The sequence below is a fragment of the Nonomuraea sp. NPDC004702 genome, from assembly GCF_053601695.1.
In genome coordinates this window covers 169,928-225,290 of sequence record NZ_JBSGCE010000004.1, presented here as the reverse complement: position 1 = coordinate 225,290, position 55,363 = coordinate 169,928, and the positions used below count along the sequence as shown (strand labels likewise).

The following is a 55,363-nucleotide window of genomic DNA, read 5'->3' as shown; positions in this document are numbered from 1 at the left end:
CCGTGGGCGTCTACATCGGCTCGGGCGCCCCGAAGGGACGCGTCATGGTGACCGTCTGGGTCGTCCCGCTGAAGGACTCGGGCCGGGCCCGCGCCGCGTACGCGAGGCTCAAGGACGCCTACGCGCAGGAGTGGGGCATCCGGTGCCCTCAGACCGGTCCGGGGTCGACCGGAATCTGCTACACGTCGAACTGGTGGGACGTGCAGCTGTCCTCGTGGACCGGGCAGCGCGGCCGGTACGTGATCCGCACCCTCGCCGTCCACACGAACCTCACCAGAGCGGCCGCCGCGGCCAAGTGGCTCAAGGACGCCTCGCGCGCGGCGTTCAAGAACTCGGGCCCCCTGCTCCACCAGAACGGGCAGTGAACGAAACCGACGGCCTACGTGCGGATAATGATCAGTCCGGAAATGTCAAGATCACTTCCTGCTCAAAGCCATCTCCAGTATCAGCCGATCTCTCCGTTAACTCCGGTCTCTTGCTGGGCGACGTTGATCGCGTAAAGATCCCCACGCAAGGAGCTGCCATGATCCGCGCACTCAACCAGCTGGGAGACCGCCTCCTCGACAAACTCCTCCCCTCGGCGAACGCCTCGGCCGCGTGCTGGACCGACTGGTGCTGCCAGGGCAAGTTCTGCCGGACCTGCTGCTACCACGACTCCAGCGGCACGGTCAGCTGCGGCAGCTTCGACTACTGCTGACGCCTCCTCCCGATCTCCCATGACAGCCATGCAGTACGTCGCGCTGGCCTGCCGGGTGGCGCTGGGCGTCGTCTTCCTGGTCGCGGTGGCCGGCAAGGTGCGCGGCAGGTCCGCGTTCGCCGGGTTCCGCGGGTCCGTGCGCGGCCTGGTCCCGCTGGGGCCGCGGGCCGTCACGGCGGTGAGTGGCGCCGTCGTCCTGGCGGAAGGGTGCGTCGTCGTGCTGCTGGCGATCCCCGGGACAGTGCGGGCCGGCGTGCTGCTGGCCGGCACCGTCCTGGTGGGTTTCTGCGCCGGGATCGTCAGGGCGATGCGCGCGGGCGCCACGACGCCGTGCCGGTGCTTCGGCGCCGCCGGGACGCCGCTCGGTGGCCGCCACCTCGTCCGCAACGCCGGGCTGCTCGCGCTGGTCGCCGCCGGGCTCGTGCCGGGGCACGCCGCGCCACATCCGGCGGGCGTCGCCCTGAGCGTGCTGGCCGGCGGCGTCCTCGCCGTCATCGTGATCTTCTTCGACGACCTCGCCGACCTGTTCGCCGCACAACCGCGTCACCCCTGAGGAGCCCGCATGCCCTATCTCGTCGCCGCCGTCGTCATCGTCGGACTGTTGTGCCTGGTGAACCTGGTGCTGACGCTGGCGGTGATCCGCCGCCTGCGCGCGCACACGCTGCGGCTGTCGGAGCTGGGGCCGACGCGCCCCCCGACGGTGCAGCCGGGCACGACGATCGGCGAGTTCAGCGCGACGACCGCCGACGGCGGGACCGTGTCGCGCGCGTTCTTCTCGGGGGCCTCCGTGGTGGCGGTGTTCTCCACCGAGTGCGCGTCCTGCCACGAGCTGCTGCCGGAGTTAACGTCCTACCTCGCCGACACGCGTCCCGAGCGGGTGCTGGCCGTGGTCACGGGCGACCCGGACGAGGCCCGGCGGTTCACCCGCGAGCTGACCTCGGCCACCGTCGTCGTGGAGCCGATGGGCGGCCCGGTGAGCAGGGCGTTGCAGGTCTCGCAGTTCCCCAGCTTCCTCCTGGTCGACGGTGACGCGGTCGTCGTGGCGGCCGACACCGCCCCGGGCAGGCTGCCGGCGGTCACCCGCCGATGACCCCTCCCGCCGGGCACGGCGGCGCCGCCCGGGGACGGCATGCGCGCGCGGCCGTGGCGCTCGCCTGGCGGGCGCATCCGGCCGCCGTCCTGGGGTCGGGGATCGCGGTGCTGCTCATGGGGCTGGTCCCGGTGGCCGCCGCGTGGCTGACCAAGCTCGTCCTGGACGGCCTGGCCGCCGGGGCGGGGCCCGCCGAGCTGCTGCCGCCGGGCGTGGCCCTCGGCGTGACCGGCCTGGCCGGCGCGGCCCTGCCCGCGGTCGCGGAGTACGCCCAGGAGCAGCTCCGCCGGGCCCTCCAGGTGCTGATCCAGGACCGGCTGTTCCAGGCGGTCAACGCCCATCCGGGGCTGAGCCGGTTCGAGAACCCGGCCTTCCACGACCGCATGCGGCTGGCGCAGGAGGCCGGGCAGAACGCGCCGCAGCGGATCGTCCGCTCGACCCTGGGGATCGCCCAGGGAGCCGTCACCCTCGCCGGGTTCACCGCGGCGCTGGCCGTGCTCGCGCCGGGGATGATCGTCGTGGTGGCGCTCTCCGCGATCCCGTCGGTCCGCGCCCAGCTCGACCTGTCGAGGCGTCGCGCGGGCATGATGTGGGGCGTCAGCTCCAGGGCCCGGCGGCAGATCTTCTTCGCCGGCCTGCTCACCAGCCCCGACGCGGCCAAGGAGATCCGCCTGTTCGGGCTGGGCGACCTGCTGCGCGGCCGGATGCTGGCCGAGCTGCGCGCGGTCAACGCCGCCGAGCAGGGGCTGGCCCGCCGGACCCTGCGTACTCAGGGCGCGTTGTCGCTGGTGGGGGCGGCCGTCGCGGCGGCCGGCCTGCTCTGGGCGATCATCGCCGCCGCGTCGGGCGCGCTGAGCGTCGGCGACGTCGCCGTGTTCGTCGCGGCCGTGGCCGGGGTGCAGTCGGCGCTGGCGTCGATCGTCGGCCAGTCGGCGGACGCGCACAACGCGCTGCTGATGTTCGGTCACTACCTCGATGTGGTGGCCGACCCGCCCGACCTGCCCGTGCCGCGGCGGCCGCGGCCCGTCCCGGCGTTGCGCGAGGGCATCGAGGTGCGCGACGTCTGGTTCCGGTACGACGAGGCCCATCCGTGGGTGCTGCGCGGGGTCGACCTCTTCGTGCCCCGCGGCGGCTCGCTCGCCCTCGTCGGCCTGAACGGCGCGGGCAAGAGCACCCTGGTCAAGCTGATCTGCCGACTGTACGACCCGGTGCGCGGGTCCATCCTCTGGGACGGCGTCGACCTGCGCGAGACGGACCCCGCCGAGCTGCGCGGCCGCATCGGCGCGGTCTTCCAGGACTACATGTCCTACGACCTGACCGCGGCCGAGAACATCGGCCTCGGCGACGTCGCGGCGATCGGCGACCGGGAGCGGGTCGAGGCCGCCGCCCGGCTGGCCGGCGTGCACGAGACGGTCGCCGGGCTGCCGCGGGGCTACGACACGCTGCTGAGCCGGATCTTCTTCGGCGACCGGGACGACCCCCAGGCCGGAGTGGTGCTGTCCGGCGGTCAGTGGCAGCGCCTGGCGCTGGCCCGCGCCCTGATGCGGAAGGGACGCGACCTGCTCGTGCTGGACGAGCCGAGCTCCGGCCTGGACGCGCAGGCCGAGCACGCCATCCACCAGAGCCTGCGCCGCCACCGCGCCGGACGCACCAGCCTGCTGATCTCCCACCGGCTGGGCGCGGTCCGGGAGGCGGACACGATCGTCGTGCTCGCCGAAGGGCGGATCGCGGAGCAGGGCTCGCACGCGGAGCTGATGGCGCTCGGCGGGGAGTACGCGAGCCTGTTCACCCTCCAGGCCCAGGGCTACGAACCGGCCACCCCACCGGACCCGCGGACGGGCGACATCGACCGGACGACGACGCCGAGCACCCGGTCGAACGGCACGTAACCCCACACCCGCGAGTCCTCGCTGACCGGCCCGTCCCCCAGGACCACCAGCCGGCCGGCCGGGACCGTGTCGCCCGGCGACGCCCCCACCCGGCCCGCGACCTCGGGCGGAACCGGGTCGCCCGGCACGGCCACCGCCCGTTTGATGAACCACATGGCCGCCCCCGGCGGCGGCAGCGGCCCGGTACGCCACTCGCCACCGGGCGGCAACGTCTGCAGCACCACGACCTGACCACGCCCGACGCCCGCCCCCGTCGTCCTGCGGACGAGCACCCGGTCGCCGGTGCGGTAGGTCGGCAGCATGCTCGCCCCGCTGATCCGGACGACGACCAGGCGCCGCCGGGCGACGGCCAGCCCGGCGGCCAGGGCCGCGATCGGGGCCAGCAGGATCAGGACACGCCGCACGACGCCCTCCCAAGTCGATCATCACCGGAGACTGCCGACACTAGCGGCGGATCTCCTCGCCGGACAGCCCGGACAGCCCAGACAGCCCGGACAGCCCGGACAGCCCGGACAGCCCGGACAGCCCGGACAGCCCGGACAGCCCGGACAGCCCGGACAGCCCGTGCGGCCCGCCGAAGGGGCCGCTCACCTCACGGCCCGGGCCGGCCGGGGTGGTCGAGGCCGGCGGTGAGCTGGTCGATCGCCGTGTCGATGCGCCGTGCGAGCAGGGCGGTGTCCGGCGGCCCTGCGGAGGCCGCGGTCTGCCGGAGCCACTGGTCGAGGACGACGCGCAGCGCCGTCAGGGCCGCGGCCGCGCACAGCAGGGGATAGCCGGTGTCGCCGGGACGCCCGGGGGCGGGCTGGCCGACGTGCTCGGCGATCGCCTCGGCCAGAGCCTGCTCCTGCGCCGCGAGCACGGCCAGTTGCTGCGGCACCAGCGTGGGCGCCGACCGGACGAGCTGCAACGCCCGGACGTGGTCGCGGCCGGCGGCGTCGCTCTCCTTCATGACCGTCAGCACGGCCTCGCGGAAGGCGCGCAGGACCGGCTCGGTGCGCGGCCGGGCCCTGAACCGGGCGACGAGCTCCTGCGCCGCGGCGGCCAGCGAGGCCACGACCGCCTCCTCCTTGCTGGAGAAGTAGTTGAAGAACGTGCGCAGCGCGATGTCGGCCTCGCCGGCGATCTGCTCGACGGTCACGTTCTCGACGCCGTGGCGCAGGGCCAGCCGGAGCGCCGCCGCGCGAAGGGCGGCGCGGGTGGCCTGCTTCTTGCGTTCGCGGCGGCCGGGCGACGCGGTCTCCCCGCCGCCCGATGCGAGCTGAACCACCCCGGCCTCCTCTGCCACGGTCCTCATTATGGGCTCCGGCAGGGCGACGGGGCTCCGGCGGGCACTGCGCCCGGTCAGGACCAGGCGACGGGCAGGGAGTGCACGCCGAAGATGAGCATCTCGTCGCGCACCGGCACCTGGCCGGCCGGCACGGCCAGCCGCAGGTCCGGCAGGCGGGTGATCAGCTCCGTCAGGCCGATGCGCATCTCCACCCGGGCGAGCTGCTGGCCCAGGCACTGGTGCACGCCGTGCCCGAAGGCCAGGTGCGGGACGCGGGCGCGGTTGACGTCGAACCGGTCGGCGTCGGGCCAGTGGCGGGGGTCGCGGTTGACCTCGGGCGTGGCGATCACGACGGTCGCGCCGGCGGGGAGGTCGGCGCCGCCCAGCGTGACGGGCTCGGTCGTGACGCGGCTGACGCCGAGCTGGATGATGCTCAGGAAGCGCAGCAGCTCCTCGACCGCGTTGTCGACGAGGGAGGGGTCCGCTCGCAGGGCGGCGAGCTGGTCGGGGTGCTCCAGCAGGGCGAACGCGCCCAGTCCCAGCATGTTGGCGGTGGTCTCGTGGCCCGCGCCGAGCAGGACGAGGGCGACGTCCACGAGCTGGGCGTCGGTCAGCGGCGGGTCGGCGTCGTGGACGAGCCCCGACAGCAGGTCGTCGGCCGGCGCGGCGCGCTTGGCGGCCACCAGCCGCTGCATGAACGCGTACAGCCCGACGCCCGCCACGGCCCGCTCCTCGGCGGTGGAGCCGGCGTTCAGCCCGACGGAGGTGCGTTCCTGGAACTCGGCGCGGTCGGCGTAGTCGACGCCGAGCAGCTCGCAGATGACCAGGGACGGCAGCGGCAGCGCGAACGACGGCACGAGGTCGGCCTCCGTGCCGGCCGCCCTCATCGCCTCGATGTGCTCGACCGCGATCTCGGTGACCCTGGCCTCCAGCTCGCGCATGCGCCGGACGGTGAACTGGCCGGTCAGCAGCCGCCGGATGCGCGTGTGCTCGGGCGGGTCCATGAACACGAAGAAGCCGTCCTCGCGGCTCTCGACGGACGGGCCCGCCGGAAGGACGCCCGCGGCCTGCTCGGCCACCTCGTGCGGTTGCAGCGACGTGGCCTCGCGGTGGCGGACCCGGTCGGCGCTGAAGCGGGCGTCCGACAGGACGGTGCGGGCCTCGTCGAAACCGGTGACCAGCCACGCCCGCGCGCCGTTGAGCAGCTCCACCGGCCGGACCGGGTCCTGGCCGCGCCGCTCCCGCAGGCCCGGCGGCGGGTCGAACGGGCACCCGCCGCGCACGACCAGGTCGGCGGGCAGGATCCGGCGCATCGCCGTGGGGCTCGCGCCGGGGGAGTCGTCGGTCAGGCTGCGGTCGCTCATCGGCACGTCCCTGTTCTCGCGGGTGCGGGCTGTTCCACCCTACAAAGATGCACGACGCGCATCAATGCACGTTGTGCATGTCCATTCGATCGCCGGATCAAGGTGTGCCCGCGGGCCCACGGGGCAAAGGCACGCATCCGACAGCTCACCCGCGCGGGAGGAACGTGATGACGCGACAGCCTGTACGAGCACCGGTTGCGGCACCGGTTGCGGGGACGGCGTGAGCGGTAAGGGCTCGCAGGAGGCGACCTACGCGGCGCTGGCCGCCAACCTGGGGATCGCCGTCACCAAGTTCGTGGCGTTCTTCTTCACCGGCTCGTCCTCGATGCTCGCCGAGGGCATCCATTCCTTCGCCGACTCGGGCAACCAGGGGCTGCTGCTGCTCGGCCAGTCCCGCGCCAAGCGCGGGCCCACTCCGTCCCATCCCTTCGGCCACGGGCGCGAGCGGTACTTCTACGCCTTCCTGGTCTCGGTCGTGCTGTTCTTCGGCGGCGGCCTGTTCGCCCTGTACGAGGGGTACGAGAAGATCAGCCACCCGAAGCCGCTGGAGAGCTGGCCGTGGGCGATCGGGGTGCTGGTGGGCGCGATCGTCATGGAGGGGCTGTCCCTGCGCACGGCGGTGCGCAACGCCAACCGGGCCCGCGGGGGCCGGTCGTGGCTGCGCTACATCCGCGAGGCCAAGGCCCCCGAGCTGCCCGTGGTCCTGCTGGAGGACACCGCCGCCCTGCTCGGGCTGGCCTTCGCCCTCATCGGGGTCACGCTCACGCTGGTCGTCGGCGACCCGGTCTACGACGGCATCGGCTCGATCGCCATCGGCGTGCTCCTGATCATCGTGGCCGTCACCCTGGCCACCGAGACCAAGAGCATGATCATCGGTGAGTCGGCGTCGCCGGAGGTCCAGCGGGCCATCGAGGAGGCCCTGCGCGAGGACGACGCCGTCGCCTCCTTCACCCGCCTGCGCACCCTGCACCTGGGCCCGGAGGAGCTGCTCGTGGCCGCCCGGGTCACCGTCGCCGAGCAGGGGGACGCCGTGGCCGAGGCGCTGGCCAAGGCCGAGGGGCGCATCCGCGAACGCGTCCCGATGTCCACGGTCGTCTACCTGCAGCCCGAGCCCTGACCCCGCTGCCACTGCCGCACCCAGGAGCGGCCGTAGTCGTTGCCGTGCGGCGTGCGCAGCACGGTGTGGACGTGGAACGGCTTGGGCGTGTCGTAGTCGAGGAAGACGCCGCGGTGGTGGTCGAGCTCGGCGACGATCACCGGTGACTGCAGCCGGTAGTAGAAGACGTCGCCCGGCCGGTGGCCGCCGATCCAGCAGAACCAGGTCTCGTCGAGGTGCGCGGCGATCTCGCGCAGGCGGGCGGCGCGCGGCCCCGCCGGGAGCAGGCCGACGAACGACTCGGCGACGGCCAGCGCGTGCTCCCGGGCCGCCGCGGGCATGGCGGCGACCCGCACCCCCTCGAACGGGATCACGCGGTTGTCCTGGAACGCCCCGGCCAGGTGGCGTTCGTCCCCCGGGTGCACCCGTCCCTCGGGCATCGCCGGGTCGTCCATCAGCTCGTGGACGACGGCCTGCCGGCGCTGCTCCTCCGGCAGGGCGGCCATCAGCCGCAGGCCGCGGGCGACCCGGTCGGCGAACAGGTCGCGCAGGCCGGCGTGCGGACCGGCGTCGATCTCGTCGGGCTCGGCGCCGAGGAACACCGGCGACAGCGCCATGCGGCCCTCGACGACCAGGCAGTTGAGCGCGCAGTGATGGCCGTAGAGCTGCCAGCCCCAGGGGGCCCGCGGGTCGGGCGTGCCGTAGAGGGCGAAGTTGTAGCTGAACTCGTTGAGTATCGTCTCCAGGCCGACCACCTCGCCCAGGAAGCCGTTGACCCGCATCACCGCGCGGACGAGCCGGCCGCCCTCGGGCGAGAGCGAGGCGCCCACCAGCGCCAGCGCCTTCTCCCTGACGGCCGGAGCTCGCAGGTCCAGCCGCAGGCCGGTGTCGAACTGCATGAACTCCGGGTTGGCCCAGGTCTGCCACGCCACGTCGTCGGCCTCGTGCGAGAGGCGTTCGCGGTCCTCGTCGTCGAGGCAGGCCAGCAGGTCGCGGGCGGCCGACACCATCGCGGCGACCGGCGCCTGCTCGCCGGGGGCGGCCGGTGTCAGCGGGTACAGGCCGTCCCGCAGGACGCCGTCCTCGGTGACGCCGCGGAAGTCGTTGCCGTACAGCGGGGTCCAGCCCTCGATCAGGCCGCCGGTGAACGTCCCCGGTCTCCTGGCCAGCTCGCGGTAGGCGTAGGGGTCGAGGCCGCGTATGCCGGCCAGCCGCGGGTGGTCGTGCGGGAACAGGTACTGGCGGAACTCGCCGGGCATGAGGGCTCTCCGGTCTGTCTCAGACGGTGGTGTTGTGCCGGGCGACGGCGGCCCGTACGGCGCTCTCGTCGCCGGCCGCGATCGCCTCGACCAGGTCGGCGTGGATCCGGTGGCGCAGCTCGCGGTAGCCGGCGTCGGCGGCGTCGTCGGGACGCGGGGACGCGGCGCCCAGATGGCCGAGCGTGCCGATGTAGACGGCCCGGGCCATGGCGTTCGGGCTGATGGCGGCGATGCGCTCGTGCAGGGCCCAGTTGGCGCGCATGAAGGCGTCCCAGCCGGGCGCGGCGCGCAGCCGCCGCAGCAGGCGGCGCAGGTCGGCGACGTCCCGGCGGGTGCGGTGGCGGGCGGCGCCGACGTCGATCAGCTCCTCCAGGTGGTCGCGCAGCTCGACGGCGTCGGCGACGGTGCCCGGCTCCTCGGCGACGCCGAGCAGGGTGTGCCGCAGCCGCACCACCGGGCCGGGGTCGGCGACGAACAGCCCGCCGCCGCGGCCCGGCCGGATCTCCAGCACGCCACGGTCGCGCAGCAGCCGGACGGCCTCGCTGACCGTGGCGTAACCGAGGCCCGTCTCCGCGCGCAGCGACTCCAGCGTGCCGACCGGCTCCCCGGGACCCAGCCCGCGCGACCTGATCCGCTCGTCGAGCGCGGCGGCCAGCCGCTCGGCCCGCGTGCCCGCGCCCTGCCCGAGCGCGGCGGCCGGTTGTCCAGGCGAGGAGGAGTAGGGCATAGTCCGGATCCAACCATAAAACCTGCGAACCTTTGGCAGGTTTCAGCCGCCGTGAGGAGATGAGCGATGAGGATCGTCGGGATCCGCCGGCACGCCGCCGGGGGCGTCGAGGCCGGCACGTTGTCGGCCGACGGGGCCGAGGTCACCGTGCTCGCCCCGCTGGAGCGGTTCTGGGCCGCCGCGGCCGCCTTCCTGGCCCGCGAGCCGGCTGGCGAGCGGCTCCCGGTCGCGTCGGTCACCCTCGTGCCGCCGGTGCTGCCGGAGGCCCGGGTGATCTGCATCGGGCTGAACTACCTCAGGCACGTCGCCGAGGGCTCCTACGCGGGGGAGGGCCTGCCGCCGCACCCGACGCTGTTCGCCCGCTGGACGCGGTCGCTGACCGTGGGCGGCGTCCCGGTGCCGGTGCCCTCGGGCGAGGACGGCCTGGACTGGGAGGGCGAGGTGGTCGCGTACGTCGGCGCGCCGCTGGTGGACGCGGACCCGGAGGAGGCGCTGGCCGCGGTCGCCGGCTACTCGGTCTTCAACGACCTCACCGCGCGCCGGGCGCAGAAGCTCACCAGCCAGTGGATCCTCGGCAAGAACGCCGACCGGTCCGGCCCGCTCGGCCCGCTGGTGCCCGCGTCCGAGGTCGGTGACCTGCGCGACGGGCTGCGGGTGCGGACCCGGGTGAACGGCGAGGTCGTCCAGGACGGGCGTACCGACGAGATGGTCTACGGCGTCGGCGACACCCTGGCGCTGATCTCGCGCACGTTCACGCTGCGGCCCGGCGACCTGCTGGCCACCGGCACGCCCGCCGGGGTCGGCTACGCGCGCACCCCGCCGTGGCTGCTACGGCCCGGCGACGTCGTCGAGGTCGAGGCCGAACGTCTCGGCAGCGTGCGCAACCCGATCGTCGGCAACGACGCGCGGGCGCTGACGGGCGCCGGAGGGGTGACCGCGCCGGAGGGGTGAAGCGCGCGACACTGGGGTGGTGGAGACACGACCTGTCCGCGGCGGGGCGGGGCGGCCGGGGCACCGGTTGCGCTTCGGCCCGGCCGCCGAGGGCATCGAGCGGCTGGCGGCCTCGCTCGTCGGCGAGGCGTTCGCGCCCCACCGCCACGACACGTACGCGATCGGCGTCACGCTCGCCGGCGTGCAGACCTTCCGCTACCGCGGCGAGCTGCGGCGATGCCTGCCGGGGGAGTGGCACGTCCTGCACCCCGACGAGCTGCACGACGGGGCCGCGGGCACCGACGCGGGCTTCGGCTACCGGATCTTCTACGTCGACCCGTACCTGATCCAGGAGGCGCTGGGCGGCCGGCCGCTGCCGTTCGTCGCCGACCCCGTCGTGCGGCCGGAGGGGATGTCGCCGGCGCTGCTCGCCTGGCTGCGGCACCTGGACGAGCCCCTGGAGGAGCTGGCCCGGCTGGAGGTCGCGCTGCTGGTCGCGGCGGCCCTGGAGCGGCACGCCGACGTCCCCGTCCGGCGGCGGCGCGACCCCCTCGCGGTCGAGGCGCTGGCACGCGTGCGCGAGCTCATCGCCGCCGACCCCGCGACCCGGCACCCGGTGGCCGAGTTCGAACGCGTCTCGGGGCTCGACCGCTGGACGATCGCCCGCCAGTTCCGCGCCGCCTTCGGCACCAGCCCGACCCGGTACCGGACGATGCGGCAGCTGGACGTGGCCCGGCGGGCGATGCGCGGCGGCCTGCCGCTGCGGGAGGCCGCGCTGCGGGCGGGCTTCGCCGACCAGAGCCATCTGACCCGCATGTTCAAGCGCGCCTACGGACTCACCCCCGGCGAATGGACCACCGCCCTCACCTGGCGCTGGGGAAATCCGCCGTGAGCCCGTCGGTCCTGGCCTCGATCGCGCGGATCACGGCCACCATGTCGAGCGTGCCGTGCCCGAGCGCCAGGGTCTCGGCGAACAGCGCGTGGCAGACGTCGATCAGCGGCGAGGCCACGCCCGACGCCCGCGCCGCCCCGGCGATGAGCCGGTTGTTCTTCAGCACGTCGGCGATGGCCGCCTGGGCGGCGAGGTCGCCGTCCAGCAGCTTGCGGACCTTCCCCCGCGACACGTCGCTGGCCATCGGGCCCGAGTCGAGCACCTGGGCGAACCTGTCCAGGTCCAGGCCGTGCCGGGCGGCGAAGTGCGCGGCCTCGGCCAGGCCGCTGACCATGGTGATCAGGAAGATGTTCACCGCCAGCTTCATCAGCAGCCCGCCGGGCACCGGGCCGCACGCGATCGTCCCGGCGCACATCGGCGCGAGCAGGGGGCCCACCTCCTCGACCGCCGCGGGCTCGCCGGCCAGCATCGCCACCAGCCGCCCGGCCTCGGCCGGGCCGCGCGAGCCCGACACGGGCGCCTCGACGTAGTCGCCGCCGGCCGCCCGCACCGCCGCGCCCAGGTCCGCCGACCACGCCGGGGACGTCGTGCCCATGTGCACCACGATCCGCCCGGCCACCATGGACGCGAACCGCGGCGTGCCGCGCCCGAGCACCGCGTCCACGGCGGCCTCGTCGGCCAGCATGAGCAGCACGACCCTGGCCCGCGCGAACACCTCGTCCGGGCTCGCCGCCACGTGCGCGCCGGCCGCCCGCAGCGGCTCGCACCCGGCCGCCGTACGGTTCCAGACCACGACCGGCGTGCCCGCCCGCACCAGGTTGAGCGCCATGGGCCGGCCCATGATCCCCAGTCCGATGAATCCCGTTCCGGCCATCCGCCCTCCCGCTCCGCGTGTCCCGCCGTCACCGTTGTAGCGGCAGGGACCGGCTCCGGTCTTGAACGGTTGTGCGGCCCGCGCCGGCGTCAGGGCGTGGTGACGTCGAGGTCGACGCTGGAGACGCCGAGCACGCCGTCGATCTCCAGCAGCTCGGTGATCAGCACCTCGACCGGCCCCGCGCCCTGGACGACGAGCCAGATCGAGATCGACTCCCGGTCCTTGCTCGGCTGGTCGCGTTCGAGGGTGAGCTCGGCGATGACGAAGCCCCTGTCGCTGCACAGCGCCAGCACCCGCCGGAGCGCGCCGTGGCGGTCGAGGTAGGTCAGGTGCAGGCGCGACTGGGCGTACTTCGAGCGGGGCAGCCGGGCGCTGAGCGGGGTGAAGCCGAACAGGACCAGGAAGTGGCCGGCGGTGACGGCGACCGCCAGCAGCCACAGTCCGGCCCCGGCGGCCATGCCGACCGCGCAGGTCAGCCAGACCACCGCGGCGGTGGTGAGCCCGCGCACCGCGTCCCGGCGGACGAAGATCAGGCCGCCGCCGATGAACCCGATGCCCGACACGATCTGCGCGGCCACCCGGGACGGGTCGAGCGTGACGTGCTCGCCCAGGACGTCGGCGAAGCCGTACTTGGACACCAGCATGATCAGGGCCGAGGCGAAGCCGACCAGTGTGTGGGTGCGCAGGCCGGCGCTCTTCTGGCGGATCTCGCGTTCGAGCCCGATGGCGGCCGACAGCAGCAGGGCCAGGCCCAGTTCTCCCAGCTGGGTCCATCCTTGCCCGGCCAGTGCCGTCGTGGCGAACGCCGTCCCCATTTGCCCAGATGTCCCCGGCGTGCGGGGGTCTCACACCTTCCTGGCAAGAAGTTAGTTGCCTGACTTAGTTTCTGTGCTACGGTTCTTCTTAGTCAGGCAACTAACTAATGACTGAGGAGAACCACCATGTTCGTTGTCACGGGTGCCACCGGGAACGTCGGCCGCACGCTGGTAGGTCTGCTGGCCGAGGACGGCCTGCCGGTCACCGCCGTCGCCCGCCGCGTCACGGAGGCCGACGTGCCGCCGGGCGTCCGGGCCGTCGCCGCCGACCTGGGCGACGTCGCGAGCCTGCGTCCGGCCCTGGCGGGGGCGGACGCGCTGTTCCTGCTGGTGGCGGGGGAGGACCCGGAGGGCGTGATCGCGGCGGCCGGGGAGGCGGGCGTGCGCAAGGTCGTCCTGCTGTCCAGCCAGGGCGCCGGGACCCGGCCGGGGGCCTACCCGCACGCCGTCCGGTTCGAGGAGGCCGTCCGCGGGTCGGGGCTGGCCTGGACGGTCCTGCGTTCGGGCGGCCTGGCCTCCAACGCCTATGCCTGGGCCGAGCCCGTACGCCTGAGCCGCACCGCCGAGGCCCCCTTCGGCGACGTCGGCCTGCCCTTCGTCGACCCCGCCGACGTCGCCGCCGTGGCGGCCGCCGTCCTGCGCGAGGACGGGCACGACGGGGCGACGTACGTGCTGACCGGCCCCGAGGCCACCACCCCGCGGGACCGGGCGGCGGCGATCGCGGCGGCGCTGGGCGAGCCGGTGCGCTTCGCCGAGCAGACCCGCGAGGCCGCCCACGCGCAGATGGCGCAGGTCATGCCGCTGCCCGTGGTGGAGGGCACGCTCGCCATCCTGGGCGAGCCCACCCCCGACGAGCGGAGCGTCAGCCCGGACGTCGAGCGCGTCCTCGGCCGTCCCGCCCGCCCGTTCGCCGCCTGGGCCGAGCGCAACGCCGCCGCCTTCCGCTGACCGCCGGCGACGGGCACGGCGGCGTGGCGAGACGGAGGGCGCCGGCCGGCCGGAAGCCGGTGACGGCGGGCGTCACCGGCTCCGGAGCAGCGCCCGTCAGGTGATCGGGCAGGTGTCGCGGTACTCCTCGATCGCGGTCCCGCGCGGGGCGGGGCACAGGAACTGGTCGTAGCGGGTGTCGTCGTCGACGAACCGCTTCAGCCAGGCCACCATCGACTTGGCCATCGTGGTGTTGGTGACCTGCGGGAAGAAGTGCGAGGCGCCGTTCAGCTCCAGGTACGCCTTCTCCACCGACGACGGGATCGACTGGTAGAACGGCTCGGAGTGGGTCGCCACCGGCGCGATCGTGTCGGCCTCACCCCCGATGATCATCGTCGGCACCCGGAGGCCCGACCAGCTCTTGGTGAGGTTCCACGGCGCGAGCGGCACCGCCGCCTGGAGCGACGGGCGCGCGTCGGCGGCCTCCAGCGTGCCGCCGCCGCCCATGGAGTGACCGGCCACCGCGAGCCGGGACGCGTCGATCCTGCTGCGCACGGCCGACGGGCTGCCCGAGGTCAGGTAGTCCAGCGCGGCCAGGAGCTGACGGCCGCGGCTGGCCGGCTGGTCGTAGATCGTGATGGTCTCGATGCCGATCACCACGAACCCGTGCGAGGCGATCCGCGGCCCCAGCCAGGCGAGGCTGGACCAGGTCGCCGTGTAGCCGGGCGAGATGGCGATCGCGCCGAAGGTGCCCTGGCTGGTGTCGGTCGGGTAGTAGATCGTCCCGCCGCCGAAGCCGGAGACGCTCAGCCGCGAGACGCCGAGCTCCGCGGTCGCGAACGGGCCGCGCGCGGCTTCCAGGATCGCGCCGGTCGGGTCGGGGCCGCGCTCGTACGGGCCGGCCGCGTGGGCGACCGGCGCCGCCGCGACGCCGCCGGCGAGCAGCGTGACGGCCAGGGCGAGCTTGGTGAACGTTCGCGCGCCGAAGTGGGGGGTGGAGAGCTGCACGTCGTCGAACTCCCTGCTCATCGTGGGAATGACTGCTGTCTGTCGCCATTGTCGGGACACACGGTCAGCCGTGCATCGGTGAAATCACCGGTCTCGTGCCGCCCGCCGCCCGGTCCAGGCGCTACATGAACCTGACCAGCTCCACCCGTGAGCGGATGCCGAGCTTGCTGAAGATGTTCCTGAGATGGTGCTCGACCGTGCGCCTGCTGAGGAAGAGCTGCTCGGCGACCTCCTTGTTGGTGGCGCCCGCGGCCACCATGCGGGCGATCCGCGCCTGCTGCGCGGTGAGCTGCGACACCGTCGCGTCCGCGGCCGGCCGGACCGGCTCGCCGGAGGCCCGCAGCTCGGCCCTGGCCTGCTCGGTCCACAGCCGCGCGCCGTGCCGTTCGAACGTCTCCAGCGCCGTGTGCAGATGGTTCCTGGCCGCGCCGGGCCGCCGGTCGCGCCGCAGCGCGCTGCCCAGCAGCAGGTGCGTACGGGCCGCCTCGAACCCGCAGACGCCCTGGCCGTGCAGGCGCAGGGCGTCCAGGAACAGCTCCTCGGCCTCGCCGGGACGCACCGACAGCAGCGCCCGGCAGCGCGAGACCAGCGCCCGCAGGCCGGGGCTGCGCGTGCTGCCGACCCAGCGTTCGAGCACCCGCAGGGCCGCCGCGGCCCGCTCGCGGTCGCCGGTGCGGGCGGCCGCCTCGATGTAGTGCGGGGTGGACATGACCCTGATGACGACGTGGCGGTTGCGCCGCTCGGCCCGCAGCCTGCCCGCGGCGTCGGCCACGCGGCCCGCGGCCAGGTCGAGGCAGGCCAGCGCCCAGTTGCCGACCGCGCCGGCCAGGCCCAGCTCGTGGGCGTCGGCCAGCTCGATGGCGGCGTCCGCGCGGATCCGGCACGTCTCCTGGTCGCCCTCCACTGCGGCGCTGACCGCCAGCCAGGCCAGGTGCTGGGCCGCGGTGTTGTGCTGGCCCGTCTCGCGGGCCAGCCGCAGGCCCTTCGCGGCGGTGGCGGCGACGGAGGCGTACCGGCCCGTCCAGACGTCGGGGTAGATCGTGAACTCCAGGAGCTGCGGCACCGCCGACGCGGCCCCGCGCAGCCGGGCCTCCTCCACGGCCCGCGCCGACAGCCGGTGGGCCACCGCGTCCTCGCCCAGCAGCATGCCCGCCACGCACGCCCACGTGAGGACGGCCGGGTCGCGTACCGAGCCGGCCAGCTCCAGCACCCGCCGCAACGGCCCGGCCGCCTCCTGGTGCAGGCCGCTGAAGGTGTGGGCCATGCCCGCCAGGTACTCGAACATGAGCTGCGCCGGCGCCGGCTCGTCCGGACGCCGCAGGGCCGCCGCCTGCCGGGCGATCGCGATGAACGCCCGGTTGTCGCCCGCCCGGTAGCTGGCGTCCGCCGCGCCGACCAGCGCGCGCACGCCGAGCACGCGGTGGCTGTCCAGCAGCCCGCGGGCCGCCGCCAGCAGCTCCTCGCGGGCGCTGCCGGTCTCGCCGCCCAGCAGCTCCAGGCTGCCGCGCAGGAGCTGGACGTGGCCGCGCAGCTCCTCGGGCGCGCCGGGCGACCGCAGCCGGGCCAGCAGGGAACGCGCGGCCAGGGGACGTCCGGACACCCAGGCGTGCCTGGCGGCGGCGGCCAGCCGTTCGGCCTCGACCGCGGGATGAGCGGTCAGCTCGGCGGCGCGCTCCAACGCCAGGTAGGGCTCGGGGAACCCGGCACGACGCTCCGAGGCCAGGCACGGCTCGGCGCTCCCGGCGGCCCACCGCACGGCCAGCGCCGCCCGCGCCAGCTCGTCCCCGGCCTCCTCCCCGCCGCCTCCGGCCCACGCCCGATGCCACGCCCGCCGCAACCTCTCCCAACCATCCGCGTGGCACCCGCCCGGGGTGAGCAGGTCGGCGAGGAGGCGGTGGGCGCGGCGGCGCTCGGCCAGCGACGCCGCGTGGTAGGTGACCGCCCGCATCGCGGGTTCCCGGAACACGAACGCGTCCCCGTCGGCCCGCAGGACGCCCGCCCGTTCGGCCGGTTCGAGCACCGACAACGCGCACGCCGGGCTCGCCGCCCTGGCCAAAGTCGCCACGTCCAGGGCCGGATCGGCGGCGATCAGCAGCGACAGCCAGCGCGTACGCGCGGGCAGCCGGGCCAGCACGCCCGTGTGCTCCCGCCACAACCGCCCACCAGGAGGCAGGACGGCGGGCGGCGCCGCGAGCCCGGCCCGCTGGTCGGGGGTGAGCGCGCCGATCAGCTCGCGCAGCGCCAGCGGGTTCCCGCGGGCGATCTGGTCGAGCGCGGCCGGCAGGTCCTCGGCGAGCCCGCCGGGCGCCAGGTCCGCGGCCAGCTCCCGCACCGCCGGCCCGTCGAGCCCGCGCAGCTCCAGCGCGGGCACGCCCTCAAGCCGCCACATCGCCTCGCCGTCGAACCCCTCCGGCTCCCGCTCGCCGTACGGGACGGCGTAGGAGGGCGGGGGGCTGGTGGTGAAGAGCAGGGCGATCGGCTCGCAGGACAGGCGGCGGGCCACGAACGAGAGCGCGTCCAGGCTCGCCGCGTCCAGCCGGTCGGCGTCGTCCACGCAGGCCAGTACGGGACGCTCGGCGGCGACCGCCGACAGCAGCCCGAGCACGGCGGCGGGCAGCACGAGCCCAGCCCCGCAGGTCCCGGACTCCAGGGCCTCGGCCAGCGCGCGGGCCTGGGCGGCCGGCAGCGCCGCGACGGCCCCGGCCACCGGTCTCAGCAGGCCGTGCAGCCCCGCGTACGGCACCGGCGACTCCGGCTCCACCCCCGACACCCGCAGCACCCGGAACCCGGAGGCCCGCGCGGAGGCCAGGTCGAGCAGCGCCGTCTTGCCCATGCCCGCCGCGCCGGTCAGCAGCAGCGCCCCTCCGGAGCCGGCCCGGGCGTCGTCGAGCAGCCGCAGCAGGACGTTCTCCTCCGCGTCGCGGCCGCGTAACACGGGAACGCGCGTGACTGGGGACACGCCGTCCAGTGTCACGCGCGGGTGCCGCCGCTGAAAGAGGCCGCCGGCCACGAAAGCCGCCGACGCCCCCGACCGTACGAGAGGGGGTGGACGGGAGAAAGTGTGGCATTCCGGTGACAGCAAGCGCTTGGTGACCTACCTTGAGTCCTGACCGTCAAGGAGTGCCGATGCGGAATCAGGGGCTTGGGTCATGGCCGGCACGCAGGGCGCGGATGACGCCCGCCCGGCCCGCCGTCGGTTACCAGGGGATCGACCGCACCTACGGCGACCTGTACGACCGGGTCACCCGCCTGGCCCACGGGCTGACCGGCCTGGACGTGGGCCGCGGCGACCGGATCGCCTATCTCGGGCCCAACCACCCGTCCCTGGTGGAGACGTTCTTCGCCGCCGGACTGCTGGGCGCGGTGTTCGTCCCGCTCAACGCCCGGCTGGCCCCGCCCGAGCTGCGCTTCCTCCTGGACGACTCCGGCGCCCGCGTCGTCGTCCTCGGTGCAGGCCAGGACGGCGGCGGCCTGCCCGGCCGGCACCTGGACCAGGACGCCTTCGAGGAGCTGATCGCCGGCGCGCCCGCCGACCCCGTGGACGAGCCGGTGAGCCAGGACGACCTCTGCCTGATCATGTACACCTCGGGCACCACCGGCCGCCCCAAGGGCGCGATGCTCACCCACGGCAACCTCATCTGGAACGCCGTGAACCTGCTGGTCGACGTGCCGCTCGCGCACGACGAGGTGACGCTGGTCAGCGCGCCGCTGTGGCACATCGCGGCCCTGGCGCAGACGCTCCTGCCGACCGTGCTGAAGGGCGGCCGGGCGCTGCTGGAGCCGTCGTTCCGGGTGGACAGGACGTTCGACCTGGTCGAGTCCGAGCGGGTCACGATGATGTTCGGCGTGCCGTCGATGTTCGCGGCCCTCGCGCAGTCGCCGCGCTGGGCGGACGCCGACCTGTCCAGCCTGCGGCACCTGCTGTGCGGGGGAGCGCCGGTGCCCGAGCCGCTGATCAGGACGTACCGGGAGCGCGGGCTGCCGTTCCTGCAGGGGTACGGCATGACGGAGACCTCCCCCGGCGCGCTCTTCCTCGGGGCGGGGCACCCGGACGCCGGGCTCGGTTCGGCCGGGGTGCCGTGCTTCTTCTCCGACGTGCGGCTGGTCGCCCCCGACGGCTCGCCCGCCGCCCCCGGCGAGCCCGGTGAGGTGTACGTCCAGGGCCCCAACGTCATGCCCGGCTACTGGCGGCGTCCGAAGGAGACCGCGAAGGTGTTGTCCGCCGACGGCTGGTTCAGGTCGGGCGACATCGGCGTGGCCGACGAGGGCGGGTACGTCCGCATCCGCGACCGGATCAGCGACATGTACATCTCCGGCGGCGAGAACGTCTACCCGGCCGAGATCGAGAACCTGCTCCTCGCCCATCCGGCGGTGGCCGAGTGCGCGGTGATCGGCGTACCGGACGAGAAGTGGGGGGAGACCGGCAAGGCGCTGGTCGTGCTGCGGCCGGGTGCGAGCGCGGAGCCCGGGGAACTGCTCGCCCACCTCGACGGCCGCCTGGCCCGCTTCAAGATCCCGCGGTATCTGGAGCTCGTCCCCGGCCTGCCGCGGAACGGCGCCGGCAAGCTGCTCAAGGCGTCCCTCAGGACGCCGCACGGGCAGCAGGCGCGGTGACCGGGCAGGCAGCGGCGGGTCAGCCGATGGCGGGCACGCGCAGGTCGGCGAAGACGCCGCGGTGGTCGGTGCCGGGCACGTCGAGGATCTCCGTACTGGCCACGTTCACCCGGCGGTCGGCCAGCACGTGGTCGATCGTGATGATCGGCGGTATCGCCCTGTTGTTGGGCCAGGTCGGGACGAGCCCCTTGCCCACCTGGTCGGCCGCGTCGACGTAACCCCTGGCCAGCAGGTCGCGGAAGGCGCGATGGTCGAGGCTGGCGTTGAAGTCTCCGGCCAGGATCCTGATCACCGACGGCGACGGGGACGGCAGCGCCTTGAGCGAGGCGTCCCACTCGGCCGCCATCCGGCCGAGCGGCGGGTCGGGGTGCACCGCCACGACCTCGACCTTGCCGCCCGAGGGCAGGGACAGCGTGGCGGCCGGCATGTTGTGGCCGATCGGGGTGAACAGCCCCCGCAGCGGCCGCAGCGGGTGCCTGGCGAACAGGCCGCTGCCGATCGCGCCGTCCGCGGCCTGGAGCACCCGGTAGGGGAGCAGCTTGCGCAGCCCCGCCTGGTCGAGCCGCCGGACCGCGTCCGGGGTCAGCTCCAGCGCGCTGAACACATCGATCTCGTACAGGCGCACCAGGCGGACCACGGTCTCGGCGTCGGCCCATCCGAACAGGTTGACCGACAACACCCGCAGCGGGACGCCCTCGATCACTTTGCCCGGCTCCACCCCGGACGTCCGCGGGATCAGGCACGCGACGAACACCATGCCCACGACGGCCGCGCTCAGCCCCGCCGGGCGGTTGCGCCTGAGCACCGCCAGCAGCGCGGTCAGCGCGGCCAGCCCCGCGCCGATCGGCGTCACCGTCATGAGCTGGATGAGGAAGGAGCCGGTCTCCAGGCCGCCGACCCGCAGCGCCGCCCAGGCCGCCAGCAGCGCGACCACCGTCCAGGCGAACCAGCGCCTGCGCCGCCGGGGTGAGGGACGCTTGCCGGCGGATGCGCGTTCGGCGGTCGCGCTCGCTGCCCGTTGATCCACAGCATGAACCCTAAGGCAGCGGCGAAGAACCCGAACCAGGCCGCCCACCCGGCCCCCGGCCTTGCCCCGCGGCCCTGCCCTGCCCTGCCCCCCGGCCCTGCCCCGCCCTGCCCCCGGCCCCGGCCCGGCCCTGCTCGGTTCGGCCGCTTGGGCTCACCGGCTCGGCTCAGTGGCTCACCTCGCCGACTCGGCTCCCGTCTTGACGGCGAGGAGCTGCCTGCGCATCGCGACGAAGTCGCCGACGTCCGTCATCGCGACGTGGGCGGCGCCGCGCACGGTGGGTTCGCCGCGCATCCGGAGCCGGTAGATCAGCCGGGTGCCGCCGCCGGTGTCGCGGAGCGCGATGGAGCAGGTCGTGGTGGCGTCGGCGCCGCGGTCGGCCAGCACGAGGCTGTGCGGGGGCTCGATCCGCTCGACCACGAAGGCGCCGCCGTCCATGACGTCGCCGGGCTTGAGGTCGTGCGGGGGCTGCGCGGGCTCGCCGGCTGCTTCCGCCCGCGCGTCGGGTCCGGCGCCAGGACGGGTGCCGGGACGGGTGCCCGGGCCCGGGTAGCCGCCGAGCCGGACCACCCAGGCCCACACGACCGGCGGCGGCGCGTCCACGGTGACGGCACGGGTGGCCTGGAGCTGGGGGAGCGGCACGATGTCGTCACCCGGCAGGTCCTCGTGCACCTCTCTGTCGGTCGCGCCCCAGCGCAGGTGCCAGGGGCGCACGGCGAGCAGGTACCCGGCCGCCGCACCCGCGGCCAGCCGGAACACCCGGCCTGGCAGGAACATCGCAGCACTCCTTCGTGTCACTGACGAGACCTGTCGCCGGCCTCTCGTCGATCGGCGCTCGGAATTTCGGTGCTTACGCTGAATTATGGGCCAATATGGCTAGATCTGGTCGGCTTTCCATATTGTCAGGCCATATGTCTCCGCAATCGGCCGCCACGCCTGCGCGAATTGCGCCTTCGCCGTCTGCGCGGCCTCCGATCTGCTGAGACCTCGCCGGTAATCGCGATCGTCCGAGACCGGGCCGGTGCAGCCGCCCGCCAGATGGCGCCGGGCCCAGGAGAGGAAGGCGGTGTCGGCGTCGTAGGAGGCGTCGAGTGCGGCGATGAGCGTCTGCTTCAGCGCCGCGCCCTCGGGCAGGGCCGTCACCTCCAGCGTTCGGGCGGCGGCGAGCTGGTCGCGGCGGCCGGCGGTGATGTCCTCGATCGTGGTCACGCCGGACCGGCGGCAGCCGGTCGCGTCCGCGATCGCCGCCGACAGGCTGGAACGGGCGGAACTGCTGCTGGACAGCAGCTCGTCCACCCGCCCGGCCTGCCCGGCCGCACCTGCCGTGGGGTCCGCGCTCGGTGTCGGGCCGGTGCTCGCGGCCGGGTCGCCGGTGGGGGTGGCGTCCCCGGTCGCCGGGTCTTCCGTCGCCTCGTCCGAGGTCTGCGGCTGGACGGCCGACGTCGCGCCGCCAGAGCGCCCGCCCGCCTCCGCCGGAGCGGACGGGCGGCTCCCGGCCACCCACCAGACCAGCGCCGTCGTCGCGCACGCCGCCGCCACGCTGGCCAGCGCCACCGGCCGCCGCCACCCCGGCGGACGCGACCGCGAGGGCGGCGGCGGATGATCGTCCCCCAGCGGCCCCCGTGAGAGACCGGCGAACGCCCCCTCCCCGGACGAGCGCACCACAGGCGGGACACCACCGGCGCCGGCGCCCGGCGTGCCGACCCCTGTGAACGGGACACCACTGCCGGCGGGCGGGGAACCGGGGCCACCGGGTGGGGCGCCGGTGTCTGTGGGGCCGGCAGGTGAGGGGCCGGAGGAGGCGGGAGATGTGGGGTCGGCGGGTGAGGGGCCGGAGGAGGCGGGAGGTGTGGGGGTGAGGGGTGTGGGGGCGGGGAGGAGGGCGCCGCAGCGGGGGCACTGGGTGAGGGCGCCGGTGTCGCTGCCGCATCGCCCGCACCGCCCCCCGGCGCCTGAATGGTGGACCAATACACCCTCCCGTAATGCTCCGTAAAGGGAAGAATTTCAATTTATCGGGCTTTTGTCCCGAGCTTCACTTCCGGTGAACGAGACTATTTGATAACAACGAGCCCCCCAAAGCACTCGCCCCTCATAAGCTCGGCCGGGTTCACCGACGAAGGAGGGTCATGGCCGTCGACAGCTCCGGCGCCACCGGCTCCACGCGGGACACCAGGGCCCACCCCCGCGTGCCCCGCATGAGCAACGTCACCCGCTACCTCAGCGCCGCCGCCTACCTCGACAGCGGGTTCCGCGACCGGGTGCTGGGCGAGCTGATGTTCGACCCCTACCGCGCGGTCCCCCCGTCCTACGGCGGCTTCGACCTCATCCCGGTGATCCACCACTGCCGGCGCTCGCGCTCGATGCTCGTCGTCCGCGACGCGCTCATCACCGTGTTCTTCCTCGTCGGGTTCGTGATCTCCCCGCTGACCACGATCGCGTGGGTGGCGACGCTCGTCCCGCTGGTGCTGCTCACGTCGGGGCGGGTCCGGCGCGGCTCGCTCGTGCTGCGGGCCATGCTCTGGTTCTGGGCCGCGAGCATGGCCCTGCTCCTGCTGGCCGCGGTGTTCTCCACCGCGCTGTCCGTGCTGCTGCTGCAGAGCCTGTCCAGCTCCTCGTTCTACGACGACGGCCCCTCCTACGGCGTCGCCGACGTCCTGGGCCAGGGGCTCGGCACGCTGGCGCTGGCGATGGCCGTGCCCTTCACCACGCTCGGGGTGGCGCTGGTCTACCGGATCGCGACGTACATGACGCTGGCCGGCACGCTGCGGCCGGGCGCGCCCGAGCCGGTCACCGGCGCGACCGGCCCCCGCACCGCCCATCGCGTCGACTACGTGCGCAGCGCCCAGTGGGGCAACATCACCATGTACGCCAACGAGGACGCCTTCATGGGCGCCGGGTCCATCGCCAGGACCTGGTCGATCGCCGTCGAGCTCGACCGGGTGCGCGGCCGCGAGGGCCCGCCGCGCCGCCAGGACGACCCGGTCGACCTCGACCCCGTCGAGCTGCACGCCTTCGTCCGCGAGCGGCTGAAGGACATGCGCGACCGCGTGCTGCGTCCCAACGAGGGCATCCAGCGGCTCGACATCGGCGACCACGTCGTCACCAGGGGGATCTTCACCGTGGCCGACTGGCACGACGGCGGCGCCCCGGTGTCCCATCCGCTGATCGGCAAGAACGGCCTGCCCAGGTCCCACGCCACACCCGAGGAGATCGAGGCGATCGTCCGCCATCCGCAGGGCGGCGTGCGCTACTACCAGCGCGTCACGATCAACAACGCCGGGCAGGAGATCCGCGACCGCAACGGCCGGCTCGTCGCGCCCGCCGAGGATCAGGAGGCGCTGACCTCCGCGTTCATCTACCTGGCCGTCGAGGGACGGATGCTCTACACCCAGTTCGTGGTCACCGTGCTCCCGCCCGCCCACGGCCCCTACCACGTGGTCGACCGGCTGCCCACGATGACCGGCGGCCGCATCGCCTGGGAGGCGGTCAGGTCGTTGAAGCTGCGGCTGCTGCGCGACGTGCTGGCCGCGCCCGCCCGGCTCGTCCGTACGGGGGTGCAGGCCGTCCGGCAGAACATGCTGGCGCCCGACCCGCGCAAGCACATCGTCTACCCCTACGGCGCCCGCTTCAGCGTCCGGGAGCTGGGCGCGAGCGACGACCTGCAGACCCACATCCAGGTGCTCGACGTCTCCAAGTACGTGCGGATGATCGAGCAGCGGCTCACCGAGGCGGTCCTCGACTTCCTGGAGGACAAGGGCGTGGAGACCGGCGCCTACCGGTTGCAGGCGGCGAGCGTGACCATGAACACGCTGTCGGTCAGCGGCGGCGCCACGGTCAGCGGCCCGGTCGCCTTCGGGAACCAGGCCGCGGCGACGGTCAACAACCTGGGAGGACAGGGCGCGTGACGAACGAGCAGACCCCCACGCCGGGCTCGTACGGCGTGCACATCAGCGGCGGCGAGGTGAGCGGCCCGATCGCGGTGGGCCCGCACTCCCGCGCCACGGTCAACAACCTGGGCGGCACGGCCCCCGGCGAGGCGGCCCGGTTGCTCGACCGGCTGGAACGCCTGCTCGCCGAGCACGAGGCGGAGGTGACCGAGCCCGCGCGGGCCCGCCGCGACGTCGCCGACGTGCGCCAGGAGATCGAGCAGGCCGACCCCGACCGCTCCCGCGTCCTCGACGCGCTCAAGCGGCTGTCGGCCCGCGCCGCCGAGGTGTCGGTGATCGTGGAGGTCGCCGGCCAGATCCGCGAGCTGTTCGGCTGACCAGCGGCTCTCGAAGGGGGCCGCGGTCAGCGGAAGACCGCGACCGCGGCCTCGCCGAGCATGTCGTCGATCAGCTGCACGACCTCCCTGACGACGGGGGAGTGCTCGCCCGCGATCTCCCGGAGGCGTTCGACGAGCCGAGCCGAGGGCTGGTCGAGGTAGAGCTCGGCCTCCAGCCGCAGCGCCCCCACCAGCCCGCACAGCGCCGCGCCGCGCCCGTCGGGCTGCTTCCAGCCCTCCACCGCCGAGCGCACCCCGGCCGAGGCGCGCACCACCGAGGCGATGTCGGCGAGCTGGTACCGCGTGTACGGCAACATGCCCATGCGCCGCCTGGTCACCATGACCAGCACGCCCGCGGTGACCAGGCTCTGCCGGGTGCGGTCGTAGGCGTCCTCGGCCAGCTTCTTGATCCAGAACCTGGCCTCGCCCTCGGCCCGGTCGCGGGCCATCAGCGGGACCAGGGAGTCCACGACCGCGTCGCCGACCGGGGTGGGGTCGACGACGGCGATCCGGCCCTGCCCGACCGTGACGCGCCCGCTCAGCGCCAGGTCGAGCAGCACCGCCCCGGCCAGCCCGAGCGCCATCGAGTGCTGGTGCACCAGGGGCTTGCCGGACTGGTCGTGAGCGATGAGGAAGAGCTCGTGGTGGAGCGGCGGCCGCGTCACGGCGACCGGATCCCGGTCAGGCCGGCCTTGTCGTCGCCGTCCAGCACCGGGCGGCGGCCGCGGGCGTACAGGACGCCGAGGACGACGACGCCGACGGCGAGCCAGATCAGGCCCACCCGCTGGGCCAGGATGTTGGCGTTGACGATCACGAAGATCAGGATCGCCATGCCGATCAGGGGTGCCACCAGGTGCGACCAGAAGTCGGACGAGCGCTGCCGGACCCGGTAGTGGACGATCACCGACACGTGCAGCACGACGAACGCGATCAGGCCGCCCATGTTGACCAGGCTGCTCAGCAGGCCGACGCCCTCCTTGAGCTGCGAGGCCCACAGGCCGATGCCGACGGACAGGGCCGAGACGAGCAGGATGGCGTTGGCCGGGACCGAGTGCTTGACCGACACCTTGGCGAGGAAGGCCGGCAGCTGCCGGTCGCGGGCCATGGCGTACAGCAGGCGGGAGACGGCGACCTGGGCGACCAGGGTGTCGGCGAAGCCCCAGGAGATGGCGGTGGCCGTCGAGGTGACGTGCCGCAGCCACTCGCCGCCCGCCGAGGCGGCGGCGTCGTAGAAGGCGGTCTCCGAGCCGGTGTTCAGCAGGCCCGCCGGGTCGGGCACCACCAGCGCGGCCACCCAGACCTGGGCCACGAACAGCAGCCCGGCCAGGATCAGCGCCAGCCGCATGGCCCTGGCCACCTGGGCCGAGCCGCCCGCGGACTCCTCGACGAGCATGCTGATGCCGTCGAAGCCGAGGAAGGACAGCACCGCGACGGAGACCGCGGCGAAGATCACCGGCCAGGAGAAGGTGTCGGGGTTGAACAGCGGTGAGAGGCTGAACCCGTGGCCCTTGCCCTGGAGCAGGGCCCAGATCCCGATCAGCACGAACAGGCCGAGCACGACCAGCTCACAGGTGATCAGCACCTTGGTGAGGGTGATCGTCATCCGGATGCCGCGCAGGTTGACCACCGTGTTGACGGCCACGAAGACGAGCAGCCACCCCCAGACCGGCACCCCCGGCACGCTGGCGTTCATGGCGATCGAGGCGACCAGGTAGAGCAGGCTCGGCACGAGCAGGTAGTCGAGCAGGATCGCCCACCCGGTCATGAAGCCGACCGACGGGGCGATGCCGCGGCCCGCGTAGTTGTAGACCGACCCCGACAGCGGGAAGGCCTTGACCATCTGCGCGTAGGAGGCCGCGGTGAACAACATCGCGACCATGCCCACCAGGTACGCCAGGACGGGCATGCCGCCCGAGGCCTTGTAGACCGGGCCGAAGATCGCGAACGGCGCGATCGGCACCATGAAGATCAGGCCGTAGAACACGAGGTCGGTCAGTCCGACCCCGCGGCGTAATTCCTGACGGTAGCCGAACTGCTCGATGCTCTCCTGAGGTTGCACGACAGCCTCTCCATGTCGTCCATGCGGGGGGTGACGGGCCTCGGTATACGCATGGGGTTACGGATACCGGTGGGGCTCGATCTGGCGATCCTTCCGTAGCCCACGGTCACGTCGCAAGAGGCTGCTCCAGGTGGTTGCGTACCTGACCTCGCCGCAGGGCCCGCGCCGGCGGAGGCGGGCGGGACGCGCGACGTCCCGCCCGCCGGCCGGCGGCGCCGCCTCAGCAGGCGCCGACGTCCTTCCAGACGCCCCACTCGCCGGTGGTGCCGGGCTCCTGGCCCTGCGTCCACCACTTGGCCTCCCACGTGTGGGCCTTGTGCGAGACGCGCTGGCCGCCGTTGTAGACGGCCGTCGCGCTCCAGGCGGGCGCGGTGCAGGCGCCGCCGGTCGGGGTGACGGTCGGGGTCGGGCTCGGGCTGGGCGCGACGCCGCCCCGAGCCAGGTCCTGGACCAGCCCGTACGTCCTGCCGCCGAAGGTCAGCGTGTAGTTCGCCTGGCCGGGGACGGGCAGGTAGTACACGTAGTCGAGGGTCACCGACGCGCCGGGGGCGAGCGTCTGCCAGGTGGGCAGCTTCACCGACACCCGGTGGAAGTCGCCCTTGAGCCCGCCGATGTTGTTGCCGGTGTGCTCACTGCTGATCACCCGCAGGCCGAAGCCCGACTGGTCCTTGGCGTTGTTCGGGGCGGAGGTCGCGTAGTCCCACTGGAACTCCGCGCCGCCCGGGATGGTGGTCTGCGTCCTGTTGGTGATGACGAGCTTGGGGTTGATCGGGTAGTTGCTGTCGCCGGCGGGGAAGCCGGTGGCCTCGATCGTGACGTCCACCTTCTCGGCGGGGACGGCCACCTTGGCCTTGGCCGCGCCGTACGGGGCGGCGGTCCTGAGCTTGTCGTAGAGCAGGCCGGTCAGGGTCTGGCCCATGAAGTACTCGCCCTTGGCCGCGTCCCAGGCGTAGTCGCCGGCCAGCTCCCAGATCATCACGCCGCCGATGCCCTGGTTCCTGACGTAGTCGGCCTTGGCGCCGAGCGACTGGTCGTCCTCGGTGGACAGGAACACCTTCTTGGCGGCGTTCCACAACCAGGGGGCGGTCAGGGTGGCGTTGTAGTTGCGGGTGTAGGTGCCGGTCAGCCGGTCCTCGGGGTCGTTGGCCGGGTCCAGGCCGTAGGCGGGGCCGTAGGAGCCGGCGATGCCCTTGGCCAGGTTCATGGCGTGCCACATGGGGTTGGAGCCGGCGCCGACCTCCTTGCCGTTCTCCTCGTCGTGCCACAGGTTGTCGATGCCGCGGGCGCCGTCGCCGCAGGTGGTCAGGCCCTGCGGGCAACTGCCGCTCGGGCCGTTGGAGGTGCCCCACAGGCCGTTCGCGCCGCCGTTGACGTTCTTCCAGCCGCGCGTGTAGTACGGCACGCCGATGTTGATCCGGCCGGCCGGCATCGCGCCGCGGAAGTAGTGGTAGGCCCAGTCGGTGTTGAGGTAGCCGAGGCCGCCGTACTGGGCGGCGGTGTAGACGCCCCACTTGGCCAGCTCGGCGTCCTTGCCGTCGTCGTACAGGGCGGCGTTGGGGCCGACGAACTCGTTCCAGGCGCCGTGCAGGTCGTAGGACATGATGTTGACGTAGTCCAGGTACTGGGTGACCTGGAAGGTCTCCATGCCGCGCAGCAGGTAGCCGGAGGCGGGGGCGGCGACGGTCAGCATGTAGTACCTGCCGTCGGCGGCGGCCGCGGTGTCCAGCTTCTGGCGCAGCGTCCTCATCAGGGCCGCGTAGCCCTTCATCAGGCTCGACCTGCGGGCGTTGGCGATGGTCCAGTCGAGCGGGTTCCCCGCGTCCTTCATCGAGGTCGGGTACTCGTAGTCGATGTCGACGCCGTTGAACCCGTACGCCCGCACGAACGCGACGACCGAGTCGGCGAACGTGCCGATGCCGGCCTGGTTGACCGAGCCGTCGGCGTTGGTGGTCATCGAGTAGAAGCCGCCGGAGGGCACGCGGGCGCCGCTGGCGTCGAAGTAGCCGCCGGTCTCGGCCCAGCCGCCGACCGACACCAGCGTCTTGGTGCCGGGGTACTGCTTCTTGTACTTGTTCAGCAGGTTGAAGTGGCCCTTGTAGGCGTAGGCCGGGTCCATCTCGGCGCCGGCGACGCCGGGCCACTCGGTCGCGGTCGCGTCGGCGTCCACGGCGATCTTGTTGCTGCCGTCGACGTGGGCGAAGGCGTAGTTGATGTGGGTGACCTTGCCCCACGGGATGTTGCCGGCCAGGTAGGCGGGCTGACCGTTCTTGCCGGTGCGCCAGCTGGTGAAGTAGCCGATGATGCGGCGGGGGTGGTCGGCCCCCATCTTCTCGCGGCCGTCCTCGTCGTAGGCCAGGCAGTAGGGGACGTCCACGCCGGGGGTCTGGTAGAGGCCGTCCGGGCGGCAGGCGGCGTTGTCGGCCGCGGCGGTGGCCGTACCGGCCAGGGCTCCCGCGATGAGGACCAGTGAGGTGCCGCACGCGGCCAGGGCCGCGCGTAGGCGTGTGGGCTTCAAGGCCACCTCCGATGGGGCATGACTGGGGGGTTGATCGGAAGGTAAGCCTGGTGACCAGGGCCGTCAATGCGTTCTGTTAGGAAACTTTCTTAATAGTTGCCGTCCCGTCGCTCGGGCGGTCACGATCCGGTCCGGCGCAGGATGAGCACCGCGATGTCGTCGCGCGGCGCGCCGTGCGTGAAGGTGTTCAGGTCGGCGGCCAGAGCCTCGACGGTCCTGGCCGGCGGGTCGCGGGCCCAGGAGCGCAGCCGCTGCTCCAGCGGGTAGAAGGAGCCGTCGCGGTCGCGGGCCTCGGTCACGCCGTCGGTGCACAGCAGCAGCGAGGCCCCGCGCGGGAAGGCGAAGCGCGCGCCGTGGCGCGGCTCGCCCGCCAGCCCGGCCAGGCCGAGCGGCACCTCCGGCTCGCCGAGCCAGAGCTGCCCGGCGTTCCCGCCGTGGATCAGGTACGGCGCGATGTGCCCGCAGTTGACCGCGTCCACCTCCAGCTCCGGGCCGATGTCCAGCAGCAGCGCGGTGACGAACCGCTCGGGCTCGCCGGTGTGCGCGGCGAACCTGTTGTGCCTGATCACGGCGTCCTCCAGGGCGTCGGCCACGCCCATGAGGGAGATCTCGCGGTAGGCCGCCTCCCGGAAGGCGCCCAGCACGGCCAGCGCGGCGCCGATCGCGGGCAGCCCCTTGCCCTGCACGTCGGCGATCATCACCCGGGTCCCGTACGGCGACGGCGCCACCTCGTACATGTCGCCGCCCACCATCGTGTCCTCCTCGATGGGCTGGTAGAGGCCGTCCACGACCACGTCGAGCGAGCGCAGCGGCAGCGGCCTGACGAGCTGCCGCTGCAACGCCGCGGCGGCCGAGCGCAACCGGCGGACCTCCTCCTCGCGCTGGATCCGGTAGCTCGCGCCGACCACGCTCATCAGCCCGAACGCCGCGGTGAAGCCGGAGACCTCCAGGTTCGTCCGCAGATTGCCGCCCAGATAGGCGACCGAGGCCGACACCACCGCCAGCACCCACACCGACGCGACCGCCGTCTGCCACACCGAGCCCAGCCCCGACACGATCGCGGGCAGGAAGATCAGCACCGGCACGAGCTCCGCGCCCCCGCCGGTGAACCTGTCCAGCCCGACCACCAGCACCGTGATCCCGATCAGGCCGACCAGGAACACCGGTGTCGTGAAGAAGGGCCGCCTGTGCCCGCCACCCCAGAGAATCGTCGTTCACCCCCCGGTGACCAGCTTCTCCCAAGGCGTCCGCGTTCCGTCCTGCGGCGCGCCGGGCACGGCGAAGGGCCGGCCCCGAAACCCGGGACCGGCCCCTGACGTGCGAACTTATCCGAGGCCGTTCTTCATGGCCGTGAGGAGTTCGGCGTTGGTGGTGTCACCGCTGAGCTCCCAGAAGAACGCGCCGCCGAGGCCCTGGTTCTTCGAGTAGCTCATCTTGCCGCCGATGGTGCTCGGCGTGTCGTAGCTCCACCACTGGTTGCCGCAGTAGGCGTAGGCCGTGCCCGCGACCGTGCCGGTGGACGGGCAGCGGGTCTTGATGACCTTGTAGTCCTCGATGCCCTGCTCGTACGTGCCGGGCGCCGGGCCGGTCGCCGTGCCGCCGGGCGCGGCCTGGGTCACGCCGGTCCAGCCGCGGCCGTAGAAGCCGATGCCGAGCAGCAGCTTGGCGGCCGGGACGCCCTTGCTCTTGAGCTTCTGGATGGCGTTGTCGGTGTAGAAGCCGGGGACCGGGATCTTGTCCCAGGTGGTGAGCGGGGAGTGCGGGGCGGTCGGGCCCTGCGCGTCCCAGCCGCCGAAGAAGTCGTACGTCATGACGTTGTACCAGTCGACGTACTGGGCGGCGCCGCCGTAGTCGGCCGCGTCGATCTTGCCGCCGTCGTTGCCGTCGGCGGTGATGGCCGCGGTGACCAGGTTGTTGGCGCCGAAGCGCGAGCGCAGCGCGGACATCACGTTCTTGAACGCCGCCGCGCCGCTGGTGTCACAGGTCAGGCCGCAGGCGTTCGGGTACTCCCAGTCGATGTCGATGCCGTCGAAGACGTCGGCCCAGCGGGGGTCCTCCACCAGCTTGTAGCAGGAGTCGGCGAAGGCCGTCGGGTTCTGCGCCGCCTGGCCGAAGCCGCCGGACCAGGTCCAGCCGCCGAAGGAGAAGAGCACCTTCAGGTTGGGGTACTTCTTCTTCAGCTTGCGCAGCTGGTTGAAGTTGCCGCGCAGCGCGCCGTTGTCCCAGGTGTCGGCGACGCCGTCGACGCTCTCGCCCGCCTGGTAGAAGCGGTCGTAGTCGGCGTAGCTGTCGCCGATCGTGCACTGCCCGTTCTGCACGTTGCCGAACGCGTAGTTGATGTGGGTCAGCTTGGCCGCCGAGCCGCTGGTGTCGATGTTCTTGACGTGGTAGCCGCGCTGGTAGATGCCCCACTGGACGAAGTAGCCCAGCACCTTGTTGCCGCCGCCACCGCCGCCGCCCGTGGTGGTCGCGGTGATCTGGTTGCTGTCGGCCGAGCGGTTGCCGGCCGCGTCACGCGCGCGCACGGTGTAGTTGTAGGAGGTGTTGGCGCTGAGGCCGGTGTCGTTGTACGACGTGCCCGTGACGGTGGTGACCAGGGTGCCGCCGCGGTAGACCTCGTAGCCGGTGACCGCCACGTTGTCGGTGGAGGCGTTCCAGGCCAGCGAGACGCTGTTGTTGCTGACGCCGGTCGAGCGCAGGTTGCCGGGGACCGACGGCGGGGTCTTGTCGTCGCCGCCACCGCCGCCGGTGGTCGTCGCGGAGATCTGGTTGCTGTTGGCCGAGCGGTTGCCGGCCGCGTCACGCGCCCGCACGGTGTAGCTGTAGGCCGTGTTCGCGGTGAGGCCGGTGTCGTTGTACGTGGTGCCCGTGACGGTGGTGACCAGGGTGCCGCCGCGGTAGACCTCGTAGCCGGTCACGGCCACGTTGTCGGTGGAGGCGTTCCAGGCCAGGGCCACGCTCGTGTCCGTGACGCCGGTCGAGCGCAGGTTGCCCGGCACGGACGGCGCGGTCGTGTCGCTGCCGCCGCCACCGGAGACCTTCCACAGCGCCGCCACGTTCGGCGGCTCCCAGCCGGGCTGGGAGGTGTGCGCCTGGAGACAGACGTAGTCGACGCCGTTGTAGGTGACGACCGTGCCCGCCGTGTAGGCGGTCCACGGGGCCCAGGCCGCCGCGTACGCCACCGTGCTGGCGGAGGCGAGCGCCGGGGCGGCCACGGCCGCGGTGAGGGGCAGGGCCAACGCCGCCATTCCCGCCAGGACCTTGCTCAGAATGGTGTGTTTCATGTCGCTCCGACATCCGTTGGGGGGTGTGTGGGGAGTGGGATGGGAGACTTCTGGGGAAACTATTAGGAAAGTTTCCTTTAAGTTGTGAATCGACGGTAGCTTCTGCCTGGGGGAGCGTCAATACGTATCGGTCAGGTGTCCGTAATCGTGCCGGTCAGACCCCGGACGCGCCCGTTCACGAGGGGATAACGGTTCAGGAACGGGGGCTGACGGCGGGGTGAGCCGTGGCTCAGCATTGGAGCGTGGCAGGAATCTCCGCCTGGCGGCGGAAGCCCACGCGACGCGGGCCCTACGTGGTCCGCGCGGTCGCGGAGTTACGGTCCTGGCCGTCGCTGAACGTCAGCGGCACCGGTCAGCAGGTCACCTTCGCCGTACACGGAACCGAGATCCTGCGCCTGGCCGGCCGGGACGAGATCCACGTACGGCTCACCGCCCCCGCCATCGGCCGCCTGGAGCCGTACCTGCGGGCGTGCGACCAGGTCCATGCCTGCCGCGACCGCGCCTGGGTCGCCGTACAGGTCGACGCCGAGCCCGATCTGGAATTGTTGCTGGCGCTCACGAGTGTGGCGATAAAGGCGCACGTGGCGTGAAGCGATTCGGTGCGTAGCGTTTCTCCCACGCAGCGTCGAATGCATTGCCTCCATTTGCCTGGGAATTACTCGCCGGGTAGCTTGGTTGTACACAGCCGAACGGGGAGTCGTCCCAGGTAGGGATGGCATTGCCTGGGAATTACCCAAGCGGGACCCGTGTTGTACAGAGTCGATGCGGAAATCCCCGCATCCGGGCGTCGCACATATACCTTCAGGCCCTTTCCCGGGCCCGGGAAGACGATGCGTCAGCCCTTTGCCTGACCAAGAGACCGCTGAATCCGCCTGTGCGCGGAACCGGGGACCCATGTGTCCAATGGGGTGAATCGGCACCGTGGTGCCGTAGGGCAGCTTCCCGCCCGAACCCGTCAGCTAACCCGGCAAGCGGCACGGAAGCTCAAGGAGTAACACCCTCATGGCCAAGCACCGTCTTCACCGTGCCTACAAGCTCGACCTCGCCAAGATCGCTCTCGGCGCGACCGCCGTCGCCGGCGTGCTCGGCACGCACGCGGCAGTGAACGCCGACACCACCCACGCCACCGCCCACACCGCCACCCAGACCGCCAAGGTCGCCGGCGTGGCCGCCCAGCCGCTCGTCGCGCAGCACCGCGCCGCCGACGAGAGCGCCAAGGGCAAGGTCAACGTCACCGCCGCCCAGGTGCTGGCCACCGCCCGCGCCCAGGTCGGCACCTCCGAGGACGCCAACGGCGGCGGCACCAAGTTCCAGAAGTGGTACGCCGACTCGCAGCGCGCCGCCGAGACCGCCGCGCGTGACGGCGGCAACCGCGCCATGTACCTGAACGCCCCCTGGTGCTCGATGTTCGTCTCCTGGGTCGGCGAGCAGACCGGCGCCCGCCCGCAGGTCGGCTGGGACGCCTACACCGTGACCCACGCCAAGTGGTTCGCCGCCAACGACCGCTGGGGCACCGAGGCCAAGCCGGGCGCCGTCGTCTTCTTCTCCTGGAGCGGCAGCAAGAGCCTGAACGACATCCAGCACGTCGGCTTCGTCGTCAAGGACAACGGCGACGGCACGATCTCCACGATCGAGGGCAACACCGGCAACGGCAAGGTCGAGCAGCGTGTCCGCCCGACCTCCCAGGTCGTCGGCTACGGCTACCCGTCGTACGCCGCCTGATCCTGCCGAGCGAAGAGCGCACTCCCCGCGGGGAGTGCGCTCTTTCGCGTTTCAGGGCCGCCGGTGCCGGTGGATCAGGACCGCCGCGGCCTGCCCGGCCGAGCGGGCCGCGCCCGGCTCCTCCGAGATCATCGCGGTGACCGTGGCGCCGTCGATCAGGGTGAGCAGCTGCTCGGCGAGCAGGCCGGGGTCCCCGGCTCCGGCCTCCTCGGCGAGCGAGCGCAGGTAGGCGCGCAGGCGCTCCTTGTGCTCGCGCACCGCCGTGCGGACGACGGCCGAACCGGCGCCCAGCTCGGCGAAGGCGTTGGCGAACCCGCAGCCGCGGAAGTCGTCCTCGGTGAACCAGTGCTCCAGCCACGCGAAGACCGCCGGGATGCGGTCGCCGGCCTCGGCCACGTACGCGGTGAGCGAGGCCATCCAGCGTTCGTCGCGCCGCCGCAGATAGGCCACGACCAGCGCCTCCTTCGACGGGAAACACTGGTAGAGGCGTTTCAGCGAGACGCCGGAGGCGGCCCGGATCTCGTCCATGCCGACCGCCTGCACGCCGCGGCGGTAGAACAGGTCGCCCGCGGCGTCCAGCAGCCGCTGCTCGTGATCCATGACACCCCTCCAGGTGCTTGCCGCGGAGAACGGTCGTTCTCTACGCTAGCGCACAACCCGGGAGAACGCCCGTTCTCTCGATCGGAGAGGACAGCCCATGACCCGCCCGCCCGTCCCGCCGTTCACCGAGGAGACCGCCCGGATCAAGGTCCAGGCCGCCGAGGACGCCTGGAACACCCGCGACCCCGAGCGCGTCGCGCTCGCGTACACCGAGGACTCCGTGTGGCGCAACCGCGGCGAGTTCGTCACCGGCCGCGCCGAGATCGCGGAGTTCCTGCGCCGCAAGTGGGCCCGCGAGCTGGACTACGCCCTGCGCAAAGAGCTGTGGGCGGTCACCGGCGACCGCATCGCCGTGCGCTTCCAGTACGAGTCCCGCGACGCCGCCGGCCAGTGGTGGCGCAGCTACGGCAACGAGCAGTGGGAGTTCGACGCCTCGGGGCTGATGCGCCGCCGGGAGGCCAGCATCAACGATGTCGCCATCACCGAGGAGGAACGCCGCATCTTCGGCTCCCGCCCGCTGTCCGAGCACGGCGTGGACGTCCTGGGCATCCGCCACGCGGAGATCGCCGGGGTAAGGTCGGAAGGCCGATCGTAGGAGGTCTGACATGGCGGTCTTGCTGCTGGGCACCCTCGACACCAAGGGGGAGGAGTACGCCCTCGTCCGCGACCTGATCATCCGGGCCGGCCAGGGCGTCGTCCTCATGGACACCGGCGTCATGGGCGCCCCGGCGCTGGCCGCCGACGTCCCCGCCGAGGCCGTCGCGCGGGCCGCGGGCACCGGCCTCGACCGGCTCAGGAGCGCCGGCGACCGCGGCGCCGCGCTCGCGGCCATGGCGGCCGGGGCCACCGCCCTGGCCAAGGACCTGCACGCCCGCGGCGAGCTGAGCGGCGTGCTCGCGCTCGGCGGCAGCGGCGGCTCCTCCATCGCCGCCGCCGTCATGCGGGCGCTGCCCGTCGGCCTGCCCAAGCTGCTCGTCTCGACCATGGTCAGCGGCGACGTCTCGGCCTACGTCGGGGAGACCGACGTGACGCTCATGTACAGCGTCGTCGACGTCGCGGGCGTCAACTCCGTCTCCCGCCGCATCCTGACCAACGCCGCCGCCGCGATCAGCGCGATGGCCGCCTCCTACGACGCCGGCGCCGAGCCGTCCGGGGAGGACAAACCACTTGTCGCGGCCACGATGTTCGGCGTCACCACGCCCGCCGTCGACGCCGCGCGGGCCCGGCTGGAGTCCCTGGGCTACGAGGTGCTGGTCTTCCACGCCACCGGCTCGGGCGGCCGGGCCATGGAGGCGCTGGCGGCCGGCGGCCATTTCGCCGGGGTGCTCGACCTGACCACCACCGAGCTGGCCGACGAGCTCGTCGGCGGCGTGTTGTCGGCCGGCCCCGACCGCCTGACCGCCGCCGGGCGGGCCGGCATCCCGCAGGTCGTCAGCCTGGGCGCCGTCGACATGGTCAACTTCGGCCCGATGGAGACCGTGCCGGAACGGTTCAGGTCACGGCAGCTCCTGGTGCACAACCCGACGGTGACGCTCATGCGCACCACTCCGGCCGAGAACGCCGAGATCGGGCGGGCGATCGGCGAGCGGCTGGCCCGCGCGTCGGGGCCGGTCACGCTGTTCGTGCCGCGCGGCGGCGTCTCGGCCGTCGACGTCGAGGGCGGCCCGTTCCACGACCCGGCGGCCGACGCGGCCTGCTTCGACGCCGTGCTCGCGGCCGTCGCGGGCACCGCCGTCGAGGTCGTGCAGAGCGACCAGGACATCAACGACGCGCAGTTCGCCGTGGCGGCCGCCGACCGGCTGCACCGGCTGATCGAGAAGGGGGCTTGATGCGACGCGACGAGGCACTACGGAGGTTGCGCGCCGAGCGGGAGGCCGGCCGGCTGATCATCGGCGGCGGCGCGGGCACCGGGCTGTCGGCCAAGTCCGCCGAGGCGGGCGGGGTCGATCTGCTCATCATCTACAACTCCGGACGGTTCCGGATGGCCGGCCGCGGCTCGCTCGCCGGCCTGATGCCGTACGGCGACGCCAACGCGATCGTCGTGGAGATGGCGGGGGAGGTCCTGCCGGTCGTCAAGGACACGCCGGTGCTGGCCGGGGTGTGCGGGACCGACCCGTTCCGGCTGATGCCGCGCTTCCTCGACGAGCTGAAGGACATGGGCTTCACCGGCGTCCAGAACTTCCCGACGGTCGGCCTGATCGACGGTGTCTTCCGGGCGAACCTGGAGGAGACCGGCATGGGCTTCGACCTGGAGGTGGAGATGATCAGGCTGGCCGCCGAGCGCGACCTGCTCACCGCCCCCTACGTGTTCACCCCCGAGCAGGCCACGGCCATGGCGCGGGCGGGCGCCGACATCCTCGTCCCGCACATGGGCCTGACCACCAAGGGCAGCATCGGCGCCGTCACCGCGATCGGCCTCGACGAGGCGGCCGTGCGCATCCAGGAGATGCGCGACGCCGCCGTCGCCGTCAACCCCGACGTCATCGTGCTGTGCCACGGCGGTCCCATCGCCGAGCCCGACGACGTGCGCCACATCCAGCAGCGCACGGTCGGCGTCGCCGGGTTCTTCGGCGCGTCCTCGATGGAACGCCTGCCCGCCGAGCGGGCCATCGCCGAACAGGTCCGCGCCTTCAAGCAGCTCTGACCGGGAGGAACCCGCCATGCACCGACGACCGGACGCCCTGCCCACGATGATCTTCGACTGGGGGGCCATCAAATGGCACGTGACGCCCGACGCCGTCCCGGGCGCGTCCTCCACGTTCGGCGAGGTCATCATCAACCCGAACAAGGGCCACGAACGCCACCTGCACCCCGACTCCGACGAGGTCCTCTACGTCATCGAGGGCGAGGGGCGGCAGACCGTCGGCGACGACCCGGAGTTCCCGGTCAGGGCCGGTGAGGCGATCTACATCCCGAAGGGCACGCTGCACTCCACCTTCAACACCGGCTGGCGGCCGCTGCGGATCATCGCGACGTACACGCCGGGCGGGGCCGAGCTGGCGCTGCGCGAGCTGCCCGGCTTCGTGGAGCTCGGCCCCGGCGACCACCCCACCTGGGCGGCCGCCACCTCCTGAGCGGCGCAGGCCGTGCGCGGGGTGCGAGCCCGCGCACGGCCTCCGGCGTGCTCGACCTTCATGTGAATGATCGTTCACGTCCGGTCTGTCGGTGGCCTCCGGTAGATTTCCGGGTCTGTTGATCAAGCCCATCGGAGTTGGCTGTCGGCGCGAGCATGCCGTCAGACTGGAGGTCGAGACCTTGGACGCGGACGAAACCGCGTGGGAGCAGCGCAGCGTCGTGCGGGTGGTGCCGCCGGTCCAGCCGCGCAAGCTGGCGAAGGTGCCCTTCGTCGAGCTGGCTGACGGCAGGTTGCAGGGGGTCGTGTCGAGCGGGTCCGACATCGAGCGGGTCTACGTCTCCTCGATCGCCGCCGGCACCCACGACCTGAGCTGCAGCACCAACAACAACCGCCCGTGCGGCGCGCTGCACGGCTACGCGTGCAAGCACATCCGCCTGCTGGCCGACGAGGCCGTGCTCCAGTACGGCCTCGACCGGGTGGCCCGCTACCTGCGCGTCGAGGTGCCCGAGGGCGGCCACCTGATGAGCGCGCTGAACGGCGCCCCCCAGCGCACCCCGGCGGCCGTGGTGTTCAGCCGGTTCCTGCGCCACCTGGCCTACCTGGAGGTGCCCGACAGCACCGAGCCGCTGGCCGAGCTCCACTGGTTCCCGGCGATGGGGCCCGAGACGGGAAAGGTGGGCTGATGCTCGACGTACAGCTCGGAGAGCTGGCCGGCGACGGGCCGGCCGGCGTCGCGGAGGCGCTCGCGCTCGCCACGGGGTTCGACGGCGCGCTCGGGCACGGGTTCGCCAGGGTCGCCGAGGAGCCGGCCGCGGCGCTGGCCGCGCTGGCCGGCGCGCTCGCGGGCTCCCCGCTCGGCGAGCGGCTGGGCGAGGCGGTGGAGAAGGTGACCGCGGGGTCGGTCGCCGACGAGCACCTGGCCGCGCTGGCCGGCGGGCGGGCCGCGCTGTTCGGCGCGGTGCACGACGCCCTACTCGCCCGCCTCGACCAGGCTCTGGGCCGCAGCCGCGCACCCTGGCCGCCGGCCGCCGCCACGGACGCCACAACAGGGGCGGCGTCCGTGGGCGGCGGGCCGGGCGGCGGGGCGGCGTCCGGCGGCGTGCCGGAGAACCTGCTGGCCGGGTGCCGGGTCTGGTTGCGGGAGCTGGCGATCACCGGCTGGCGGGGCGTCGACGACGACCTCGTCTCCGGCGCCGACCAGGCGATCGAGGCGCTGCTCGGGGTGCCCGAGCTGCGCGGGCTCGCCGTGCTGCTCGACGGGCTGGCGACCGAGCTGCGGGCCTCGTCCCCGGTGGCGACGATGGACCGGCTGCCGCTCAGGCGGTGGGCCGACCTGTGGACGCGCGGGCTGCTGCTCGCCCAGTCCGGGCCGTGGCACGGCGTGCCCGAGCCGGTGTCGGGGCGGCTGCTGATCCTCGGCGCCGACGTGCACGAGCACGCCACGGTCGTCCGGGTGCAGGTGCACGGCGTCCTGGAGGAGGCCGGCGGCCCGACCCGGCTGGTACGCACGAGCGTCGCGGCGGCCAAGGTCGACACCATCGTGGGCCCGTCGGTGTGGCGGCTGTTCGGCGGGCGGCCCGTGCTCATGGGCGCGCTGGCCGACCACCGGTCCGTGGAGATCGACGGCATGCCGCTGCTGCCCGGCGGCGACCTGCTGTGGCACGACGACCGCGCCCGCACCGGCGCCGAGGCCGACCCGTTCACCACCGCGCGGGTGCAGCTCGCGGGCGCGCTCGCCCCGGCCACGCCGCCGCTCGACCGCCACCCCGTGCGCATCGCCGAGCCGGTGCTGGTCGAGGGGTACACGGTCGACGGGCACACCCTCGACCTGGGCGGCAACAAGCTCGCCCTCGACCTCGACCGGCTCCCGGCGAGCTGCCCGCTCACGCCGGAGCTGGTGGCCGCGTCCTCGGCGTGCGTCGGGCTGGTGCGCCGCGACGGCGGCAGTTGGCTGCTGCAGCCGCTGGCCGTCCAGGCCACGGTCAAGAAGAAGCCGGTCACCGTGCACAACGGCGACTGGGCGAACGGCCCGACCGACCCCAAGGTCGTCAAGGCCGAGGCCAAGGCCGGCGACGTGGTCGCCGTGCTGCGCGAACGGGCAGGACGGCTGCTGCGGAAATGACCGACTCGACCACGAGCGCCGACGAGACCCGGCGCCAAGTGCTGTACTGGCGGCTCATGTCGCGGCTGTTCTCGGCCGACGAGCAGCCCGCGCTGGAGACGGCCAGCATGGGCATCGTCGGCGACCTGGAGCTGCCGCCCGCGCTGCTCGACCCCGGCGTCTCGGTGGACACGCTCGTCCAGCGCTTCCCCGAGCTGGGCGCCGAGCTCCAGGACCTGATGGCCGACAAGGAGCACGAGGAGGGCGGCGAGGTGCGCCGCGCCGCCCTGGTCTCCAAGCTGCTGCTCAACGTCTTCTCCACCGGCACGGGCGACGTCACGGCGGGCGACCTGGCCCGCTGGAAGCAGGACGCCGCCTGGTTCGAGAAGGGCATGGGCTGCGAGCCCGGCGGCCTGCGGAACGGGCCGGGCAACGACGAGCTGGCCGCCGTCCTCGCCATGATCGAGGGCGATCTGGTCAAGCGCATGCGGCTGCGCGAGGTGCTCGCCGACCCGGCTCTGGCCAGGCAGCTCACGCCCAGCATGTCGCTCATCGAGCAGCTGCTGCGCGACAAGTCCAACCTGTCCGGCGTCGCCCTCGCCAACGCCAAGGCGCTCATCCGCAGGTTCGTCGACGAGGTCGCCGAGGTGCTGCGCACGCAGGTGGAGAAGACCAGCGTGGGCGTCATCGACCGGTCGGTGCCGCCGAAGCGGGTCTTCCGCAACCTCGACATCGAGCGCACGATCTGGAAGAACCTCACCAACTGGAGCCCTGAAGACCAGCGGCTCTACGTCGACCGGCTCTACTACCGGCAGACGGCCCGCCGCACCACGCCGGCCCGGCTCATCGTGGTCGTCGACCAGTCGGGCTCGATGGTCGACGCGATGGTCAACTGCACCATCCTGGCCTCGATCTTCGCCGGCCTGCCCAAGGTCGACGTGCACCTCGTCGCGTACGACACCCGCGCGCTCGACCTGACGCCGTGGGTGCACGACCCGTTCGAGGTGCTGCTGCGCACGACGCTCGGCGGCGGCACCGACGGCACGGCCGCGATGGCCCTGGCCAGACCGAAGATCGCCGATCCGCGCAACACCGTGATGGTGTGGATCTCCGACTTCTACGACAACCGCTCGCTGATCAACGACTTCGGGTCGATCCACCGCTCGGGGGTCAAGTTCATCCCCGTCGGCTCGGTCAACAGCTCCGGCCACCAGAGCGTCGACCCGTGGTACCGCCAGAAACTCAAGGACCTGGGCACCCCCGTGCTCTCCGGCCACGTCCGCAAGCTCGTCTTCGAGCTCAAGAACTTCCTCACCTAGGAGAACCCCCGACCATGAGTGACATGCTGCGCGCCCCCGCAGAGGTGAAGTACGCCGACGAGCTCGACTGGCTGGAGTCGGTCGACGACGGCCCCAAGCCGTTCTCGTGGCGGCTCAGCCCGCGCATGATCCGCATCTTCATCCTCGGCTCCGAGCGCTCCGACGGGCTCGACCGCGAGATCCCGCAGAAGTGGTTCGGTGACCGCAGCTTCGTCGAGCGCAGCATCGTGACGCTGGCCTCCGACCGCGGCCTGCTGCTGATCGGCGACCCCGGCACGGGCAAGAGCTGGCTGGCCGAGCTGCTGTCCGCGGCGATCAGCCGCAACTCCACGCTGGTCGTGCAGGGCACCGCGGGCACCACCGAAGACCACATCAAATACTCGTGGAACGTCTCGATGGTCATCGCCAAGGGCCAGTCGCGCGAGTCGATGATCCCCTCGCCGATCATGAACGCCATGGAGCAGGGCGTGATCGGCCGTTTCGAGGAGCTGACCCGCTCGACCAGCGACGTCCAGGACGCGCTGATCTCCATCCTGTCGGAGAAGTACGTCTCCATCCCCGAGCTCGACGACGACAACATCGTCTTCGCCCAGCCCGGCTTCTCGATCATCGCCACCGCCAACAGCCGTGACCGGGGCGTCAACGACCTGTCCTCCGCGCTCAAGCGCCGCTTCAACTTCGTCCGCATCCCGGTGGTGACGAACAAGAAGAGCGAGGCGGAGATCGTCCGGTTCCGTACCGAGGAGCTGCTGCGCCGGCACCAGATCGAGCTCGACCTGCCGCCCACGCTGCTGGACATCCTGCTGCAGAGCTTCGCCGACCTGCGGGCCGCGGCCGCCTCGGCGACCAGCGACGACGAGAAGCTGGAGTCCGCGCTGTCCACGGCCGAGCAGATCGGCGTGCTGGAGGACGCCATCCTGCACAGCCACTTCTTCGGCGACCGCACGCTGCGCCCCGAGACGCTGGCCGGTTCGCTGGTCGGCTCGCTGGCCCGGCGCAGCCCGGAAGACCTGGCCATCCTCAACAAGTACTGGCACGGTGTGGTCGAGCCGCGCAGCAAGAAGGACGGCGGCCCGTGGCAGGACTTCCTCGAGGGCGGCCGCCAGGCCATCTCCACCCTGTCATGAGCCTCTTCCAACCGCTGAAGGATCAGCTCAGCGAGGCCGCCGCGGCCTTCGCGGGCGACGGCGCGGTGTCGTCCATCCTCACCGGCATCGTCGAGGACGTCGACCGGGCGCTGCGCGAGGAGCTGGAGATCTTCCCGGTCTGCCACCACTCGCCGGCCTCGGCGCTGGCCATGGTGCGCCGCCTGCGGGAGAAGCAGCCCAAGGTCATCTACCTGGAGCTCTGCGAAGACCTGGCACCGCTGCTGACCGAGCTGCGCAACTGCCGGCTCCCAGTGGCGCTCCAGGCGTTCGCGACCGACCTCGACGGCTTCCCCAAGGGATCGGGGCCGCTGAGCGTGGTGGCCCCGATCACCGAGGCGTCGGCCGAGTACCAGGCCATCTCGTACGCGCTGGAGACCCCGGGCGTCGAGCTGGTGCTGGTCGACCGCTCGGCCGACCACGTCTTCCAGTGGCTGCCGCGCGAACGGGAGGAGCCGGCGAAACCGGGGGAGGAGGCCGGCCTGCACGGCGACGCCGTCGGCGTGGAGATCGGCGACCTGAGCCCCCGCTTCGCCGAGCTGGAGGAGCACCTGCTCCACCACGGCAAGGTCCGCCACTGGTCGGAGTGGTGGGACCAGTACGTCGAGCAGCCGCTCTCCGGCGCCGACTACGACACCTACCGCCAGGTCATGGTCCTCATCGGCAGCCTGTTCCGCCGGTTGCGCCCCGACGACGACCGGCTGGCCGGCGACGAGGAGCGCGAGCGCTACATGTGGACCAGGATGCGCGAGCACCTGTCCGCCTCGGGCGCCGACCCGGCCGACTGCCTCTACGTCTGCGGCGCCTTCCACGCCGCCAGCCGCGTCGAGCAGTTCGGCCTGGCCGCCACGGCCCCGTACGAGATCGGCCCCCGCACCGCGACCCGCTGGCTGTACGGGCTGATCCCCTCCAGCCACTCGGCCATCGAGGCGCAGTTCGGGCTGGCCTCGGGGTCGGTGTCGATCGCCGCCGCCACCTGGGCCAAGGCGGTGACGCGGAGCAAGCTGACCCCGTTCCAGCTCAGCGGGCAGAAGGGGGCCAGGAAACGGCCGGTCAAGCTGCCCGCGCCCGCCGCGCCGGCGCAGGTCACCGACCGGCTGACCGGGTTCCTGTCCAGGCCGCCGACGCTCGACGCGCTCGACGAGGCCGAGCTGCTGGGCTGGAGCGTCGACATCGTCCGGCTGGCCCGGCGCAACGGCTACCTCGCCAGCACCGCCGACGCCATCGCGGTGTTCGAGACGTCGATCCTGCTGGCCGGCATGCGCAACCGGGCCAGGCCCACGCCGTACGACTTCCAGGACGCGGCGGTCACCTGCATCGAGAAGGACGTCGTGCCGGGCCGGCGCGACGTGCGGCGCCTGTGCGAGATCCTGCTCGGCGGCGACCGCATCGGCTCGGTCGGCTACGACGCGCTGCCGCCGCTGGCCCAGAACGTCTACGACCGGCTGCGGCCGCTCGGCGTCGACTTCGACAAGCGCACGATCCAGCGGGCGCTGCTCGACCTGCACTCCGACCCGGAGCTGCGGCCCTGCTCCGACCTGCTGTGGATGCTGCGCTTCGTGCTGCCCGCCGACGCGGCCCGGCCGATCATGGGCGAGCGCAAGCTCGGCGAGCGGGCCATCCAGGAGAGCTGGGACCTCGCGCTCGGCCGCAACCAGCGGGCCATCATCGAGCTCGGCTACGAGGGCGTCACCATCGAGCAGGTGGTCGAGCAGCGGCTGCGGCGCGCGGTCTGGGAGCCCGACGCCACCGCCGCCGTGGCCCTGGCCGCCGTCGAGGACGCCATCCTCTACCTGGGCGGCGGGCGCGTCGCCGACGAGCTGGGCGCGCGGGCGGTGGAGCTGCTGGCCGGCGAGCGCGGCGTCGACGACGCGCCCGACGTGCTGCGCCGCATCCGCCGCCTGCTGGCCTACTACCGCACCGCCGAACCCACGCTGCCGGCGTGGTGCGAGGCGTTCGTGACCGAGGGGTACGCCCACTACTGCACCCTGCTCCCGACCGCGTTCGTCGAGGACGACACCGGGGTGCGGCAGGTGTCGGCGATGCTCGGGTTCCTGTTCACGATGGAGGGGCTGGCGCTGGCGCTCGGGTGCGACCGGGCGCAGCTGGAGATCGCGGTGCGGCAGTCGCATCCGGAGGCGCCGGCCAAGGTGGCGCTGCTGTGGGCCGCCCAGCACCTGCTGGGGCTGCTGCCGCTGGCCGAGCTGCGGTCGCGGTGCGACGAGCTGCTCGGCAACCCGCTGGTCATCCCGTCGTTCCCGCAGTACATCACCGGGTTCGTGCAGGCGATGGAGCCGGCTCCGGCGCTGTCCGGGTTCGTGGTGGAGGTGATCTCCAAGGCGTTCGGACGGCTGCCCGACCAGGTGCTGCTGCCGTGGCTGCCGAAGCTGATCACGACGCTGCGCGACCAGGCGGGCGAGCTGATGCCGGTCCTCGTCCGGGAGGCCGGGCGCACGTTCCCCGGCAGCCTGACGGCGGTCGACGCCTGGACACCGCCGTGGGCCAGGACGCCGGCGGCCGCGCCGAAGGCGGCGCCCGCGGTCGCGTCCGGGCCGGTCGCCGAGCTGCTGGCGGGACATCCGGCGGCGTGCGACGCGGTGGCGGAGCTGCTGGGCTGTGAGGGCGGCTGGCAACAGCCCGCCTCCGCCGCCGGGCCCGGGAACCGCGAGGTCGAGACCCTCCTCACCGACCACCCCGCCACAGCCGCCGCCCTGGCGACCCTCCTCGCCTGACGGCCCCCGCCCCGAGCGCCGGAACGCCGGTGCTCGGGGTCGGGTTTCCCGGCGGGGGATGGTCAGCGGCCGAAGCAGATGGTGTGGCCGGGGTGGACGTGGTCGGGTTTGTAGGCGGCCTGGTCGATCGTGACGCCCTCGGGGGACACGAGCAGGATGGTCTCGCCCTGGTTGCGGAGCTGTACCCGGCCGTCGAGCACGACCTGCAGCACGCCACCGCCCGCGAGCACCCCGGTCAGCTCCATGCGCCCGCCCGCCGAGTCCGCCAGCCGCCACCCGCCGAGGTCCACGGACCGTCCGGTGACGTTGAGGAGGGTGACCGTCTCGTGCCCCCGGTCGGCCCCGACCGGGTCGGGCAGCGCGGCCACGATCAGCACGTCCCCGGTGGACGGCGGGCGCGCGACGACGGGCGCGCCGGGCGGCGCCGGGTCGGGGCTGATGACGAAGTCCTCGGGCCAGGCCGTGAGCTGGATCTGGCTGCCCGAGGCCCGGATCACGTCGTGCAGGTTGCCGTGTTCGAGCCGGTCCAGCAGGAACACCGCGTCGTCCCGGTTGACGGGGTCGGCCCGGAGCCAGGCGTCGAAGCCGTCCAGGTTCGCCGCCCCGGTCGCCAGATAGGGCACCAGCCGGCGGAACAGCTTCGGCCACATGACGAGCCCGGTGAGCGCCTCCAGCGAGGCGACCTCGGCGGGGCCGTCGGGGTCGGCGGCCGAGCGCGGCCAGATGCCGGTGGGCGACGCCGCCGCCCTGGCCGTGCGCGACACGCCGGCCAGGTGCGTGCGCAGCGTCGCGGGCAGCGTGGCGTAGAAGGCCGGGTACGTCAGCCCGGCGGCCAGCAGTTCGGCGTTCGCGGACGTGTCCACCAGCGCCTCGTCGAGGAACACGGCCTGCCCGTCGGGTCCGGGGTGCTCGCCGGTGAACACGAACCCGATCAGCCGGCCGTTGGCGTCGATGCCGTTGCTGAGGACGTGCCCGCGCAGCTCGTCCTGGTCGGCCGACTGGACCTTGTTGGGCAGGTCGTCGAAGAAGCGCACGTTCGTGAAGCCGAGCAGCCGCAGCAGCTCGTCGCGGGCGGCGTTCGCGCCGGTCAGCTCCTGGTGGGTGTCCTGGAAGTGGGTCTCCAGGGCGTCGATGGCCTCCAGGCGGACGGAGATGCCACGCGCGCCGAGCTCCGGCGGCCGTCCGGACGGCCGGGCCAGCCCTTCGACCAGCGCGGGCGTGTCCGGCCTGAACTTGATCGTGTCGCCGTCGGGCTCGGGGCCCTGCCGGGGAAGGTCCGGGTAACGGATCACGAAACTGCCGCGCAGAAGTGTGTAGCTCATTGGGTACCCCCCAAAGATGGCCATCACCGCCCTATCGGCCATCGGGAGCGTAACTCCGCGCACTTCCCGGCGTCCACGTCCCACGCCGGACCGGGGAGCGGCCCGGCGCGGGACGTGCCGGCTCAGGCGGCGCCGAACCGGGGGATCGGCAGGTCCTCGGTGGCCAGGTGCACGATGTGCGACTCGGTGTAGACGTCGATGCTGTGCCGGCCGCCCTCCCGGCCCACGCCGCTGGCCTTCACCCCGCCGAACGGCGTGCGCAGGTCGCGCACGTTCTGGGAGTTGACCCAGACCATGCCCGCCTCGATCGACTGGGCCAGCCGGTGCGTCCGGCGCAGGTCGTTGGTCCACAGGTACGCCGCCAGGCCGTACCGGGTCGCGTTGGCCAGCTCCACCGCCTCCGTCTCGGTGGAGAAGGGCGTCACGCAGACGACCGGCCCGAAGATCTCCTCCTGGAAGATCCGCATGTGCGGGGCCACGTCGGCGAACACCGTCGCGGCCAGGAAGTTGCCCGCCGTCAGGTGCTCGGGCCGGGAACCGCCGGCGACCAGGCGGGCGCCCTCGCGCGAGCCGAGCTCGACGTACTCCATGACCCGCTCGTAGTGCTCGGGGTGGATGAGCGCGCCCAGCTCGGTGGCCGGGTCGCCGGGCGCGCCGACGCGTACCCGCGCGGCCCGCTCGGCCAGCCTGGCCACGAACTCCTCGTACACGGTGTCCTGGACGAGGATCCGCGAGCTGGCCGTGCAGCGCTCGCCGTTCAGCGAGAAGACGCCGAAGACGGCCGCGTCGAGCGCCCGCTCCAGGTCGGCGTCCGCGAAGACGAGCAGCGGCGACTTGCCGCCCAGCTCCATCGACAACGTCTTCAGCGACGACGCGGCGTTGCGCATGATGGTCTGCCCGGTGCCGCTCTCGCCGGTGAAGGAGATCACCGGCACGTCGGGGTGGGCCACCAGCGCCGCGCCCGCGTCCTCGCCGATGCCGTGGACGAGGTTGAACACGCCCTCGGGCAGCCCGGCCTCCTCCATGATCTCCGGCAGCAGGCTCGCCGACGCCGGTGACCACTCGGCCGGCTTGAGCACCACCGGGCAGCCGGCCGCCAGCGCCGGGGCCAGCTTCCAGGTCTCCAGCATGAACGGCGTGTTCCACGGCGTGATCAGCCCGGCCACGCCGACCGGCTTGCGCACGACGTAGTTGAGCTGCGCGGAGCCGACGCGGTAGACGTCCTCGCCCATGGTGGTGATCACGTCGGCGAAGAAGCGGAAGTTGTGCGCCGCGCGGCGGGCCTGGCCGCGGGCCTGGGTGATCGGCAGGCCGGTGTCCCGGCACTCCAGCGCGGCGATCTCGTCGTCCCTGGACTCGATGGCCGCCGCGACCGCGCGCAGCGTGCCGGCCCGCTGCTCGGCGGGCATCGTGCTCCACGGGCCGTCGGTGAACGCCTTCTGGGCGGCGGCGACGGCCGCGTCCACGTCGGCCGCGCCGCCCGCGGCCACCTCCAGGTACGGCTCGTTCGTGGTCGGGTCGAGCGCGGTGAAGGTCGCACCGGACTGGCTCGGGACGTGCCGGCCGCCGATGTAGTGCTCCAGTTTCATCAGGCGACTCCCTCGCTCTGTGCCAGTAGTTCGTTGATCCGGGCGATGCCGGGCTCGGTGGGGGTGATCAGGGGGGCTCGTACGTGGCCGGAGGCGATCAGGCCGCGCTGTTCCAGCACCCACTTGGCGGGGGCCGGGTTCGTCTCCACGAACAGCAGCTCGACCAGCGGGTGCAGCGAGTAGTGCAGTTCCAGCGCGGTCGCGTGGTCGCCGGCGGTGTACGCCTCGTACATGCGGGCCACGGTCTTCGGCGCGAGGTTGGCCGCCGCGCTGACGAAGCCGACGCCGCCGATGGCCAGCAGCGGCAGGCAGAGCAGCTCGATGCCGGACCACATGAGGAAGTCGCGCCCGCACAGGTTGAGCACGTGCGAGAAGTGCTCGAAGTCCTTGGTGGTCTCCTTGACGCCGACGATGTTGTCGTGGTCGCGGCGCAGCCTGGCCACGGTCGCGGGCGCGATGTCGACGGCTGTGCGCGAGGGCACGTTGTAGATCACGATCGGCAGCGCGGGGAACTCCGCGGCGACCGTGGCGTACCAGCGGTAGAGGGCTTCCTGGGTGGGACGGGCGTAGTAGGGCGTGATGACCAGGGCGGCGTCGGCGCCCAGGCGCTCGGCCTCGGCGGTCAGCCGCAGCGTCTCGTCGAGCTTGGCCGAGCCGGTGCCGGGCAGGAACGGCACCCGGTCGGCGGTCTCCTCGGCCACCACGGCCATCGCCGCGACGCGCTCCTCGACGGACTGGGCGCCGGGCTCGCCGGTGGACCCGCCGGTCGAGATGCCGTGCGAGCCCTGGTCGAGCTGCCAGCGCACCAGCGAGCGCAACGAGTCGAGGTCCAGCGACCCGTCGGCGGCGAACGGCGTCACCACGGGGGCGATGGATCCGCGGATGGTCGACGGATCCGAGCGGAACTTCATGGATTCTCCTTCTTGGGGGGTCAGCGCTGCTGCTCGTACGCCTCGCGCCAGGCGCCCTTCAGCGGGTAGAGGCCGTCGATCGAGGCGCCCTCGCGGACGCGATCGAGGATGAAACGCTCCTCGTCCTCCTGCCGGGCGGCGTCCCGGGCGACCTCGGCGACCAGCGCGGGCGGGATGACGACGACCCCTTCCGCGTCGCCCACCAGCACGTCGCCTGGGCACACCAGCACGCCGCCGCAGTCCACCGGCACCTGCGAGTCCATCGGGACGTGGCGGCGGCCGAGCACGGCGGCGTGCGCGGCGCCGTAGTAGGAGGGCAGGTCGAGCGAGGCGAAGGAGGGGCTGTCGCGCAGCCCGCCGTCGGTGACGACGCCGGCCGCGCCGCGGCGCAGGGCGCGCATGGCCAGGATGTCGCCCAGCGTGCCCGCGCCGTGCTCGCCGCGGGCGGAGATGACCAGCACCTCGCCCGGCTGGAGCTCCTCGACGGTGCGCTTCTGCGCGTTCATGCCGCCGCCGCGCTCGGCGAAGACGTCCTCGCGCAGCGGCAGGTAGCGCAGGGTGCGCGCGACGCCGATCATGCGCAGGTCGGGACGGGCGGGGCGGACGCCCTCGATGAAGTGGTGGTCGATGCCGCGCGCGCGGAGCTGGGAGGAGAGCGTCGCGGTGGAGACCGAGCGCAGCGCGGCGACGACCTCCGGGGTCAGCGGGCCGGGGTCAGGGGCGGGGACGGGTCGGGCGGCGCCGTACGCGGCGGCCCTGGTCGCCTCGCTGACCTGGGGCTGGACGCCGTACGCCGCGGGGGGATCCTGGCCGGCGACGACCTCGTTGCGCAGCCGGGCCGTGCCCGCCAGCTCGACCTCCACCACGTCGCCGGGCCGGACGACGGTCGAGCCCGCCGGGGTGCCGGCCAGGATCAGGTCGCCGGGCTCCAGCGTCATGTACCGGGACAGGTCGGCGACGAGCAGGTCGAAGCCGAACAGCAGCTCGTCGGTGCACGCCTCCTGGGCGAGCTCGCCGTTGACGTAGGTGCGCAGCCACAACCGTCCGGGATCGGCTCCGGTGAGCAGCTCCGAGCCGACCGGCGTGAACCCGTCCTGGCCCTTGGCCCGCAGGTTGGAGCCGAGGTCGGCGTGCTTGAAGTCGTAGACGCCGAAGTCGTTGGCCGCCACGTACCCGGCCACGTGCTCCAGCGCGCGCCCGGGGGAGACGCGATGGGCCCAGCTGCCGACGAGGATGCCGATCTCGCCCTCGAACGCCAGCAGCTCGCACCCTTCGGGACGCACCACGGGCCGTCCGGACCAGGACAGGGACGTCGGCGGCTTGAGGAAGTAGGAGGGGACGGCAGGGACGCGACCGCGCTCGGCGGCCCGGCTGCGGTAGTTCAGATGGACCGCGACGATCTTCCCTGGTGACAGTCCGAGAGGGTGTCCCACCTCGTCTCCTTCCAAATCATATACGACATCATTTATGTTATGGCATGTGGAACAATATCGACATACCCCCTCAGATGCCTACATGATGCTCATCACGTCATCAGTGGAGAGGAGAGTGCGGATGATGGTTCAGACCGCCCAAGCAGGCCGGGAGTGGCGTGATGGGTGAGATCGTGCTGGCCGCCAAGATCACGCATGTGCCGTCGATCTGGCTGTCGATCCAGCCCGGCAAACACTTCGGCATCCGCCGTCCCGCGGAGCTCGCCCTCACCGAGGTCGGCAGGCGAGCGCGCGAGCGCGGCGCGGACACGTTCCTGATCGCCGACACCCATTGGATGAACAGCATCGGCTTCCACCTCAACGGCAAGCCGCGCCACCAGGCCACGTACGTCAGCCATGAGTTGCCGCACTTCATCCACGACCTCGCCTACGACTACGCGGGCGATCCCGAGCTGGCCGAGCTGATCCGCGAGGAGATCGTCGCGGGCGGCCAGAAGGCCCGCGTGCACACCTACCAGGACCTGGGCCTGGAGTACGCCACACTCGTGCCGATGTACTTCATGAACCAGGAGTCCGACATCCGGGTCCTGCCCATCGGCTGCAACATCTACTCGACCGTCGAGGAGAACCGGCGGATCGGCGAGGCGCTGCTGCGGGCCGTGCTTCGCAGCGACAGGAAGGTGGCCTTCCTGGCCAGCGGGTCGCTCTCGCACGCCTTCCCGCCCAACGAGATCGCCGAGTCGCTGCTCGACGACGTGAGCAGCGAGCTGAACCGCAAGGTCGACCACGCGGTGCTGGAGATGTGGGACGAAGGGCGCATCCCGGAGTTCCTCGACATGCTGCCGGACTACAACGAGCGGTGCACCGGCGAGGGGGCGATGGCCGACACCGCCATGCTGTTCGGGCTGCTGGGCTGGCGCGAGTACACCGGGCGCGGCGAGCAGCTGTGCCCGTACTTCGGCAGCAGCGGCACCGGCCAGGTGGTCGTCGACTTCCCCGTACCCGCCCACCACACGAGATGAAGGAGCCGGCGCACATGACGGCCGTACAGACGTTCACACCCGACCGGCCCGCCGGGGCGCCGCCCGTGCTGCTGCTGCACGGGTTCGCCTCCAGCGGGCGGCAGGACTGGGTGGAGACCGGGATCGCGGCGGAGCTGGCCGCGGCCGGGCGCGTGGTCGTCGTGCCCGACCTGCCCGGTCACGGTGAGAGCCCGGTTCCGGACGGGCCGGCGGGCGCGCCCGAGATCGCGGCCGCGCTGCTCGCCCTGGCCAGCGACGGGCCGCTCGACGTGGTGGGGTACTCGCTCGGCGCCCGGCTCGCCTGGGAACTGCCGGAGCTGGCCCCCGATCGGGTGCGCGCGGTCGTGCTGGGCGGGCTCAGCCCGTTCGAGCCGTTCGCCGCGCTGGACGTGGCGGCGCTGCGCGCGGCCGTCGCGGGCGGCGAGCCGGGCGACCCGATGACCGGCATGATCGCGGCGATGATCGCGGGCGCCTCCGGCGGCGACCCCGAACGGGCCGCCGGGCTGGTCCGGCTGGTCGAGGGCCTGCGCGGCACGCCGTTCGAGCCCAAGGGCTGGGCCGGGCGCACGCCGCCGGTGTTCGTGGCGGGCGCGCAGGACATGATGACCTCCGGCATCGAGAACGTCGTCGCGCTGGTCCCCGGCGCCCGGCTGGTCACCGTCCCCGGCGACCACCGCGGCGCGCTGGCCGGGCCGGAGTTCCGCGCCGTCCTCGGCGAGGCGCTCCGGGCAGCGTCCGGCGCCGGGCTCGACCCGGCCTCCGGCACGTGACCAGCACCGGCGGAGTCGCGTCGAAGGCGGAGCTCAGCTACGAGATCCTGCGTTCGCGCATCCTGGACGGCACCTACGGCCCCGGCTACCAGCTCGTCATGGACCGCCTCGCGCGGGAGATCGGCGTCAGCACGATCCCCCTGCGCGAGGCGCTGCGCCGCCTGCAGTCCGACGGGCTGGTGGAGGTCGTGCGCAACGTCGGCGCCCGCGTCGCGGTCTTCGACGCGGCGCAGGTGCGGCACACGCTGGAGGTGCTGGCCCGGCTGGAGGGGTACGCGACCGCCGTCGCGGCCCCGCGCATGGGCCCGGCGGACGTGGCGCGCTCCCGCGAGATCAACGCCCGGCTGTTCCAGGCGCTCGACTCCTTCGACCCCACCGCGTTCACCGCGCTCAACCGCGCCTTCCACTTCTCGGTCTACGAGCACTGCGACGACGAGCACCTGAACTTTCTGCTGGAGGCCGAATGGACCAGGCTGGACCACATGCGGCGCTCGGTGTTCGGCTACCTGCCGGGCCGGGCCCGCCGTTCGGTCGAGGAGCACGAGCACCTGCTCGACCTCATCGCCGGGGGAGCCGACCCCGCCGAGATCGAACGGCTGGCCTGCGCGCACAAGACGAACACCGCCGGCGCCCTCTATGACGTCCGGGTCACCCACGGCTAACGATCGGGTCATACCCTCCCGGCATTTTGTCCTACACTGGTAGACGAAACGCCGTACGGAGGGGTGCCCGCATGCCCAAGATCATCGACCACGACCAGCGTCGCAGCGACATCATCGACGTCACGTGGGACCTGATCACGAAGGGGGGCATCGAGGCGGCCACCATGCGCGAGATCGCGAACGCGGCGGGCTTCGCCAACGGCGCGCTCAAGCACTACTTCCCCGGCAAGGAAGACATCATCGAGGCGACGTACGAGCGCGCCCTGGCCATCGTGACCAGCTACGTCAAGCTCGACGGCCGCCGCGGGCTGGGCGCGCTGCGCGAGATGTGCGAGGCCGCGATGCCGATCGACGAGGAGCGCATCACGGCCGGCCGGGTGCTGCTGATCTTCTGGCAGACCTCGCTGACCAACCCCAAGCTGTACGACAAGTACCTGGAGCACCTGCGGGCCTGGCGCGGCATGCTGCACCGGCTGATCGAGGAGGGCCGCGCCGACGGCGACATCCGCACCTCGATCCCCGACGAGCAGCTCGTGGACGAGCTCGTGCTGCTCAACGCAGGGGCCAACGTGATGAGCCTGGTCGGCCCGCAGTTCTCCACGGTCGAGCTGCAGAAGCGCCACCTGGAGTCGTTCTTCGACCGCATCTCCCGGCCCTGACCCGCGCGTTCCGGCCCTGATCCGCGCGTTCCGGCCCGCGCCGCCACCTGGGCGGCGCGGGCCGCGTCGTGCTCAGACCGCTTCGGCCACGATGACGCGCGGGCTGCCCGGCAGGGCCAGCTTGTCCACCGGCTTCCAGGCGGCCTCGTCGAGCCAGGCGCGCACCTGCGACTCCTCGTAGACGACGGTCCCGTCGATCACCAGGTACTCCCCGGCGTGCAGCGCGTCGATGGCCCGCTGCTCGGCGTCGTCGTCGAGGAAGAAGTCGAGCAGCAGCAGCCGCGCCCCCGGCGCCGCCGCCGCGCGGGCGTTGCGCAGGATGGCCCGGTTCTGCTCGACGCCGAAGCGGTGGATGACGTGGTTGACCATGACCAGGTCGTACGGGCCGGCGGGCGTTGCCGTGTCGGTCGGGACGCCGGTCACCTCGGCCCGGTCGGCGAACCCGGCCTCGGCCACCTGCTGGGTGATGGAGTCGGCGAAGGTCGGGTCGTACACGAAGGAGGCCCGCAGCCCCGGGTTGGCGCGCAGGGCCTCGAAGGCGAAGGCGCTGGACAGGCCGCCCAGGTCCAGGAGGCTGCGGAAGCCGGTGAAGTCGAACGCGCCGCCCAGCATCCTGGCGTGCAGGCTGTTGTACGTCATGACCCCGGCCATGAACGTGCCCCACCGGTCGCCGGAGGTGTCCAGGACGCCCGGCTCGGTGGTGTCCACGGTCGTGTCGAACTGCAGCCAGTGGCCGTAGCTGATCTGGTTGAGGAACGTGAGGAACGGCCCGAGGTCGAGCTCGGACGACTTCCGCCCGGCCAGGTAGCCGGCCGCGTCGGCGCCGAGGGCGTACCGGCCGTCGGTCCTGGTCAGCAGGCCGAGCCCGGCCATGCTGTCGGCCAGGATGCGGGCCATGCGGGGGGTGACGCCAGTGGCCGTCGCGATCTCCCCGGCGCTGCGCTCGCCGTCCGCGAGCGCCTCGAACAGCCCGATGCGGCTGGCCGCGAAGAGCTGCTTGGCGCCCATGTAACCGGTGGCGATGGCGACGATCGGATCCGGCGTGGGGGAAGGCGTGGACATGGTCAAGGCCCTGCCCTTTCTGTATTGTCTACGAATGTAGACGTTCACCATAGACCCTCTGTCTACGAACGTGGAATAACCGTTGACAGTAGGGGACCCCTCTGTCAACCTTTGTAGAACTATCTGGCTCGAACATGGCTTTTCGGCAGCTCAGTGTGGGTTTGCGTGCCCCACTTCGAGCACGGGACCGGTGCCTGGAATGGAGCTCTCGCGCATGTCGCTGCTCAACCTGACGGATCTGACCATCGGCGTCACCCGGGAGGACGCCGAGCCCCAGGAACTCGTCCACCGGCTCACCCTCGACGTCGCCTCCGGGCAGACGCTCTGCGTGGTGGGGGAGTCGGGCAGCGGCAAGACCGTGACGGCGCTGTCGATCATCCGCCTGCTGGAGTTCGTGGCCCCGGCCTACACCGAGGGCACGATCGAGGTCGGCGGCGTGGACGTCACGCGGCTGAGCGCCGAGGGCATGCGCGCCTACCGGGGCGCCCGGATCGGCATGATCTTCCAGGAGGCCCTGGACTCGCTCAACCCCGCCCAGCGCGTCGGCGCGCAGCTCATCGAGGGCTACCGGCCCGAGGGCGCGCTGCCCCGGCAGGCGCTGCGCCGGGGGAGCCGGCTGCGCCGCGAGGCCGAGGCCAAG

The 55,363-nt window shown here is 72.8% G+C and carries 53 protein-coding genes and 1 riboswitch (2 of these 54 cut by a window edge); of the genes, 29 read left to right on the top strand and 24 right to left on the bottom strand.

The genetic code is table 11. The features are described from left to right. From ACWEJ6_RS08005 to ACWEJ6_RS07985, 5 genes are all read left to right on the top strand, one after another. Positions 1-365, top strand: the 3' portion of a protein-coding gene (locus ACWEJ6_RS08005) for a serine/threonine-protein kinase (RefSeq protein WP_452422282.1). Its footprint begins 1,408 nt before the window's first position; only the last 365 of its 1,773 coding nucleotides appear in the window; its start codon lies beyond the left edge, outside the window; it ends in the stop codon at positions 363-365. Between the two features lie 158 nt (positions 366-523). After that, on the top strand, positions 524-697 hold the full coding sequence (locus ACWEJ6_RS08000; protein WP_352318817.1) for a hypothetical protein: 174 nt from the start codon (positions 524-526) through the stop codon (positions 695-697). Between the two features lie 28 nt (positions 698-725). After that, positions 726-1,250: a MauE/DoxX family redox-associated membrane protein gene (locus ACWEJ6_RS07995; protein ID WP_452422280.1), complete on the top strand. Its 525-nt coding sequence runs from the start codon at positions 726-728 to the stop codon at positions 1,248-1,250. Positions 1,251-1,259: 9 nt separating this feature from the next. Further along, complete coding sequence (locus tag ACWEJ6_RS07990) at positions 1,260-1,787, top strand: TlpA family protein disulfide reductase (RefSeq protein WP_452422278.1); 528 nt, start codon at positions 1,260-1,262, stop codon at positions 1,785-1,787. After that, entirely contained in the window at positions 1,784-3,676 is a 1,893-nt protein-coding gene (locus ACWEJ6_RS07985; protein ID WP_452422276.1) for an ABC transporter ATP-binding protein, read from the top strand. Before ACWEJ6_RS07990 ends, ACWEJ6_RS07985 begins: the two co-directional genes overlap by 4 nt. Here ACWEJ6_RS07985 and ACWEJ6_RS07980 read toward each other — a convergent pair. The 4 genes from ACWEJ6_RS07980 to ACWEJ6_RS07965 form a co-directional block, all read right to left on the bottom strand. Next, a complete protein-coding gene (locus tag ACWEJ6_RS07980; protein ID WP_452422274.1) occupies positions 3,592-4,080 on the bottom strand; it encodes a S26 family signal peptidase in 489 nt (162 codons plus the stop codon). The genes ACWEJ6_RS07985 and ACWEJ6_RS07980 overlap by 85 nt on opposite strands. A gap of 40 nt (positions 4,081-4,120) precedes the next feature. Beyond that, complete coding sequence (locus ACWEJ6_RS07975) at positions 4,121-4,267, bottom strand: hypothetical protein (protein ID WP_452422272.1); 147 nt, start codon at positions 4,265-4,267, stop codon at positions 4,121-4,123. A 1-nt stretch (position 4,268) separates the two neighbouring features. Beyond that, entirely contained in the window at positions 4,269-4,943 is a 675-nt protein-coding gene (locus ACWEJ6_RS07970) for a TetR/AcrR family transcriptional regulator (protein WP_452422270.1), read from the bottom strand. A gap of 74 nt (positions 4,944-5,017) precedes the next feature. Then, positions 5,018-6,307 (bottom strand): cytochrome P450, encoded by a 1,290-nt coding sequence (locus ACWEJ6_RS07965; RefSeq protein WP_452422268.1) that lies wholly within the window; start codon positions 6,305-6,307, stop codon positions 5,018-5,020. A gap of 220 nt (positions 6,308-6,527) precedes the next feature. On the opposite strand from ACWEJ6_RS07965, the gene ACWEJ6_RS07960 reads away from it, so the two are divergent. Then, the gene (locus ACWEJ6_RS07960; RefSeq protein ID WP_387672787.1) at positions 6,528-7,424 is read left to right on the top strand and encodes a cation diffusion facilitator family transporter; all 897 of its coding nucleotides are present in this window, start codon (positions 6,528-6,530) and stop codon (positions 7,422-7,424) included. On the opposite strand, the gene ACWEJ6_RS07955 is transcribed toward ACWEJ6_RS07960, so the two are convergent. Continuing rightward, a complete protein-coding gene (locus tag ACWEJ6_RS07955) occupies positions 7,403-8,662 on the bottom strand; it encodes a DUF3500 domain-containing protein (RefSeq protein WP_452422265.1) in 1,260 nt (419 codons plus the stop codon). The two genes, ACWEJ6_RS07960 and ACWEJ6_RS07955, sit on opposite strands and share 22 nt — an antisense overlap. A gap of 19 nt (positions 8,663-8,681) precedes the next feature. After that, the gene (locus tag ACWEJ6_RS07950) at positions 8,682-9,389 is read right to left on the bottom strand and encodes a FadR/GntR family transcriptional regulator (RefSeq protein WP_397160492.1); all 708 of its coding nucleotides are present in this window, start codon (positions 9,387-9,389) and stop codon (positions 8,682-8,684) included. A gap of 66 nt (positions 9,390-9,455) precedes the next feature. Here ACWEJ6_RS07950 and ACWEJ6_RS07945 point away from each other — a divergent pair, with 66 nt between their 5' ends. Beyond that, a complete protein-coding gene (locus tag ACWEJ6_RS07945; protein ID WP_452422263.1) occupies positions 9,456-10,340 on the top strand; it encodes a fumarylacetoacetate hydrolase family protein in 885 nt (294 codons plus the stop codon). Between the two features lie 19 nt (positions 10,341-10,359). Continuing rightward, positions 10,360-11,211, top strand: a complete 852-nt coding sequence (locus ACWEJ6_RS07940) for an AraC family transcriptional regulator (RefSeq protein ID WP_452422261.1) — start codon at positions 10,360-10,362, stop codon at positions 11,209-11,211. Here the strand turns inward: ACWEJ6_RS07940 and ACWEJ6_RS07935 are convergent. Both ACWEJ6_RS07935 and ACWEJ6_RS07930 read right to left on the bottom strand, forming a co-directional pair. Next, on the bottom strand, positions 11,183-12,085 hold the full coding sequence (locus tag ACWEJ6_RS07935) for an NAD(P)-dependent oxidoreductase (protein ID WP_452422259.1): 903 nt from the start codon (positions 12,083-12,085) through the stop codon (positions 11,183-11,185). The two genes, ACWEJ6_RS07940 and ACWEJ6_RS07935, sit on opposite strands and share 29 nt — an antisense overlap. An 89-nt stretch (positions 12,086-12,174) precedes the next feature. After that, positions 12,175-12,900, bottom strand: a complete 726-nt coding sequence (locus ACWEJ6_RS07930; RefSeq protein WP_387672804.1) for an MgtC/SapB family protein — start codon at positions 12,898-12,900, stop codon at positions 12,175-12,177. 126 nt (positions 12,901-13,026) lie between these two features. Here ACWEJ6_RS07930 and ACWEJ6_RS07925 point away from each other — a divergent pair, with 126 nt between their 5' ends. Then, positions 13,027-13,848: an SDR family oxidoreductase gene (locus ACWEJ6_RS07925; protein ID WP_452422256.1), complete on the top strand. Its 822-nt coding sequence runs from the start codon at positions 13,027-13,029 to the stop codon at positions 13,846-13,848. A 96-nt stretch (positions 13,849-13,944) separates the two neighbouring features. On the opposite strand, the gene ACWEJ6_RS07920 is transcribed toward ACWEJ6_RS07925, so the two are convergent. Then, positions 13,945-14,856: an alpha/beta hydrolase family protein gene (locus ACWEJ6_RS07920; protein WP_452422254.1), complete on the bottom strand. Its 912-nt coding sequence runs from the start codon at positions 14,854-14,856 to the stop codon at positions 13,945-13,947. Positions 14,857-14,956: 100 nt separating this feature from the next. Next, positions 14,957-17,794 (bottom strand): ATP-binding protein, encoded by a 2,838-nt coding sequence (locus tag ACWEJ6_RS07915; RefSeq protein ID WP_452422252.1) that lies wholly within the window; start codon positions 17,792-17,794, stop codon positions 14,957-14,959. 167 nt (positions 17,795-17,961) lie between these two features. Between ACWEJ6_RS07915 and ACWEJ6_RS07910 the strand changes: the two genes are divergently transcribed. Continuing rightward, a complete protein-coding gene (locus ACWEJ6_RS07910) occupies positions 17,962-19,449 on the top strand; it encodes an acyl-CoA synthetase (protein ID WP_452422250.1) in 1,488 nt (495 codons plus the stop codon). A 19-nt stretch (positions 19,450-19,468) separates the two neighbouring features. Here ACWEJ6_RS07910 and ACWEJ6_RS07905 read toward each other — a convergent pair whose 3' ends face one another. The 3 genes from ACWEJ6_RS07905 to ACWEJ6_RS07895 form a co-directional block, all read right to left on the bottom strand. Next, positions 19,469-20,476 (bottom strand): endonuclease/exonuclease/phosphatase family protein, encoded by a 1,008-nt coding sequence (locus tag ACWEJ6_RS07905; RefSeq protein ID WP_387672816.1) that lies wholly within the window; start codon positions 20,474-20,476, stop codon positions 19,469-19,471. Positions 20,477-20,650: 174 nt separating this feature from the next. Further along, positions 20,651-21,253 (bottom strand): hypothetical protein, encoded by a 603-nt coding sequence (locus ACWEJ6_RS07900; protein ID WP_452422248.1) that lies wholly within the window; start codon positions 21,251-21,253, stop codon positions 20,651-20,653. A gap of 99 nt (positions 21,254-21,352) precedes the next feature. Further along, a complete protein-coding gene (locus tag ACWEJ6_RS07895) occupies positions 21,353-21,685 on the bottom strand; it encodes a hypothetical protein (protein WP_387672821.1) in 333 nt (110 codons plus the stop codon). On the opposite strand from ACWEJ6_RS07895, the gene ACWEJ6_RS07890 reads away from it, so the two are divergent. The 3 genes from ACWEJ6_RS07890 to ACWEJ6_RS07880 all read left to right on the top strand — a co-directional run bounded on the left by ACWEJ6_RS07890 (position 21,666) and on the right by ACWEJ6_RS07880 (position 24,740). Then, a complete protein-coding gene (locus ACWEJ6_RS07890; protein ID WP_452422246.1) occupies positions 21,666-22,079 on the top strand; it encodes a hypothetical protein in 414 nt (137 codons plus the stop codon). The genes ACWEJ6_RS07895 and ACWEJ6_RS07890 overlap by 20 nt on opposite strands. Before the next feature lie 523 nt (positions 22,080-22,602). Beyond that, complete coding sequence (locus tag ACWEJ6_RS07885; RefSeq protein ID WP_452422244.1) at positions 22,603-24,381, top strand: hypothetical protein; 1,779 nt, start codon at positions 22,603-22,605, stop codon at positions 24,379-24,381. Further along, on the top strand, positions 24,378-24,740 hold the full coding sequence (locus ACWEJ6_RS07880; RefSeq protein ID WP_452422242.1) for a hypothetical protein: 363 nt from the start codon (positions 24,378-24,380) through the stop codon (positions 24,738-24,740). Before ACWEJ6_RS07885 ends, ACWEJ6_RS07880 begins: the two co-directional genes overlap by 4 nt. A gap of 26 nt (positions 24,741-24,766) precedes the next feature. On the opposite strand, the gene ACWEJ6_RS07875 is transcribed toward ACWEJ6_RS07880, so the two are convergent. From ACWEJ6_RS07875 to ACWEJ6_RS07855, 5 genes are all read right to left on the bottom strand, one after another. Beyond that, positions 24,767-25,405: a GOLPH3/VPS74 family protein gene (locus ACWEJ6_RS07875; RefSeq protein WP_387672831.1), complete on the bottom strand. Its 639-nt coding sequence runs from the start codon at positions 25,403-25,405 to the stop codon at positions 24,767-24,769. Then, positions 25,402-26,799 carry an APC family permease gene (locus tag ACWEJ6_RS07870; protein ID WP_387672833.1) on the bottom strand — a complete coding sequence of 466 codons (1,398 nt, stop codon included), beginning with the start codon at positions 26,797-26,799 and terminating at the stop codon, positions 25,402-25,404. Before ACWEJ6_RS07870 ends, ACWEJ6_RS07875 begins: the two co-directional genes overlap by 4 nt. A 220-nt stretch (positions 26,800-27,019) precedes the next feature. Then, positions 27,020-29,314: a chitinase C-terminal domain-containing protein gene (locus ACWEJ6_RS07865; RefSeq protein WP_452422239.1), complete on the bottom strand. Its 2,295-nt coding sequence runs from the start codon at positions 29,312-29,314 to the stop codon at positions 27,020-27,022. 119 nt (positions 29,315-29,433) lie between these two features. Beyond that, positions 29,434-30,477, bottom strand: a complete 1,044-nt coding sequence (locus ACWEJ6_RS07860) for a PP2C family protein-serine/threonine phosphatase (protein ID WP_452422237.1) — start codon at positions 30,475-30,477, stop codon at positions 29,434-29,436. A 162-nt stretch (positions 30,478-30,639) separates the two neighbouring features. Then, positions 30,640-32,598: a glycosyl hydrolase family 18 protein gene (locus tag ACWEJ6_RS07855; RefSeq protein ID WP_387672841.1), complete on the bottom strand. Its 1,959-nt coding sequence runs from the start codon at positions 32,596-32,598 to the stop codon at positions 30,640-30,642. A 242-nt stretch (positions 32,599-32,840) separates the two neighbouring features. Between ACWEJ6_RS07855 and ACWEJ6_RS07850 the strand changes: the two genes are divergently transcribed. Beyond that, the gene (locus ACWEJ6_RS07850; RefSeq protein WP_452422235.1) at positions 32,841-33,188 is read left to right on the top strand and encodes a luciferase domain-containing protein; all 348 of its coding nucleotides are present in this window, start codon (positions 32,841-32,843) and stop codon (positions 33,186-33,188) included. 260 nt (positions 33,189-33,448) lie between these two features. Continuing rightward, positions 33,449-33,586: riboswitch (cyclic di-AMP (ydaO/yuaA leader) on the top strand. 14 nt (positions 33,587-33,600) lie between these two features. Beyond that, positions 33,601-34,320, top strand: a complete 720-nt coding sequence (locus tag ACWEJ6_RS07845; RefSeq protein ID WP_452422233.1) for a CHAP domain-containing protein — start codon at positions 33,601-33,603, stop codon at positions 34,318-34,320. A gap of 51 nt (positions 34,321-34,371) precedes the next feature. On the opposite strand, the gene ACWEJ6_RS07840 is transcribed toward ACWEJ6_RS07845, so the two are convergent. After that, a complete protein-coding gene (locus ACWEJ6_RS07840; RefSeq protein WP_452422231.1) occupies positions 34,372-34,920 on the bottom strand; it encodes a TetR/AcrR family transcriptional regulator in 549 nt (182 codons plus the stop codon). A gap of 97 nt (positions 34,921-35,017) precedes the next feature. Here ACWEJ6_RS07840 and ACWEJ6_RS07835 point away from each other — a divergent pair, with 97 nt between their 5' ends. The 9 genes from ACWEJ6_RS07835 to ACWEJ6_RS07795 all read left to right on the top strand — a co-directional run bounded on the left by ACWEJ6_RS07835 (position 35,018) and on the right by ACWEJ6_RS07795 (position 45,293). Then, a complete protein-coding gene (locus ACWEJ6_RS07835; protein WP_452422229.1) occupies positions 35,018-35,515 on the top strand; it encodes a nuclear transport factor 2 family protein in 498 nt (165 codons plus the stop codon). 10 nt (positions 35,516-35,525) lie between these two features. Further along, positions 35,526-36,749 (top strand): Tm-1-like ATP-binding domain-containing protein, encoded by a 1,224-nt coding sequence (locus ACWEJ6_RS07830; protein WP_387672853.1) that lies wholly within the window; start codon positions 35,526-35,528, stop codon positions 36,747-36,749. Then, positions 36,749-37,564 carry a phosphoenolpyruvate hydrolase family protein gene (locus tag ACWEJ6_RS07825; RefSeq protein ID WP_364339389.1) on the top strand — a complete coding sequence of 272 codons (816 nt, stop codon included), beginning with the start codon at positions 36,749-36,751 and terminating at the stop codon, positions 37,562-37,564. Before ACWEJ6_RS07830 ends, ACWEJ6_RS07825 begins: the two co-directional genes overlap by 1 nt. A gap of 16 nt (positions 37,565-37,580) precedes the next feature. After that, the gene (locus ACWEJ6_RS07820; RefSeq protein WP_364339387.1) at positions 37,581-37,994 is read left to right on the top strand and encodes a cupin domain-containing protein; all 414 of its coding nucleotides are present in this window, start codon (positions 37,581-37,583) and stop codon (positions 37,992-37,994) included. Positions 37,995-38,175: 181 nt separating this feature from the next. Then, positions 38,176-38,679 carry a hypothetical protein gene (locus tag ACWEJ6_RS07815; protein WP_387672859.1) on the top strand — a complete coding sequence of 168 codons (504 nt, stop codon included), beginning with the start codon at positions 38,176-38,178 and terminating at the stop codon, positions 38,677-38,679. After that, entirely contained in the window at positions 38,679-40,118 is a 1,440-nt protein-coding gene (locus ACWEJ6_RS07810) for a hypothetical protein (protein WP_452422226.1), read from the top strand. The genes ACWEJ6_RS07815 and ACWEJ6_RS07810 overlap by 1 nt, the downstream gene beginning before the upstream one ends. Continuing rightward, positions 40,115-41,416: a VWA domain-containing protein gene (locus tag ACWEJ6_RS07805; protein ID WP_358292376.1), complete on the top strand. Its 1,302-nt coding sequence runs from the start codon at positions 40,115-40,117 to the stop codon at positions 41,414-41,416. Before ACWEJ6_RS07810 ends, ACWEJ6_RS07805 begins: the two co-directional genes overlap by 4 nt. Positions 41,417-41,430: 14 nt before the next feature. Then, a complete protein-coding gene (locus ACWEJ6_RS07800; protein WP_358292378.1) occupies positions 41,431-42,543 on the top strand; it encodes an ATP-binding protein in 1,113 nt (370 codons plus the stop codon). Then, positions 42,540-45,293, top strand: coding sequence for a DUF5682 family protein (locus tag ACWEJ6_RS07795; protein ID WP_452422223.1), 2,754 nt, complete (start codon positions 42,540-42,542; stop codon positions 45,291-45,293). The genes ACWEJ6_RS07800 and ACWEJ6_RS07795 overlap by 4 nt, the downstream gene beginning before the upstream one ends. A 62-nt stretch (positions 45,294-45,355) precedes the next feature. Here the strand turns inward: ACWEJ6_RS07795 and ACWEJ6_RS07790 are convergent, their stop codons facing one another. The 4 genes from ACWEJ6_RS07790 to ACWEJ6_RS07775 all read right to left on the bottom strand — a co-directional run bounded on the left by ACWEJ6_RS07790 (position 45,356) and on the right by ACWEJ6_RS07775 (position 50,548). Further along, a complete protein-coding gene (locus tag ACWEJ6_RS07790; protein WP_452422221.1) occupies positions 45,356-46,615 on the bottom strand; it encodes a lamin tail domain-containing protein in 1,260 nt (419 codons plus the stop codon). 122 nt (positions 46,616-46,737) lie between these two features. Further along, the gene (gene hpaE / locus ACWEJ6_RS07785; RefSeq protein WP_397160441.1) at positions 46,738-48,204 is read right to left on the bottom strand and encodes a 5-carboxymethyl-2-hydroxymuconate semialdehyde dehydrogenase; all 1,467 of its coding nucleotides are present in this window, start codon (positions 48,202-48,204) and stop codon (positions 46,738-46,740) included. Continuing rightward, positions 48,204-49,115 carry a 4-hydroxy-tetrahydrodipicolinate synthase gene (dapA, locus tag ACWEJ6_RS07780; RefSeq protein ID WP_352352622.1) on the bottom strand — a complete coding sequence of 304 codons (912 nt, stop codon included), beginning with the start codon at positions 49,113-49,115 and terminating at the stop codon, positions 48,204-48,206. Before dapA ends, hpaE begins: the two co-directional genes overlap by 1 nt. Positions 49,116-49,135: 20 nt before the next feature. Beyond that, entirely contained in the window at positions 49,136-50,548 is a 1,413-nt protein-coding gene (locus ACWEJ6_RS07775) for a fumarylacetoacetate hydrolase family protein (RefSeq protein WP_452422218.1), read from the bottom strand. 161 nt (positions 50,549-50,709) lie between these two features. Between ACWEJ6_RS07775 and hpaD the strand changes: the two genes are divergently transcribed. The 4 genes from hpaD (at position 50,710) to ACWEJ6_RS07755 (ending at position 53,661) form a co-directional block, all read left to right on the top strand. Further along, positions 50,710-51,570 carry a 3,4-dihydroxyphenylacetate 2,3-dioxygenase gene (gene hpaD / locus ACWEJ6_RS07770; RefSeq protein ID WP_452422216.1) on the top strand — a complete coding sequence of 287 codons (861 nt, stop codon included), beginning with the start codon at positions 50,710-50,712 and terminating at the stop codon, positions 51,568-51,570. A gap of 14 nt (positions 51,571-51,584) precedes the next feature. Further along, entirely contained in the window at positions 51,585-52,340 is a 756-nt protein-coding gene (locus ACWEJ6_RS07765) for an alpha/beta fold hydrolase (protein ID WP_452422214.1), read from the top strand. Beyond that, on the top strand, positions 52,337-53,002 hold the full coding sequence (locus tag ACWEJ6_RS07760) for a GntR family transcriptional regulator (RefSeq protein WP_358292395.1): 666 nt from the start codon (positions 52,337-52,339) through the stop codon (positions 53,000-53,002). The genes ACWEJ6_RS07765 and ACWEJ6_RS07760 overlap by 4 nt, the downstream gene beginning before the upstream one ends. 71 nt (positions 53,003-53,073) lie before the next feature. Beyond that, complete coding sequence (locus ACWEJ6_RS07755) at positions 53,074-53,661, top strand: TetR/AcrR family transcriptional regulator (RefSeq protein ID WP_352329644.1); 588 nt, start codon at positions 53,074-53,076, stop codon at positions 53,659-53,661. Positions 53,662-53,733: 72 nt separating this feature from the next. Here the strand turns inward: ACWEJ6_RS07755 and ACWEJ6_RS07750 are convergent, their stop codons facing one another. Further along, the gene (locus ACWEJ6_RS07750; RefSeq protein ID WP_452422211.1) at positions 53,734-54,723 is read right to left on the bottom strand and encodes a methyltransferase; all 990 of its coding nucleotides are present in this window, start codon (positions 54,721-54,723) and stop codon (positions 53,734-53,736) included. A 214-nt stretch (positions 54,724-54,937) separates the two neighbouring features. Between ACWEJ6_RS07750 and ACWEJ6_RS07745 the strand changes: the two genes are divergently transcribed. Further along, positions 54,938-55,363, top strand: the start of a protein-coding gene (locus tag ACWEJ6_RS07745; protein ID WP_452422209.1) for a dipeptide ABC transporter ATP-binding protein. 1,311 nt of this gene lie beyond the right edge of the window; the window shows 426 of its 1,737 coding nt (coding positions 1-426); it begins with the start codon at positions 54,938-54,940; its stop codon lies off the right edge, out of view.

What these genes read in the sequence shown, in the direction of transcription:
- ACWEJ6_RS07835 (WP_452422229.1), top strand. Translation starts at nt 35,018, where the DNA reads ATGACCCGCCCGCCCGTCCCGCCGTTCACCGAGGAGACCGCCCGGATC.
- ACWEJ6_RS07900 (WP_452422248.1), bottom strand. Translation starts at nt 21,253, where the DNA reads ATGTTCCTGCCAGGCCGGGTGTTCCGGCTGGCCGCGGGTGCGGCGGCC.
- ACWEJ6_RS07855 (WP_387672841.1), bottom strand. Translation starts at nt 32,598, where the DNA reads ATGAAACACACCATTCTGAGCAAGGTCCTGGCGGGAATGGCGGCGTTG.
- ACWEJ6_RS07950 (WP_397160492.1), bottom strand. Translation starts at nt 9,389, where the DNA reads ATGCCCTACTCCTCCTCGCCTGGACAACCGGCCGCCGCGCTCGGGCAG.
- ACWEJ6_RS07845 (WP_452422233.1), top strand. Translation starts at nt 33,601, where the DNA reads ATGGCCAAGCACCGTCTTCACCGTGCCTACAAGCTCGACCTCGCCAAG.
- ACWEJ6_RS07765 (WP_452422214.1), top strand. Translation starts at nt 51,585, where the DNA reads ATGACGGCCGTACAGACGTTCACACCCGACCGGCCCGCCGGGGCGCCG.
- ACWEJ6_RS08000 (WP_352318817.1), top strand. Translation starts at nt 524, where the DNA reads ATGATCCGCGCACTCAACCAGCTGGGAGACCGCCTCCTCGACAAACTC.
- ACWEJ6_RS07910 (WP_452422250.1), top strand. Translation starts at nt 17,962, where the DNA reads ATGCGGAATCAGGGGCTTGGGTCATGGCCGGCACGCAGGGCGCGGATG.
- ACWEJ6_RS07925 (WP_452422256.1), top strand. Translation starts at nt 13,027, where the DNA reads ATGTTCGTTGTCACGGGTGCCACCGGGAACGTCGGCCGCACGCTGGTA.
- ACWEJ6_RS07955 (WP_452422265.1), bottom strand. Translation starts at nt 8,662, where the DNA reads ATGCCCGGCGAGTTCCGCCAGTACCTGTTCCCGCACGACCACCCGCGG.
- ACWEJ6_RS07890 (WP_452422246.1), top strand. Translation starts at nt 21,666, where the DNA reads ATGTCCTCGATCGTGGTCACGCCGGACCGGCGGCAGCCGGTCGCGTCC.
- ACWEJ6_RS07800 (WP_358292378.1), top strand. Translation starts at nt 41,431, where the DNA reads ATGAGTGACATGCTGCGCGCCCCCGCAGAGGTGAAGTACGCCGACGAG.
- ACWEJ6_RS07985 (WP_452422276.1), top strand. Translation starts at nt 1,784, where the DNA reads ATGACCCCTCCCGCCGGGCACGGCGGCGCCGCCCGGGGACGGCATGCG.
- dapA (WP_352352622.1), bottom strand. Translation starts at nt 49,115, where the DNA reads ATGAAGTTCCGCTCGGATCCGTCGACCATCCGCGGATCCATCGCCCCC.
- ACWEJ6_RS07755 (WP_352329644.1), top strand. Translation starts at nt 53,074, where the DNA reads ATGCCCAAGATCATCGACCACGACCAGCGTCGCAGCGACATCATCGAC.
- ACWEJ6_RS07995 (WP_452422280.1), top strand. Translation starts at nt 726, where the DNA reads ATGCAGTACGTCGCGCTGGCCTGCCGGGTGGCGCTGGGCGTCGTCTTC.
- ACWEJ6_RS07830 (WP_387672853.1), top strand. Translation starts at nt 35,526, where the DNA reads ATGGCGGTCTTGCTGCTGGGCACCCTCGACACCAAGGGGGAGGAGTAC.
- ACWEJ6_RS07920 (WP_452422254.1), bottom strand. Translation starts at nt 14,856, where the DNA reads ATGAGCAGGGAGTTCGACGACGTGCAGCTCTCCACCCCCCACTTCGGC.
- ACWEJ6_RS07935 (WP_452422259.1), bottom strand. Translation starts at nt 12,085, where the DNA reads ATGGCCGGAACGGGATTCATCGGACTGGGGATCATGGGCCGGCCCATG.
- ACWEJ6_RS07945 (WP_452422263.1), top strand. Translation starts at nt 9,456, where the DNA reads ATGAGGATCGTCGGGATCCGCCGGCACGCCGCCGGGGGCGTCGAGGCC.
- ACWEJ6_RS07790 (WP_452422221.1), bottom strand. Translation starts at nt 46,615, where the DNA reads ATGAGCTACACACTTCTGCGCGGCAGTTTCGTGATCCGTTACCCGGAC.
- ACWEJ6_RS07805 (WP_358292376.1), top strand. Translation starts at nt 40,115, where the DNA reads ATGACCGACTCGACCACGAGCGCCGACGAGACCCGGCGCCAAGTGCTG.
- ACWEJ6_RS07990 (WP_452422278.1), top strand. Translation starts at nt 1,260, where the DNA reads ATGCCCTATCTCGTCGCCGCCGTCGTCATCGTCGGACTGTTGTGCCTG.
- ACWEJ6_RS07795 (WP_452422223.1), top strand. Translation starts at nt 42,540, where the DNA reads ATGAGCCTCTTCCAACCGCTGAAGGATCAGCTCAGCGAGGCCGCCGCG.
- hpaE (WP_397160441.1), bottom strand. Translation starts at nt 48,204, where the DNA reads ATGAAACTGGAGCACTACATCGGCGGCCGGCACGTCCCGAGCCAGTCC.
- ACWEJ6_RS07820 (WP_364339387.1), top strand. Translation starts at nt 37,581, where the DNA reads ATGCACCGACGACCGGACGCCCTGCCCACGATGATCTTCGACTGGGGG.
- ACWEJ6_RS07750 (WP_452422211.1), bottom strand. Translation starts at nt 54,723, where the DNA reads ATGTCCACGCCTTCCCCCACGCCGGATCCGATCGTCGCCATCGCCACC.
- ACWEJ6_RS07930 (WP_387672804.1), bottom strand. Translation starts at nt 12,900, where the DNA reads ATGGGGACGGCGTTCGCCACGACGGCACTGGCCGGGCAAGGATGGACC.
- ACWEJ6_RS07810 (WP_452422226.1), top strand. Translation starts at nt 38,679, where the DNA reads ATGCTCGACGTACAGCTCGGAGAGCTGGCCGGCGACGGGCCGGCCGGC.
- ACWEJ6_RS07885 (WP_452422244.1), top strand. Translation starts at nt 22,603, where the DNA reads ATGGCCGTCGACAGCTCCGGCGCCACCGGCTCCACGCGGGACACCAGG.
- ACWEJ6_RS07840 (WP_452422231.1), bottom strand. Translation starts at nt 34,920, where the DNA reads ATGGATCACGAGCAGCGGCTGCTGGACGCCGCGGGCGACCTGTTCTAC.
- ACWEJ6_RS07825 (WP_364339389.1), top strand. Translation starts at nt 36,749, where the DNA reads ATGCGACGCGACGAGGCACTACGGAGGTTGCGCGCCGAGCGGGAGGCC.
- hpaD (WP_452422216.1), top strand. Translation starts at nt 50,710, where the DNA reads ATGGGTGAGATCGTGCTGGCCGCCAAGATCACGCATGTGCCGTCGATC.
- ACWEJ6_RS07965 (WP_452422268.1), bottom strand. Translation starts at nt 6,307, where the DNA reads ATGAGCGACCGCAGCCTGACCGACGACTCCCCCGGCGCGAGCCCCACG.